Source organism: Apibacter sp. ESL0404, from assembly GCF_019469245.1.
In the GTDB taxonomy this organism is placed as follows: domain Bacteria; phylum Bacteroidota; class Bacteroidia; order Flavobacteriales; family Weeksellaceae; genus Apibacter.
The window spans coordinates 980,415-1,038,085 of the sequence record NZ_CP048267.1 but is presented as its reverse complement, the minus strand read 5'-3'; the positions used below and the strand labels follow the sequence as shown (position 1 = coordinate 1,038,085).

Below are 57,671 nucleotides of genomic sequence, written 5' to 3'. Positions count from 1 at the left end.
GATTACAATCAAATTACAGCTAAAGATATAATGTCTGTTACACCTAAAACCATTCAAAAAAATGAATTAGCCAGTGTTGCTTTTGAAGAGCTTAAAAATAATCAAATAGGTCAATTAGTTGTACTAGATGGAGAAAATTATGTAGGTATTATAGACCTGCATACTCTATTGGATAATGGATTTAAATAATTTTATTTAAATTAGTATCTTTTTTAACTAAAAAAATTCAATGGCTCAAAAAAAAGAGAATGATAATGCGAATATGCCGTTTCTTGCTCATATTGGCGTTTTAAGAAAGCATATTTTACGATCTTTAGTGGCTATATGTTTAGGGGCATGTTTCGTTGGATATAAAATTCATTTTGTAATGGACCATATTATATTCGGTCCGATACATAAGAATTTTTTGACCTTTAAACTTATGAATTTTTTCGGTAGGATTTTTGGTTCTAGTGATGTATTTGATATGCCCGACGAATTTCCCATCCAAGTGCGTAAAATTTTTGAGCAATTAAATACAGCCTTTTATGTGTCTATTGTAGGGGGCTTTATATTGGTATTTCCTTATGTTATTTATGAATTATGGAAATTTATTTCTCCCGGACTCAAACCGAATGAAAAGAAAAATTCTTTGACTTTTTTTATTTCAACTTATTTTCTCTTTATTCTCGGATGTTGTTTCGGCTATTTTTTTGTTACTCCTCTGACGATGCACTTTGGTTATTTTTTTAATATTTCCGAAACCATTAAAGTTAACATTGATCTGTCCAGTTATATACGAATTCTATTACAAACTGTATTAGGAATGGGCTTGATTTTTTTATTGCCTGTTATTGTATATGTTCTTACCAGTATCGGTATTTTAACTCCAAATTTCTTAAAAAAATACAGAAGACATGCCTTGGTTATTATTTTAATAATTGCCGGATTTATTACCCCCGGTGATATTCCTTCAATGCTCGTTGCCTCTTGTCCTTTATATTTACTATATGAAGCCAGTATATTGGTTTCTTCCTTGGTTTACAAAAGAAATAAAAGCGAAGCTTCTTAATTATGCAATATTGTAAGCATTTATAATTCTAACAAAATATAAAAATATCTAAAACTCACTTAATATACTTTTAACTTCATCTAAATAATAATTGCCGAATAAAATGGAATGAACCAGCAAAGGGTACAATTGGGTATAGGGTATACGTTCCTCCCATCCTTTTTCTAATGGGTACTTAGAATTGTAACCTTCATAAAAATCGACGGAAAATCCTCCAAACAGACGGGTCATTCCCAAATCCATTTCTCTATGTCCGTAATAAACGGCCGGATCTAAAACCACCGGATCACCGGTATTTGATATTAAGAAGTTGCCACTCCACAAATCTCCATGGACTAGTGAAGGAGTTTCTTTAGGAAAAATATCATCAATTTGTAGATAAAAATTTTCTGCCGCTCGTACTTCTTGATTAGATAAAGCATTCATATCAGTCAATTTTTTTATTAAGGGTTGTAAATGATATTGAGCATAGAATTCACCCCATGTAGACGCTTTAGTATTTTTTTGAGGTAAACGTCCCACATAATTATCGCTACTGAATCCAAAAAACGGTTGAGGAATTTTATGCATCGAAGCAAGGGATTTTCCAAAATTTTCCCATATTTCTTCATTGGCTTCCCCTTTGGAAATTAATTCGAGAATCAAATATTGCTCATTGCCACTATCATCTATTTTAATAATCTTAGGGGTTCTTAATGTATGGGTTTCCTCTATAGATTTTAGTCCTTTTGCTTCCTCTCTAAGCATTCCGGGAAATTCTTTTGTACTATTGGTTTTCATAAAAAAATTTCCCTCCACAGATTGTAAAACGTATGACTTATTTGTGTCTCCGCCCGAAATAGGCTTATAACTAGTTATCTTACTCGGTAAACGTTTCAGTATATTTTGTAGATTCATGTTTGATTTTTTATAATTTAAAATAATGTTTATTAATAATATCAAAAAATATACAAAATTGTATTACTATTTTATAATATTCTAACATACTAATATATCAATATAAAAAACAAATAAAACTTTAAAATAATTGGATACATGCAACAATTAATACTCAACTAACTTTATTTATTATATCATTTTTTATATAAATATTGATTTTTATCGATATATTAATTATAAATAGCTAATTTTAAATTTTATTCTAATAAAAAATTACTAATTTTGAAGAAACTAATTTTATACTCTTTTACATTTACTTTTCCTTAAAATCTGAACACTTTTAGTCAACCCTAAAATTTTAAGAATTTATGAAAAAAAAGATTATTCTATTAACACTATTTTTAATAAGCTCATTAAATATTTATACTTCTTGTAATAAAAAGGATTCATCGCATAAAATTGATCCTTTATCTGCAGCCGCTTCTATGACAAAAGAAGATATTCAAAAATCCAAAGAGGAAGAGATTGCTAATCTTCCTGAAAATACTTTTATAGTAGAGGGAGATGATGCAATGCAATTTAATATACACGAATTAAAAGCAAAAGCAGGAAAACCTATAACCCTTACACTTAAACATGTGGGCAAAGCTAGTGTTAAAGATATGGGACATAATATAGTAATTATAAAACCGGGTACCAATTTTAATGATTTTGCAAATCGAGCAGCTAAGGATGCGGCTGATGATTATATTCCTAAAAATAATCCGTCAATTGTTGCCCATACCAAATTGTTAGGAGGAGGTGGACAAGATACGATAACCTTTACAATTAATGAAAAAGGAACTTATGAATATTTATGTACATTTCCCGCGCATAGTGCGACAATGAGAGGTAAACTTATCGTAGAATAAATTTTTAACTTTTAAAATAAAAAAAAACAGGAATATACTTCCTGTTTTATTATTTTATATAAAAATTAAATCTATTTAATTTTTGGCGCTTGTAAATAAAAATTATGGGCCGTTTTTAATATATATTCCTCATTTATATCCGAATAGTCTATGCAGCTGACTTGAGAATTTACATCGTCATTATATAATTGGCGATACACATTGGATCGAACAAATGGATAATATTTTCCTTTTTTAACTAATAGCATTAACACCGTTAATAAATCTTTATCATTTTTATCTGTTGAATTATAAAAATCAACAAGAAATGGTATGGACTCAATAGCATTAATTTCCAATAAAGCTTTTTTAAAGTTGAGACCCATATATTGATTTTTTAAAGAGGTTTCACGTATAAATTCTTGAATATTTTTTCGATATTGTTTTAAAAACTTTTTTTGTCTTGCACTCCATTTGGGATCATTAACCGAAGTAGGCAGCTTTCCGAAAATTTTATTTTCCTCATAGATCGCTAGGGAATCTATATCTTCGCTTGAAGATTTAATTTCGGGATAAACCATAGTATAGGTAAATTTTTCTTTAATTGTCAATTTATCAAAATCTTTTTCCGATAAGTACCTATCACTATATTCATTTGATTCAGTATCATTGATTGATGATAATTTTGAAATCAACTTTTCAATTTTTGATAAATTATAAGATGGTATTGAATTTTTTAAACGTTCTTCTTGATTTATACTTTTTATATTAGTTGAATCAATCGAAATGTTATTTTCAGTTTCTTGAGCAATATAAATATTAAAAATCAATAGAATAATAAGTAAAAATTTTTCTCTCATAAGCGCATATAATATTAGTTTTTTTCATAATAGTAATCAGTGTTACATTAAAAAGCAATATAAAACGCTCGAAACATTTTATATAAAAACTCGCTTTTAATAGTAATGTTTTAGAGTAAATCTTATGGATACTGATTTATTCTCTCAAATACCTTGCAATATAAACAATAATTTATCATAAATAGCAATTTATTTTCATAAAATAGAATAATATTTGTCATATAATTAGCATTTTGAAATGAAAAATTAATAATATATAAATATTCAATTTATATTTTTTATATAAAAAAAATCATTTACAAAATTTTATAATATATAAAAATGATTTTTACTGCTACAATTCTTTTTTAAATTTTAAAAACTAAATATTTGATATAGAATATATAACTATATCAAATAAAATAAGTAAATAACATAAAAAGGAGAATGATATCAATAATATTTGATTTCATTCTCCTTTTTGGTATGTTAAGTGAATATATTTATGATTCAATTATTAATTCTTCAATAAAATACAATGTTCAATATATTATTTAAATTTTATTTATAATGGCTTGAACGGAGTATTTGAAAAAATGTAATAATAAGAATTATTATAAATTAGATTTAATGATATTTTGTGATCTTTCAGGACCTACAGAAACTAAATATATTTGAACACCAAGAAAATTTTCAATAAATTCTAAATATTTTTTAGCTAAAATAGGTAATTCTTCATAAGAGGTAACCTTTGAAATATCTTCTTTCCAACCGTCTAAATCTTGATAAATAACTTCATAATTTGCTAATTCTTCAATAGTTGACGGGAAAATCTCTGTTATAGTACCTTCAGGCGTTTTATAGGCGGTTCCCACTTTAATTTTATCAAAATCACTTAATACATCCAATTTGGTTATTACTAAATGCGTAATCCCATTAATCATACATGAATAGCGTAAGGCTACTAAGTCTAACCAACCGCAACGACGTGGGCGTCCGGTTGATGCCCCATATTCATTACCTATTTTACGTATAAGTTCTCCTGTTTCGTTTTCCAATTCTGTAGGAAAAGCCCCGTTACCAACTCTTGTACAATAAGCTTTAGATACTCCTATTAAATTTTTTAAACTGGTTGGTGGAACCCCTGCTCCTACGGTTGTACCTCCGGTAGTTGGAGACGACGAGGTTACATAAGGATAGGTTCCGAAATCTATATCTAACATAAGTGCCTGAGCACCTTCAAACAGAACATTTTTATCTTCTTTTATTGCATGATTTATTTCGTATTCTGAATCTATAATGCGATTTTTAAGTTTTTTTCCAAATTCAAGATATTTTGTGTAAATATCATCAAATTTTAATGGTTCTTTGTTAAACAGCTTTTCAAATAAAACATTTTTAACGTTAAGATTTTCCTTTATTTTAGTTTTTAAAACTTCAGGATTTAATAAATCAATGGCTCTGATTCCTGTTCTTGAAATTTTATCTTCATAACAAGGTCCTATCCCTCTTTTGGTTGTTCCAATTTGAGAACTTCCTGCAAATTCTTCTCTATAGGTATCAAGTAAAATATGATACGGCATAATGATATGAGCCCTGCTGCTGATAAAAACATGATCGGTATTTAAACCTCTTTTTTCAATTTGTTCTATTTCATTGAAAAAAGCTTCAGGATTTACTACCACCCCATTTCCTATGATACATTTTCCTTTACATTGAAGAACTCCGGAAGGCAAAAGATGTAATACAAATTTATCTTCTCCTACGTATACTGTATGTCCTGCATTATTTCCTCCTTGATAGCGTACTACATAATCTGATTTTTCCGCTAAAACGTCTGTAATTTTTCCTTTTCCTTCGTCGCCCCATTGTAAGCCGACAACAACATATGTTGACATATATAGTTTAATTTATAATAGTTTTATTATTTTATAGAAATTACTTAAAAATAGCAACTCTTTTTGCAAAATTAATTGATTATTATTAATAGCTGCTATTTTACTTAAAAAGTAATTGACATTTTATTACCATATATTAAAATATGAGCTTATTAAAATTAATTTATTTAAGCATCTTACGGATCATTATTTATTTAATGATGGTATATCTGCAAAAAATCACTTCTTCTTAACAAGCTCATAAAAGAAATTTTATTTTACCGGAATGTTTTTAAGAATTTCCAGTAAGAAATCCCAAAATTTTTGAACCGATGATATACTAACTCTTTCTTTAGGAGAGTGGGCACCTTTAATAGTTGGCCCGAATGAAATCATATCCATTGATGGATATTTTTCTCCAATAATTCCACATTCTAATCCTGCATGACAAGCCTGAACAGAAGGTTTCTCCCCGTATTTTTTTTCATAAATACTTTCCGCCAGTTTTAATATTTCTGAAGAGGGATTTGGCTTCCATCCGGGATATGAACCGGTTAATTCAACTTTCATTCCTCCTAACTGTAATGCAGCTTCAAGTGACGTTGCCACCCACATTTTAGAACTTTCAACTGATGATCGCGTTAAACATTGTATTTCAGCCTTTCCTTTTTCCAATTTTACTCTTGCAATATTGTTTGAGGCTTCAACTAATCCTTCGATATCCGGACTCATTCGAAATACTCCGTTAGGAGCAGCTTGTAGACTTGAGATAAATTTTCTACTGTCTTCAACGCTCAATCCTTTTTCTACATGATCTATTTGAGAAAGCTGAATATTCAGATTATTGTCTATGCTACTAAACTCTGATTTGATTTCTGAATATAGATGATTAAATTGTTCTTGTAATTTGCTTTCAAATTCAGAGGATATTGAAAATATTGCAGAAGCTTCTCTGGGTATAGCATTTCTCAAGCTTCCTCCATCAAAAGAAATCAATTGAATATTAAATTTTAAAAAATCATATAAAAAACGGTTTAATAACTTATTAGAATTACCTAAACCTTTATGAATTTCCATTCCGGAATGACCTCCATGTAAACCGGACAAATTAATTCGGTAAGTTTTAGAATTTTTAATGATTTCTTTTTCTTCATAATTTGCTTTCGCTGTAACATCAATTCCTCCCGCACAACCTATGTCAATTTCATCATCTTCTTCTGTATCCAAATTAAGCAAAATATCTCCTGATAATATATCTTTACTTAATTCGAATGCTCCGGTTAAACCGGTTTCTTCGTCAATGGTAAATAAAGCTTCTATAGCCGGATGTTCAATATCTTTTGAAGATAGAACACTCATTATGGCAGCGACTCCTATTCCGTTGTCTGCCCCTAAGGTTGTTCCTAATGCATGAACCCAATCACCTTCATGAGTCATTTGTATTCCTTGGGTTTCAAAATCAAAATCTACATCATTATTTTTTTGGCAGACCATGTCCAAATGGGATTGTAAAACCACCTTTTTTCTATTTTCATATCCCGGGGTTGCAGGTTTTTTTATTACCACATTTCCACAGATATCTTCAATAGTTTCTAAATGTAAAGATGCTCCAAAGTCTTTAATAAATTTGATAACTTTTTCTTCTTTTTTAGAAGGTCTTGGTACGGAGTTCAAATCTGCAAAATGATTCCATATAGACTCGGGTTTCAATTTCTTAATAGTGTTGTTATTCATATCTTATCTTATTAAGAGGAATTTTTATTGAACAAATTTCGTTTTTTTAATATAATATGTTTTAAGTTTTAATGTTTGTTACTAAGTATTTTAGAAAAATATATTTATATGTTATCTTATTTTTAATTAAATATTTTTTCATAGTTAGTCCACAATAAATCTTACAGAATTTTCAAATTTTCTTTAAAGTATTTTATTTAAGTTATATTCTGCAATAATTTTCTTTAAAAAAACTAATATTTTAATTTAAACATACAAAATTAATATTATTTAATATTGATATTATAAAAAATAACAACTTATCTTTTCTTAAAACTTTCATATTAGATCTTAATTTAATTTTAATTATCAAACATAAAATATTACCTATATATCCTTAAAAAGGAATTAAATTATGTATTTATTATTTATTTTACATTTATTAATAAATTATTTAATATATTAGCAAAATATTTATGTGTAATCATATAGATAACTCAAGCTTCAAGCTATATTGAAAGTTCTTTTATGTTGACATTGTGTTTTGTATGATTACATATAAACTATGTGATCATTATTTAAAAATAATCTTAATTAAAAAAATTTTATGTCATCATTTTTAGCTAAATTAGAATTGGACGGAGTAACTTATACAATATTAGAATGCGATTATTTTTTCCACAAAAAAACAGATAGTACCTCAAAACCAACAGGTGAAACATCGGGGGGAGAAATAAACTTAAGTATAGAAAGCAACGGAAAAACTGACTTTGTTGAATGGGTTTTATCGGAAGACAAAACTAAAGACGGTAAAATCATTTTTTATCGTCGAGATGGAATGAGTAAGCTTTATAATATTGAATTTGAAAAAGCTTACTGTCTAGATTTTAAAGAAATTTTTAATTCAACAAATTCTTCTCCTATGAAAATAGATTTAACAATATCAGCACGTACACTGAAATTTAATTCTAAAGCAACTTATGAAAAAAGCTGGAAGATCTAAAAACTGAAAGATCTCTTAATTATTTAAAGTCAAACTAACCCAAAAAAAATCATCCTATGAATATCTATCGTAGCTCTACTTTAGGTGAATCCTTTAAAACCTATGCAAAAGTTACTGTTAATGGAGTGGAAATATCACGAGAAAATCAAATCCAAGTAAAAATCAAGCAAAAGTTACTAACCCATAATTATTTTGAAATATTATGTCCAAGTGAAACCTTTAGCGAAAAAAACAGTTATCCTCTTATCAATAGCCAAAACCTGCACTACTCCTATTTTTCCGTGCATTTGATTAGATTTAAAGAAACTACGGCGATATTTCAAGGTGTTATTACGGGGGTTGAGCATCGTGTTCAGGATGGATATCCTTATATACTTTTGACCGGAGAAGCTGCTACACACCTTATGGATAAGAACATAAATTGTCAAACCTTTATTAACAAATCTCTGAAAGAAATTGTAACAGCGGTTACCGATAAATATAAAGATAATCGCTTACAGGTACTTATATCTCCCGAAACTACGGAAATCCTGCCTTATACAGTATGCTATAACGAAACCGATTTTCAATTTTTAAAACGATTAGCCAAGCGATACGGTGAATATATGTATCATAATGGAGAATATTTTGTTTTCGGAAAAGGTAATCAACTAAGGACTGAAATATCCGAAGGAGAAGATTTTCAAGAATATTCCTTAAACGTAATCAGTAAACCTCAACATTTTATCCGTCAACGATATGATTTACGTAACGATAAAGTTATAAAAGAAGAATCAAATCAACTGTACTATCCCGATCAAAAAAATCTTTTTCATGTCAAATCAGTTCGAGCTTCTGAAAAATACTCCATACAACCGCAAACGGGTTATTCTGCTCCCGATTTATTCTATGGGGATGCTCAACAATTAGAAAGAGCCGTACAGCGTAAAAAACTAAGTCATGAATCCACCATTATAGCCACAACTAAAACCGATAATCCTCATCTCCGTTTAGGCGATACCATGCAAATGAATGCATGGACTAAAGAAAATAATAAATTCCAACCCATCGAAAGTTACCGTATCACAGAAATCGAACACCGCTTTACCGATGAAGGATATACCAATCATTGTAAAGGTATTCCTTTTGAGCAAAAAATAGCTCCCTATTTAGATGAAAATGCATATCCGCATATCGATAATCAAATTGCGATTGTGGTTGACAATAACGACCCCGAATCTTTAAACCGACTAAAAATTCGCTTTTATTGGCAACAAGAACATGAAAGTACCATATGGGTTCCTCTAATGCAAGGACATTCGGGGGGTGGACAAGGAGCGCATGTTATCCCAGAAATCGGACATATAGTATTGGTGGATTTTCTCGGTCATAATGCCGAAGCTCCTATCGTTCTAGGTAGTCTATACAGTGGAAGTCATAAAAGCGGGTTTCATACTAAAAATAATGATTTGAAAGTATTTCAAACCCGAAGTGGAACTAAACGAATTGTCAATGATGCCGAAGGAAGTATTTTGGAAGAAGATAAAGAAGGCAGTTTTATAAAGTTTGAGGGCGACGGTAACGTTACTTTGAACGTAATAAAAAATCTTACCATCACGGTTGGTGAAAATGTTAATTTTAATATAATTAAAAATAATAATGTGAGTGTAGGCGGTAACCATAAAACAAAAGTTTTAGGTTCAACTCAATATACCATTGCCGGAACTGCCGATATTGATGTTCAAGGCGATTTATCCATGCATACGGATAAGGATATGATTTCTAACAGCTACAGTAAGATAGAAAATCAAAGCGTAGGCAATATTATAAATAATTCACAAAAAGAGGTTAGAAATAACAGTATTAATAAATCCAATTTACATTAAAAACTGAATCCCAAAAACAAAAGTTATGCTACATATAAAAGTTGGTGGAATTCTACGCCGTACTGCTAAAGGGGAAATTAAAAATTTCGCTAAAGGTGATATAATTGATTCGGCAAATGAAGTAATAACAAATGCAAGTGAAATAATATTTGGCAAGGCAATACCACATCCTGATAGAGAAATCCCTTTACCTTTGGCTTGCATAGAATTCTTGCCCGGAGAAGGACCTAATCCCTTAAGTCCTTCTACTACGGGAGAATTAAAAAAAATGAAATATCAAGGACAATTCGGCTTTGATTTTTTTCGCAAAAAAAATTCAGTTTTTAAAGATGAAAAGTCCTTTTTTGATAGTCTCCCTCTTGATAAGCAAACAGGATATTACAGTGAGAACGGAGCTTATAAACAATATAAAACCGCTAGAGATCAATATGAAGCCTTATGCAAGGAATATAAAAAGCATTTCATTGCTTATCGAACGCAAAAAACAATAACTCAGGGGTGGGAAAGCGAAGAATGGACATATTACATCCCTTATATGACTTTGTATTCAAAGGAATATGTGGATAGTATAACGTCCGAATATAAACCTGTTTATGAAGCTTATTTATCCATGATCGTTGAAATTGAAGAAGATATTGATCAATGGAAATTTGAATACAATAAAAGACTTTTTAAACATTCTCTTGAAATACCTTTAGAAATAAAAAAATGCCAACCCACTAAACACAGTTGTAACTTAAAAATAACCTGTCTAAAAGATTTTGACACAGAACAAGAAATACGGGTCTATGTCTATCCGAAAGGAAGCAAAGGAAAAAATATAATAGAACGAGAATTCACGAAAGAATTAGCAGGAGTTATTAAGGTATTGCCCAATTCAGCCAATCATCGAAAAAAAGTAAACATTTTAGCCGTACAATTAAAAACGCGTGTTGATGATACACAAGGAAAAGAGGTACAAGAAGGAAAATTTTATAAAGATCAAATACAACGATTCCACTATATGTTTAATCAAGCCTATATAGAACCGGAAATTAGATTATATAAAGCAACGGATGGAAGTGAATATTTAGACCTAACTACAAATATAAATTTTAAAAAAAACACACCATATATAGATCAAAATGGTGATATAAATGATAATCAAAGTGGTATGAAGGTTTATCAAATATTATTAGACAGTTTGAGTTGTAAAGAAATTAAAAATGACGATATCGTTATATATTTTTGGGGGTTAAAGAGCATTGGCAACACAGGGATTTCATTCATAAAATCAAAAAGATGCTTTATTTTTAGAAATGAAAATTTTGTAGATGGATTACCTAATCGCTCAAGATATGGTGATACAGTCGTGCATGAAGCTTTACACTCTATCGGATTAGATCATACTTTTTGGGAAAATGATCCTCCAAATAAATACCGAAAGTATTACTTTCAAATAATATCAACTTGTAATACTATGGACTATAGTACGGAAAGAAATTTTCTCTATAAATGGCAATGGGATTTAATCCGCCAGGAAATTCAATAAAAAATCATGAAAAAGTTACTTATAACCTTAATTTTAATCATATCTATGACAGCTCCCGTCTACTCTCAATCCATGAAGGATTTTGACCTCTATACCAAAACGTTTGACTTAAAAACATTCAAAGAAAAAATCAAAAACACTAATAGAGATAGTTATATCTATTATTTAAATAATAATATTCGCGTTTATCAATACATAGAGCCAGATCATTATATCAGAGAAGTAATTAGTCAAGAAAATAGTTCATATAGCGTTGAAAGAAGATATGATCCTAATGGAAAATTATTTACAACGGTTAGACAATTTTACGGCTTTAATATTGGGGATTTTGTATCTTTTGATGAAAATGGTAATCGTGAAGAAAATATTAATTGTGATTATCTGTATTCTTTTACGGTAGAGGATTTGATACAAAAAATGAAATCCTTATACGGGATTGATTTAAGCGTTAGAACAGAAGGGATTACTGTTAGAAAACATCTAACTTCTCCTAAAGAGGATATTAAACCTTTGTATACTGTGTATTATCCCATAATTGAAAAAGATTCCATTAAACGGGACGGCGCTATAGTTAAAAATCGAACTTTCTATATAGACGGCAGTAATGGAAAGATAACGATTGAAGATTATGTTGAATTAAACACCTATATCAAAATAGAAGGGGAAAATATTGGTACCCATAAAACCGCTCGTTATTATACATTTAATGAAAAATGGGGACTTAAAAAAATCATACAAAAAAAATTATACTGGTCGGATAGTAAAGATATGGCACCGGAAATTTTGGAAGAAAAAAAGATTTTCGAATCATACAGCCAATAAGGAAGGCAATCAAATTTATGCAGTTTTTAAAATTATATATGAAAAAGTTACTTATAACCTTAATTTTAATCATATCTATGACAGCCCCCGTATACTCTCAATCTATCAAAGATTTTGACCTTTATACCAAAACGTTTGACTTAAAAACATTTAAAGAAAAAGCGACTAATGGCGAAGATTATTTCTATTATTTAAATGATAACATTCACGTATATCAACACGTACAACCAGATCATTATATTAGAGAAGTAATTAGTCAAGAAAATAGTTCATATAGTATTGAAAGAAGATATTATCCTAATGGAAAATTATTTTCAACGATTAGACAATTTTACGGCTTAGATATTGGGGATTTTGTATCTTTTGATGAAAATGGTAATCGCAAAAATGTGATTAATTTTGACTATCTGTATTCTTTTACGGTAGAGGATTTGATACAAAAAATGAAATCCTTATACGGCATTGATTTAAGCGTTAGAACAGAAGGGATTTCAGTGAAAAAACATGGAACTTCTCCAAAGGATGATATTGAACCTTTGTATACCGTCCGTTATCCTTTAATTGAAAAAGATTCCATTAAACGGGACGGCGCTATAATTCAAGATCGAACCTTTTATATAGACGGCAGTAATGGAAAAGTAACGATAGAAGATTATGTTGAATTGAATAGTTATTTAGAAACAGAAGGCGAAAAAAAAGGTTTGTACGTAACCGCTCGGTATTATGAATTCAACGAAAAATGGAGACCTAAAATAATCATGGAAAAAAAATTATACTACAAATTTGGTAAAAAATATTCACCGGAAATTTTAGAAGAAAAAAAGATTTTCGAATCATACAGCCAATAAGGAAGGCAATCAAATTTATGCAGTTTTTAAAATTATATATGAAAAAGTTACTTATAACCTTAATTTTAATCATATCTATGACAGCTCCCGTCTTCTCTCAATCCATGAAAGATTTTGACCTCTATACAAAAACGTTTGATTTAAAAACATTCAAAGAAAAAATCAAAAACACCAATAGAGATAGTTATATCTATTATTTAGATAATAATATTTGCGTTTATCAATATGACGAAGGAGATAATTTTATTAGAGAAATTATTGATCAAGAAGGAAGTCCTTATAGCGTTGTAAGAAGATATTATTCTAATGGAAAATTATTTACAACGGTTAAACGATTTTACGGCTTTAATATTGGGGATTTTGTATCTTTTTATGAAAATGGTAATCGCAAAAATGTGATTAATTGTGATTATCTGTATTCTTTTACGGTAGAGGATTTGATACAAAAAATGAAATCCTTATACGGCATTGATTTAAGCGTTAGAACAGAAGGAATTTTTGTTGCCAAACATCTAACTTCTCCTAAGAAAGATATTAATCCTTTGTATACTGTGTATTATTCCATAATAGAAAAAGATTCCATTTATCGAGACGGCGCTATAGTTAAAGATCGAACCTTTTATATAGACGGCAGTAATGGAAAAGTAACGATAGAAGATTACGTTGAATTGAATAGTTATTTAGAAACAGAAGGAGAAAAAAAAGGTTTGTACGTAACCGCTCGGTATTATACATTTAATGAAAAATGGGGAACTATAAAAATCATAGAAAAAAAATTATACTGGTATGGCAGTAAAGTGATGGGACCGGAAATTTTGGAAGAAAAGAAGATTTTCGAATCATACAGCCAATAAGGAAGGCAATCAAATTTATGTAATAAAAGCTAAATAATAGAACAGTAATGTAAATGTAAAGAAGATTAAGAATTAATAATTTAAAATTATTTGCTTATGAAATCTAATGGATTCTTCTTAGACGAAAAGAACTTTTCCACAAATAAACCAACTAGTGAAATTCATGTAAAAGTTAATAAACCCGAAGGAAAAGTGCGTTTACATTCGGAAAATTCACTTCCTTTACACCCACTAAATGCAAGATTATATCGAGTAGACCTACGGTTTTCAAATGAAAAGCAATCGTTGGGATATGAAGTAAAGGTAAAAACTAAGCCCCTTTCTAACCGAAGTGTTGCTATAAAATATAAAAAAAACTACTTCTTTACAGACGGCAAAACGCCTAACCGATTGATTGATCAGTTAGCTATTGAATGCACCCATATTTTATATCCTATAGGAATAACTGTTAATTATGATACGAACATAAAGCGAATTAATAATTTAGCAGAGATAAAACAAAAGTTCGAACAACAATTACCGACCATTCAAAGAAATTATAAAGGCAATAATTTTGCAAATTATATTCAAGAAATACAAAGATGTCTTGCAGATCCTAACTTATTTAATCAACGGCTACTGCATAAAGACCTCTTTTTAGCCCTTTATACTCATCCCCTTTATCAGTCATACCCTCAATCAAGAAAGCTGGAAAGTAACATAATGGTACATGTTCCTGATGTAAGTTATCCTTTAATGTTTACAGGTAAGCTGAAAATCGATGAAAATTATAACTGCATGAGAGGGTTTTATATCCATTTTCAAGGAAGTGCTACTTCACTATCGGGGCAAGTATACGAGCTTTATGTAGAATACAATATGGATTATATCGATTACACTATTAAAGATATTTTAGCGGAAGTGAAAACCGTTATCGAAGATAACAAAATAGTACTTTATAAAATGACTTGTTACCAGTTAAGAGAAGAAGAGTCTTCTTCAAAAGAAAAGCAATTACAACACGTTCACAACATTCAAAAACAGAAAGAAAAAGAACAAAAAGAGGAAGAAAACTATCAAAAATATATGAAAAGCCAACGGAGTTGGATTAGCAAGTTATTTAATCTATAAATCCAAATGCAAAATAAAAACTAAAACACAAAAATTTCAACTATGGGAATAAAATATTTAGTTCAAGGTGCTATATGTGCCTGTAAATATGGCAATAGTACCGATGAACTGTTGGTTAAAACACAAAATATACTTTATCTGAATGATAGTAACAGCTCGAAAAAATTAGCAGCTACTACAACCGATGTAGGCGCAACATTTAAAAAGAATTGTTTCGGAGGATGTGCAAAAAAACCGCACCGTGCGCCGTGTTCCGTGCAAGTAACTCAATGGAGTAGCGAAGAATCCACGCAAAAAATAGAAGGAGCCGGAAAACTGTTAACAGAACAATCCAAAGCAGGTTGTCCTTTGGGTGGACAAGATTGTATCAGTGTAGTACACCACGGTCAACAAGCCGAATTATCACAACAAAACCTTGAAAATACCCCGAAGGAAGTTCACGAGCAAATCAATCCCCTGACCTCATTAAAACTAACCCATAGAATACTAACGCTAAAAGCCAAATAAAATGTCTAAAGGTATTAATCGAATCATTATCTCTGATGAACATATAAGCAACGGACAAATTATAAAGTTTCCACAACTTTTGAATGGTTGTGAAGTATATGGTTTGATAGCTAATGGAAACTGGGTTACCTTATCCGTTGAAATGGATGAAAAAGTATTTTTAGATGTTGAAGATAAAGTAAAAAATAAGCAAATACACAGCGGTATTAAATGGGTATACGGAAAGGTATATAATTTACAGAAAGGAGGAATTAGTTGGCACGGATGGTATACAGATACCAACAGAAATAATAAAAAAGATGAAAACGAAGAATGGGTAAATAACAAACCCGTTGAACAGATATCGAAAATCGATTTACACAATGTTCAAGGCAACTATACGATACAAAAAACCATTCAGATAAAATTTGACAACAAACCGTACGATACGCCTGCCCTGTCATGGGTAGAGCCTTTTTTAATTCATCCTGAATTACATTTCAGTAAAAAACCTAAAGGTATTTTTATTGTACCGATTGCAGAACCAAAAATTTATCGAACGGATCTTCTAATAAATAATTCTCCTTTCGATAGAAAACTTCAAATACCTTTACCCAAAACAGAAAAGGAATCACAAGAAAACGAAAATGTAGTTTACTACGGAGAAAACCTCATCATTTCTGCCCATGTTTGTACTTTACTGATTCCTGAATCTGCTGAATTTACAGTTATAATTGATCAAAAAGTACAACATGGATCTAATAGCGGATTTTTAGGGGTTAAAATTGATAGTTACCAAACAATCTATGAGAAAAAAGTAAACGGATTAAAGCCCGAAAATGATAATTTTTGGAGTGAAGATCTTGATTATGAGCTAGTCTCATACCTCTCCCAATATTTTAAAAGAGCAGAACTTTTGATACCGTTAGCCATAGATAAAAAACCTGAAGATCAAAAAGAGAAAACTAAACGTACCTTCTTTGTTACTCTTAAACACATTTATCAAGCATATAGCGCAACTAATACAGATTTTAAAAAATTATATCCGATACAACAGGGGTATTTAACCATTGGTTATACCGATATGGAAAATTTGCTGGAGATACAAAATAAAGAAGTCGATGAATATGTGGAAAAGGCAGGGGATGTACTTTTGCAACCTAACGGAGAGCCTTGCCATTATACATGGATAAAAGCACATAAAGAAGACGAAGAGATAACCTTATTTGAAGAAAAAAAGGAAGGAATAAAATTAGATCCGATTGAAATTGGTCTGATAACAGGAGATGTAAATCCTTATCTGTTAACTTTAAGTACTAATCTAAAAACCGAAGAATGCAAAACACAACAACACACCAAAGGGGCAGACAGCGTATTTTATTTTCCTGCTAAACTATCTTCAGAAAAACAAGGTATTAACATTCAAAAAATCGATTACAGTTCCATTGATTTGCTTATCCCCTATAAATACATACGTGATCATAAAGCCTTAGGTATGGTTAATATTTTTCCTTTTAACTATTTTTGGTTAAACGAAAAAGATGTCCAAAAACATGTGGTAATGGTAGATACCTGCCGATATAACATACCTGTAAAGATAAATGTATATCCTGATGTTAATTGGGAAATTAAATTCGAAGTTGGTTCTGTACTACCCCAAACATATTCACATACCAATTTTCCCACTGCCAATGGAAGTTTTGAACAACATCAACAAGATGCAATTAAAGCGGGACAAAATAGAAGATGGATAAATGGAGAAGTATATTTTGAACTTTCTTTACAGGCAGAAATCAACAATATAAAAAGACAATATTCTGTCCACTATGAGCAAAAAATTAAAAGCATATTAAAAAGTCTTATTTCAATAAAAGAAGGATTAGACAAATTATGTGGATTAGATAAGATAAAGCCGAAGGCTAGAACAATTACAAGTAAAGTACCTGGCATGAAAAAATTGCCATTTACCCTACAAATTGATTATCCTGTGATTTCTATTTTAGGTAATTGGAATTACGGTTATAATTCATCAAATAAAAAAGTTGTGAGGCAAGGTCAAATATCTTTAGGTTTTACTCCATTAATAAAAGCGACAGGTAAAATAGATTTAATTGCCTGTGCTGAATATTACCCTCCTGCAAGAAGATTTATTCAAGCAGCAAGGTGGGCGGCAGAAAAACTCAATGGGGATATATGGTTTAATTTATATGCAATAGGAGAAATTGATCTTCAAGGACATCTATATTTTAACCAAGAAAAAAACGTTGAACCGTTATCCAGTAAAACTACTGTAACTTTAGGAGTAGAATTGGGTGCAAAAATAGCTTCTGATATAGAAGAAGTAAGTTTCCAAGCCGAAAGCACATTTAAGGGAGAACTTTCAGCAAAAGGAGAAACATCACTCAGTTTAAATGCTAAAGCAGGATTCGATGATAAAGGAATTTATAATGAGTTTAGCTTAGATTTTGGTGGGGTAGTTGCTTATTTAACGGCTAAAGTAAAAATGTGGAGAATTGACGCTGGAATTGAGAATAAAGCTTTTACAATAGTAGACGAAAAACCCGATTTATTTAAACAAACATTATATTTTTAGTGAAGATAAACAATGAAAATAATTAAAAAATTTTTAATACTCTCCTGTTTATTAGGTGCAGTAAGCGGATGTAAACCTCAAAACCAAGAAAAACAAATGGAAGAAATCATTCAACAAGAATTAGCCTTAACGCAAAATTACACACATCGCCCAGCATTCGGCGCACAAGTTACCAAAAACGGTTGCAAACTTATTATTGAAGTCGAGGGAGCACAAGATTATCGATTTACTGATAATACTGGACAATCAACCATGTTGCCTTTAAACATATTATTACTTAATGCCGGTAAAAAAAATGTCATCATCAAAGTTTACCCAAGAGATGGAGAAGACTATCTAACTAAATACGCTAATGCATCTGTTACCATTTACCGAGCAACCGACAAGGATACTTCTTTAAAAGATTATCAAAAAATTGCTGAATTTAACTTACCACAAGGGTTGGAAGAGCAAAAGTTACCTTATTATGAAGCTAAATTGATGATTGATGTTGATGTACCCTTTACTTACGATCAGGAGCTTGCAACATCTATTAATTTAAAAAATGTCCCAAATATCGAACAAAAAATTGTCGAAAAATATAATCAAATAAGAACAATATGCATTAACAGAGATGAAATTGCATATCATAGGGAATTTCTTCATTCTTCAGGTATTGTATCAAACACAACCTACGAAAATAATTATGATGAAATAAAAAATTCATATAAAAGAAAACCTATGTTAACCGATTCGGATTCTAGAATAACAAATCGCGAATTTTTGCCGATCAAAAACTATACTATACAATATTATGCCAACGGTAAAATTGTGGCTCTTTGGCAAAAAAATCTACGTCCAATGCTTTATATGAAAGCCCATGTAAAAAATGATGAAGGAGAAGAAAGAAATATAGAAGGAGGTGATCCTATTTTCTTATATATGCCACAAGGTAGCAATGAGTTGAAAGTATGGTAATGATGAAAAAATCAATTAGCTTGTTTTTACTTAGTAGTTTTCTGTTTTCTTGCGGACAAGCACAAAAAACAGATAAACAAATAATTCAAGAAACTATGCAAGCAATTGAAGTGCCAAAGCAGTACAAACAAGAACCTGCCTATTATGTCGGGATTTACAGTTCACATGTTAAATGGGAACTATTTATTAATGATACACAAGCGTTTGATCATTATCAGGGTAAAATTACCAGTCCCATTGTCCCATTAAATTATAATATACTGGGCAGTGGTAAACAAAAAATAACCTTTCGCATTTATCCCCCGAATGGACAGGCTGTTTTAGGCAAGTATGCCTCTTTTAGAATGAGATTATATTATAGAAAAAATTTTAGGGATAAGGAAGATCCTGAAATCCCTATACTAAACTTCGAACTGCCTTATGAACAGACTAAAGATTTACCTTATTTTGAAAAATCGTTTGAATTTGAAGCGGAAGTGCCTTACCAAATGACAGGTTGGACAAAATCTAAAGATTTAACCAAAGTCCCCGATTTGGAACAAAAAGTAGTTAAAAAAATAGAAGAGTTGCGTACTATTTTAGAAAATAAGGATACAGAAGCTTACTTTCAAGCAGTTATGCCTAAATTGAAAGAAAAATTCATCTGTTTATATGCCACTCAAGAAGAAATTGAAAATTATTTTCAAGAATACTCTTTAACCAATGGGGAATATTCAAAGATATTTGATGATATACAAATTTTACCGATTGAAGACTATCAGATAATACTTGAACCCAATAATCGGCTTGTAAAATTAAGACAAAAAAACGGTGATAGTTTTACAGACGGAATCAAATTTAAAGCAATTGTTAAAGAAGATAAAAAGGAGACTACTGGAAGTTATTTATTTCGTTTCCATATACCCGAAGGATCTGACGAATTAGAGGTAATAAGATAGGGTAATGATGAAAAAATCAATTAGCTTGTTTTTACTTAGTAGTTTTCTATTTTCTTGCGGACAAGAAAACCAAGAAAAACAAATGGAAGAATTTATACAACAAAGATTAAAGTTAACACATACTTATAACCATCGTCCTGCATTTGGCGCACAAGTTACCAAAAACGGTTGCAAACTTATTATTGAAGTAGAAGGAAGTACCGATTATAGATTTGTAGATAATACAGGTCAATCAACCATGTTGCCTTTAAACTTATTATTACTTAATGCCGGCAAAAAAAATGTCATCATCAAAGTCTACCCGAGAGATGGAGAAGACTATATAACCAAATATGCTAATGCATCTGTTACCATTTACCGAGCAGCCGACAAGGATACTTCTTTAAAAGATTATCAACAAATTGCCGAATTTAACTTGCCACAAGGGTTGGAAGAGCAAAAGTTACCTTATTATGAAGCTAAATTGATGATTGATGTTGATGTACCCTTTACTTACGATCAGGAGCTTGCTACATCTATTGTTCCATTGATTTGCTTATCCCCTATAAATACATACGTGATCATAAAGCCTTAGGTATGGTTAATATTTTTCCTTTTAACTATTTTTGGTTAAACGAAAAAGATGTCCAAAAACATGTGGTAATGGTAGATACCTGCCGATACACCATACCCGTAAAAATTAATGTATACCCCGATATTGAATGGGAAATTGCATTTGTTTTAACAGCAGGATTACAGATCGAAGGCTCTATTACACGAGAAAGAAAAGTTTTGAACTGGTATCATCAAAAATTCGGTTTTAGATATATAAAAAGAGAGTTAAATATTGAGGTTACCGATTCAGCTAAACTTCAATATGATTTAGCAGTTTGTTACAGTATAAATGGAAAACCTCATAAATACGGGCTAAAAAGCATTGAAAAAATAATTGAAAATGCTAAATATGCCTACGATTCAGTTTCACTCAGTCTTAAAGATCTTAATCCTTCGACTGTTGAAAAAGGTTACAAGAACTACGGTTTAGAATCAGGAACATTAAGTAAAATAGATTTCAGCATAGACCCACCTAATATAGGTTTTGCCTTGCGTTGGCAATTTGATGAAAGCCAAAGCGGGCAAATGGCAACAGTTTATAAAGGAGGAATAGCTTTACAACCGTTAATCGGTATTGCGATAGGGATTGATTTAATCCCATTTATAGGCAAGATTCCTTATGTTGGAACGGTGTTCTTATGGATAAAATCAATAGTCGAAAAACTATCAGAATCAGAAATATATATTACTTTCGAAGCTTCAATGGAGGTAAATTGGGAAGGCAGTTGGTCATACAATACTATAGATGGTTTTGACAAAGCAGGTGAGCAAGAAGCTAAAATCGAAGTAGGTATAAAAATTAAGGTGGGTATAAAACCAAGAGGTACAGTAATTGCTACCTCAACTCAACCAGTAAAATTAAAATGGATGGTAGATGGAGAGGCTGGAACTTCCTTTGTTTTTACTCAAAAAATCGGCTATGATAGGCAAAAAAGCGCTCAATATAAAGAATCTTCTGTTATTTGGGGAGGGGCTAAAATAACGATTAAAATATACGAACTAGTATTAAGCAAATCATATAACTTATATAAAGAAAACACATTAACATTATTTGATGAAAGAGAAATTTATAATTCAGGAAAAGAATACATTGAAGCTACTTAAAAAACTTATTATTTGTATGTCAGTATTTTTAATGATCGGATGCAATCAAGCCCAACAGCCACAAAGTTCTAAAATCATCAGTGGAAAACCTTTTGATATTAGACACCTCGATTTTTCCGTCCCTATCGATACTCTTTTGTCTGAGTTTAAGGGTAAATACTACAAAGAACCTTTAGGAAAAATGACATCTCCTGATGATGATGAGATGATTGGTTATACTTATATTTTAGTTCGATTAGCTGATGAAGATTATTATTTCTACAAAAAAAATGTCAAATTAGATAGGATAATAATCATCACTGATTTGAACGGTACTATCTATTCTTATACAGGAGAAATAAAGGCACCTACGAAATGGGTTAAAAGTGCAATAGAAGATTTTCACGAAAAAAACAGCCAATATTTAGAAGATAATTTAATGAGTGAGAAAATGGAAAGAGAGTATCGAGAAAAATTTGATTTACACTATTACTGCTATCACTTACCCGATCGATACTTAAGTACGAGCATTCAAATTAACGATTTCGATGACCGAGATACTATGGTTGGCTGGATTAGGGGAGAAAATCCAATTGAACCAAAAAATGAATCACTTAAAGCTCAAACAGGAGCATATATGCGTAAAAATTAGTTTATAGTAAAACAGAGAAAAAAAATTAGAAAGGTGAATACATTGAAATTAATACCTAGAATCATCATTATACTACCGCTTATATTTATGGCAAATTGTAATCAAGCTCAAAATAATAATCACGAAATAAAAAACCAAAAGGTAATGAAAGAAAAAACACAGCAAAACATCCAAAATGTTTTAAACAATAATAAAATAAATATGCATTCTCCTTTTTATGAAATAGAAGTATCTATCCGTGGATGTGCTATTGATTTATTTGTTAACGATATTCTCGTCTTTACAAATTATGAAACTGGAAGCATGGCGGTAGATTGGCCGATTAATCAATGGATATTATCTAAAGAAGGAAAGCAGGCGGTAAAAGCTATAGTATATCCCTTTGATGGTCAAGAGTTTATTTCTACAAAAGCGGAAGTTGATCTAAAAGTATTTGTCAAAGATGTTTCTTTAGAAACCATGAAACGGCATGTTGTCTTAAGTTTCCCCCATATTACCTTTACTAATGATATTCAATTGCCAGTCTTTAAAACAGAAACTTTATATTTTCAAGCAGAAGTACCATACCATTTTGAGGGTTGGACAAATTCGGTTAGTTTAGAAAAAGAAGATAAAAACAAACTTCTTAAGGAATTAGATGAATGGTATAACGAATTTTATGACATATTTACCAAGCAAGATCGTTCAAAATATATTCAGCTAACAGAACAACGCTTAAAAGAAATCAATACTTCATTTTACTTATCTGATGAGGAAATAGAGGAATTAGACTATTTTAAAAATTTACCAAGAAATTTAAAAAAAGTACCTTTAGATGATTACGAACTCGTATTTTATGCAGATGGAAAATTGGTAGGTTTAAGAATACCTCATGAACTGTCGGGTTTTAAATTTCAATTAGATTTTAAAGAGCCGGAACAGAAGGGTAATTTTATTGAAATGGCTTTATTTCATCGAAAAAAAACAGATGCAAAATTATCAATCATAAGATGAAATCGAAGTTATTTATTCCGTTTCCATACACCCGAAGGATCTGACGAATTAGAGGTAATAAGATAGGTATTCATGAAAAAATTAATAAACGTGTTTTTACTTAGTAGTTTTCTGTTTTCTTGCGGACAAGCACAAAAAACAGATAAACAAATAATTCAAGAAACTATGCAAGCAATTGAAGTGCCAAAGCAGTACAAGCAAGAACCGTTCTATTATGTCGGAATTTATAGTGCTAATATTAAATGGGAACTATTTATTAATGATACACAAGCGTTTGATCATTATCAAGGTAAAATTACCAGTCCCATTGTACCACTAAATTATAATATACTGGGCAGTGGTAAACAAAAAATAACCTTTCGCATTTATCCCCCGAATGGACAGGATGTTTTAGGCAAATATGCCTCTTTTAGAATGAGATTATTTTACAATAAAAATTTTAGAGATAAGGAAGATCCTGAAATCCCTATACTAGATTTCGAACTGCCTTATGAACAGACTAAAGATTTACCTTATTTTGAAAAATCGTTTGAATTTGAAGCGGAAGTGCCTTATCAAATAACAGGTTGGACAAAATCTAAAGATTTAACCAAAGTCCCCGATTTGGAACAAAAAGTAGTTAAAAAAATAGAGGAGTTGCGTACTATTTTAGAGAAAAATAATACAGAAGCTTACTTTCAAGCAATCATGCCCAGAGAGAAAGAAAAATTTATCTGTTTATATGCCACTCAACAAGAAATTGAAAATTATTTTCAAGAAAGCTCTTTAACCAATGGGGAGTTTTCAAAGATATTTGATGATATACAAATATTACCGATTGAAGACTATCAGATAATACTTGAACCCAATAATAGGATTGTAAAATTAAGACAAAAAGACAAAGATGATTTTTCTGACGGAATTAAATTTAAAGCAATTTTTAAAGAAAATAATAAGGAGTCTAATGGAAGTTATTTATTTCGTTTCCATATACCCGAAGGATCTGACGAATTAGAGGTAATAAGATAGGTATTCATGAAAAAATTAATAAACGTGTTTTTACTTAGTAGTTTTCTGTTTTCTTGCGGACAAGCACAAAAAACAGATAAACAAATAATTCAAGAAACTATGCAAGCAATTGAAGTGCCAAAGCAGTACAAGCAAGAACCGTTCTATTATGTCGGAATTTACAGCGCTAATATTAAATGGGAACTATTTGTTAATGATGTACAAATGTTTGCCCATTATCAAGGTAAAATTACCAGTCCCATTGTCCCATTAAACTATCGAATATTGGGCAGTGGTAAACAAAAAATAACCTTTCGCATTTATCCCTCGAATGGACAGGCTGTTTTAGGCAAATATGCCTCTTTTAGAATGAGATTATTTTTCAATAAAAATTTTAGGGATAAGGAAGATCCTGAAATCCATATACTAAACTTCGAACTGCCTTATGAACAGACTAAAGATTTACCTTATTTTGAAAAATCGTTTGAATTTGAAGCGGAAGTGCCTTACCAAATGACAGGTTGGACAAAATCTAAAGATTTAACCAAAGTCCCCGATTTGGAACAAAAAGTAGTTAAAAAAATAGAAGAGTTGCGTACTATTTTAGAAAATAAGGATACAGAAGCTTACTTTCAAGCAGTCATGCCTAAATTGAAAGAAAAATTCATCTGTTTATATGCCACTCAAGAAGAAATTGAAAATTATTTTCAAGAATACTCTTTAACCAATGGGGAATATTCAAAGATATTTGATGATATACAAATTTTACCGATTACTGACTATCAGATAATACTTGAACCCAATAATCGGCTTGTAAAATTAAGACAAAAAAACGGTGATAGTTTTACAGACGGAATCAAATTTAAAGCAATTGTTAAAGAAGATAAAAAGGAGACTACTGGAAGTTATTTATTTCGTTTCCATATACCGGAAGGCTCTGACGAATTAGAGGTAATAAGATAGGGTAATTATGAAAATAAAAAGTAAAATTATAATATTGATATTTATACTATTTTGTAATGTTTCATGTTCACAAAATAATAATTATCAAAAAATTATGAAAGAAATAATCGATTTAGTTCCAAATTTACCAAATAATCAACCTGTATATTATGCTCCGGTTTATAGTAGTAATTGTAGATGGGATGTTTATGTTAATGATGTTTTATTATACCATTTTCCTGCTAAAAAAGGCGATATTATAAATGTTCAATTGCCATTAAATATGCGAATATTAGCTTCTGGGAAGCAAATAATAAAAGTAAGAATATACCCACTAGAAGGGAAAACTCATTTAGGCGAATATGCAACTTTTAAACTTCGGGGAGAATACTATTCGGATAAAAGGAATATGGAAAAATACGATTCTTTTTTTAATTTTGAATTGCCTTATGAACAGGTTAAAGATTTACCTTATTTTGAAAAATCGTTTGAATTTGAAGCAACAGTTCCTTATAACCTAACGGGGTGGACAAAATCAAAAGATTTAACTAAGGTTCCTAACCTAGAACAAAAATTACTAGAAAAGTTAAAGGATCTTAAAAAAATTATTGAAGCTAGTGATGACGCAAAATATCTTGATGCTATAAAAAATAGAGAAATCGAAAAATATACTTCTTTTTATAGTTCAAAGGAAATAATTGAATCAGATCTTCAAGAGAATAAAATATCAAATCATTTTGATGATTCTTATGATGTAGTTTTTTTGCCAATAGAAAATTACACTCTATTGTTACAGGGTAATAATAGGATCGTTGAATTAAGAATGGATGGCAATGACATGTATTTTTGGGGGATTCCTTTTAAAGGTAAATATAAAGGCAATAATACAAACTTTGAAGGATCATTCAATTTCCGTTTCCATATACCCGAAGGCTCTGACGAATTAGAGGTAATAAGATAGGGTAATGATGAAAAAATCAATTAGCTTGTTTTTACTTAGTTTTTTTTGTTTTCTTGCGGACAAGAAATACAAATGGAAGAATTTATATTTTACTTAGTAGTTTTCTATTTTCTTGTGGACACTCACCAAAAGCAGATAAACTAATAACTAATGAAATTTACAAGTTATTGAAACATCAAAGCAGTACAAACAAACACCTTTTTATTATGCCGAAATATATAGCTCCCATGTTAAATGGGAACTATTTATTAATGGTACACAAATGTTTGCCAATTATCGGGGTAATATTACAGTACCATTAAATTATAATATACTGGTAAGTGGTAAACAAAAATTAACTATTTGCATTTATTCCTCCAATGGACAGGATGTTTTAGGCGAGTATGCCGCTTTTAGATTGAGATTATTTTACAATGAAAATTTGAACTAATATTAAAGGCTTCGGCAACAGGTAAACTAAATTTATATTATACTCAAGTTGATTTAGATTTTGAGGCGAAAGCACAATCTAATGGATATTTTGCCTTAGGTCTTTCTGCTGGATTGGATGATTATAAAGGCTTATATTTTAAACCAAATGTTAGACATTCTGGTATTAAAATCACATTAAGCTTATATGTAAAAGTCAATGGTTTTAAAAAAACAAAGAAAGAAGAGTTCACTGTTATTAAAGAAGGAAAACTTGAAATTGATAAAAAATATTATATACATGATTAGTCGTAACATAATTATATTACTGCTCGCAAGTTTCATTTCATTGGCATGCGCAAAAAGTAATAATGAAATAAAAAAAATTAGCATGAAACATACTCAAAATTCAACGATAAATAATTTCGAAAATAGACCTTATTATCAAATAAATGTAAAAAGTTCTGCTGTTAATTTTGATATAAGAGTGAATGATTTACCTTTATTAAAATTTTTTGAAAAGTCTGGTGGAATGAATATGGAATTTCCAATAAATACAGGGATATTGGAATCTGGTGAACAAATTTTAACAATAAAGGTATACCCTCTCAAAGATAATAACTTGATATTACCAAATAGTTATTTTTCATTAGAATTAAATAAAAAAATAGATGCATGGTCATTTAATAACAAAAGAGAAATTATTTTAAAAATACCTGATATGATAGTTCCTAAAGAAGGACTGCCTTATTGGGAGTTTCAAACCAAATTTACCGTTTATGTCCCTTATCAATTAACAGGATGAAAAAATTCAGAATCTATTGAAAATACTGAGAATATTAAAAAAGAATTAAATTTAGCATATGAAAAAATAAAAAATGCTATTGAAAAGAAAGACAATTCCGCTTTTAAGTTATTAGTTAAAAATAAAATTTTCGAAGAATCAGTATCATTATATGAAAAACAAGATCACGAAATAACGCCTTTTCCAGTAGAAAAAGAAAAAATATTACCATTTACAAATTGTGAAATAAGGTTTTATGGTAATGGTAAATTGGTTAGATTAGAAGATAATAATGGTGAATCATGTTTAAAAAGTGAAATAATTGAAAATGGAAAATCAGTTATTTATACTTATCCATTATTTTATCATAAGCCAAAAAACTCCAGTGAATTAGAAATAATAAGGTAAATAAAAAAGTAGGAAATTTTATATCAATGATTAATAAATATTTATTTATAATATTAATAATTTTTAATTTTTCTTGTAATGCAGGAAAAAATAATATTGACTTTAAAGATAACAGAATGAAAGATAATGTTTTTTATTTTATAGAATATGACTACAATAATAAATGTGGTTTTGAAATATATATTAATGATATTTTAGTTAAAAGTTATTTTAAACCAGTGAATATTGATAACTCCATAACTCCAATTAATCCATATATTATAAATTCGGGAAAACAAGAAGTTAAGATAATTTTATATTCCTACGACAATAAAGAAATACCTAATGATACTAATTTTACTCTAAAAGTATTTAGTGTAGTAAATAATGATAATAATGTTATAACTTCATCAAATCAAGGGAAGATAATTTATGTATTACCAAAACTTACAATAAATAAAAATTTAAGTAGTTGGGATATTACAGATTCTTTTGATATAAATAATTTACCTTATACCGTTGAAGGCTGGAAACACTCCAAAGATTTAACTAAAATCAATGATATTGAACAAAAAGTAAAAGATAAATTTTTATTCCTAAAAAGTACTATTTATAATAAAGATTCAAATCTATTTATAAAAATGTTTAAAAAGAGTATATCTGAATCAAAAAGATTTTATTACTTAACTGATCAGCAAGAAAAAAATAGTATAACAGAAATTAAACAATTAATATCCAAAACCAATATTCATTGTGAATCCATTAGTAATACATTAATTAAGTTTTATGCTAATGGTCGATTAGTCACTTTGAAAACTCAAGATCAAAAACCTGCTCTAAGATTAATTGAAGATGGAGAAAATTACTCATCTGAGAGTAATTTCCCGATTCTACTGCACATACCCGAAGGATCTGACGAATTAGAGGTAATAAGATAGGTATTCATGAAAAAATTATTTAACTAATTAATGATACTATTAAAACTAAAACATAAAAATAAATTGCCATGAAAGATATATTTAGCCATATCTATTCTTCGGATGTAGAAATAAGTATTATAGAAAAAAGATTTAGAGGGATTTTCACTACAAATGCATATTACCATGAGTTTTATATAAATGGTGAAGAAACATATTTTTTGAATGAATTTAACTTAGAAAAAAAAAATACTTTTACAGCAAGAATAATTTTCTGGTAAATAACGTTGCGGATTATAAAAAAGGAGATTATGTGTTGCATAAAAATGAAATGTCTCCAATAGAAAATCTAACCCCTGAAGGTATTGAGAAGCTCGCCTATAATTATTTTAAACAATTTCAATTTATAGAAATTAGTTTTAGTTTGAATTAATTATGATTGATTTAAAATTTGTTAAAAAGGGAATTTTAAATTTAGCAAGTTAAACCTATTCATTAAAGGGTGCACCCGTTCCCATTTCGATTTCTTTAGTCGAAAACGTAAACGATTCGGTTAATGGATTAATATCCTAATCATCAAAATTTTCACAATCATTAACTATATAACCGTCTGCAAATTTTAAGGCTTTAGATGTGGCATCGGAATCCCTTTTTAAAAAAAATCACCTTATCACTTTTTCTTTCAAAACCGTTAGTCATCCATTCGAAAATATCTGTTTTGTTTCGTTTGTTGACTCAATAGTAATTGTAATTTTGCCTCCTCTAGATTCGGAAGATGGGAGACCTGTAACATCCGTTTATTGTGCTAATGAGTAATTCACATTTAAAATGTTGTACTTATTACCTGCAACTTCTAATCTTGCTTTAACTGAGATAATAAAAATTTTAATGATAAATTATACACATATACACACATTTTTTGCCTTTAAATATATGAAAAAAAGAAAAACCTAATTTAATTTTTAATAATTAACAATTAGGCTATTCAATGATTATTGATAATATTTTGAAAAATAGCCTTTCATTTTATTAATAATGCATTTGTATGCTCTTTTGAAATAATAAATTTATCTATATAACAATAAAGTAAATAATCTAAAAAAGCTCTTTTAACTTTTCTAAAATTATAAAGAGTTGAAGTATTATTGTTATTTTTGATAAATAAAAATTAGTTAAATGAATACCAGATATAATGCTTTAGACAAAGATTTATTTATTAAAAATAGAAAAAAATTTGTCCAAAGAATGGCCCCAAAATCAGTTGCAATATTCAACAGTAATGATATTTATCCTATCAGTGCAGACAGTACTCTCCCTTTTCAACAGCAACGAGATTTATTTTATCTTTCGGGAATAGATCAAGAAGAATCTATTTTAGTATTATGTCCCTATGCTTATTTAGAGGAACATAGAGAAATGCTTTTTTTACGTGAAACTAATGAACATATTGCCATTTGGGAAGGAGAAAAATATACTAAAGAGCAAGCGACAGAGGTTTCAGGAATTAAAAATGTGTATTGGTTACAAGATTTTGATAAAATTCTTGAAATGGTTATTATTCAAATGGATAATATATATATAAATATTAATGAACATTACAGAGCCGAAAAAGTTGTTGAAACCCGAGAAGATAGATTCATAAAAAAATTACAAAATAAATACAGAGGACATTGTTATTTACGAAGCAATCCCATCTTACAACATCTACGCTCAATTAAAGAACCTGAAGAAATAATCGCTATTCAACAAGCTTGTGATATAACGGAAAAAGGGTTTAGAAGGATTCTTCCATTTATTAAACCGGGAGTTTGGGAATATGAAATTGAAGCGGAGTTAATTTATGAGTTTATTAAAAACCGTTCTAAAGGTTGGGCTTATACACCTATTATAGCTTCCGGGAAAAACAGCAATGTTTTGCATTATATATTAAACAATAAAGAATGTAAAGACGGTGATGTTGTTTTGTTGGACGTGGGGGCCGAATATGCTAATTATTCTTCGGATATGACACGTACTCTTCCCGTGAACGGAAAATTTACACCCCGACAAAAAGAAGTATATCAATCGGTTTTAAATGTTAAAAATGAATCAACTAAGCTTTTAATTACGGGTAATAATTGGTACAGTTACCATGAAGAAGTGGGTAATATAATGACGGAAGAATTGTTAAAATTAAATCTTTTAACAACAGAAGAAGTTAGAAATCAAGACCCGAAATGGCCAGCTTATAAGAAATATTTTATGCACGGAAATTCTCATCATTTGGGCCTTGATACACACGATTATGGTATACTGACGGAATCATTTGTACCTAATATGGTGTTTACCGTTGAACCGGGTATTTATATTCCGGAGGAAGGATTCGGGATTAGAATTGAAGATAATGTAGTGATTCAATCGAATGGAAATCCGCACAATTTAATGAGAAATATACCTATCGAAATTGAAGAATTAGAAGATCTTATGAATTCATGATACTATAAAAAACTTTAAACCTTTAACCTATGTTTACTTATAAACCTATTGACCGAGTTGAAAAAATATCCAAAGAAGACTTTTATAATCAATATTATAAACCACAAAAACCGGTAGTAATTGAAAAACTGACTGAAGATTGGCCGGCTTATAAAAAATGGAATTTTGACTATATTAAAAAGTTGCAGGTGATAAAATTGTCCCTTTGTATAATAATGATCCGGTTAGTGCTGATAAAAAAGTAAATGAACCGGACGCCAGAATGAAAATGTCCGACTATATTGATTTACTTCAAAAAGGCCCGACTGATTTAAGAATATTTTTATTTAATATACTGAAACAAGTACCGGCCATGCAAGACGATTTTAAGTTTCCGGACTTAGGTCTAAATTTATTTAAAAATTTACCTATGTTGTTTTTCGGAGGTGCGGGTTCCAATGTTTTTATGCATTTTGATATAGATTTAGCCAATATTTTACATTTTCATTTTGCAGGTGAAAAACAATGCATATTGATGAAGCCTCAAGATACGAAGTATATGTATAAAATACCATATGCTACTATTTGCAGAGAAGACATAGATTTTGATAATCCGGATTTTGATAAATGGCCCGGATTAAAATACGTTACTCCATATAAGGCTCATTTATCTCATGGTGAAATGCTATACATGCCTGAGGGGTGGTGGCACTATATGCAATATTTAACTCCGAGCTTTTCAATGAGTTTACGATCTTTGGCTAAAAGACCTGCAAATTTTGCTAATGCTGTATTGAATATTTTCATTAAAAGGAATTACGATAATTTTATGAGAAAAAGACAGGGGCAAAAATGGATTGATTATAAAAATAATAAGGCCATACTTGATACTAACAGAGCAATTCATCTTTCAAAATAATTTTTTGATAAGTTGAGCTATAATAACCTGAATTATTTTTTGTTTTGAATAAAATTAATTATTACATTTGAGCAAAACAATATATAATAATTGTATTATGGTAACATTGCTTTATATAGGCGCTTGGCCATTTGTGAAATTTATAGGATTTATTTTATTTTTATTAATTGCCTTTATAGGTTTTTGGTGTCTTACTTTTTTAGTATGTATCCTTCCATATTGGTTAACTTTTGGTATTGCAGAAAATAAAGGTAAAATAAATGCTCATATAGCTCCTGATGAGGTGAGATCTAAAACTCTTCCTCAACAACAAAATGTGGAAGTTGTTTATACAAAATAGGTAAATTATACTCAATTAAAAACAAAAGCTGCAATAATTTGCAGCTTTTGTTTTTAATTATCTTATATCTTTACAATTTACATTTTATTTAAAATGTTCAAAGTTTCATTAGCTATTTCTAATTCTTCATTAGTAGGTATTATCATTATTTTAACTTTTGAATCAGAAGCCTGAACTTCTTCTACCTTTTCCGGCCCACTCAATTCAACATTCTTGTTTTCATCCAATTTAATACCTAAATAATCTAAGTCTTTACAAATTAATGAACGTAATTGCGCATCATTTTCACCAATTCCGGCTGTAAAAGCAATCGCATCCACACCATTTAGAGCGGCTATATATGCTCCAATATATTTTTTAACTCTATAAGAATACAAGTCTAAACACAAAATAGCGTTAGGATCACCGTTTAAATACATCTCGTCAACATCTCTTGCATCGCTTTTTCCGGTAAGACCTAACATTCCAGACTTTTTATTTAGCAGATCATCCAATTCCTCGAATTTTACTCCGCATTCTCTAACCATGTAAAAAAGAACGGATGGATCTATATCTCCACTTCTAGTACCCATAACTAAACCATTAAGCGGGGTAAAGCCCATTGAGGTATCAATACTCTCCCCTTTTTCATTAATAGCGGTAATGCTTGATCCATTTCCTAAATGAATAGTTATGATTTTAGCTTCTTGATTATTTAAGTAATTTACGGCCTGCCGTCTTACGTATTTATGACTTGTTCCATGCGCTCCGTAAGATCTTATCTTGTAATCTGTGTAAAAATGGTTCGGAATTGCATATCTGTATGCTTTAGGTGGCATAGTAAGATGGAATGCTGTATCAAATACAGCTACTTGAGGGGTATTTGGAAAAAATTTTTGCGCAACTTCAATACCTAACAAGTTAGCAGGATTATGTAAGGGTGCTAATGCACTCATTTCATCAATTTCGTTTTTTACTTCATCAGTAATTAAAACCGGAACGTTAAATTTCCCCCCGCCTTGTACAATTCGGTGTCCTACTCCTTTTATTTCTGATGGATCATTAATAACTCCAACATCTTTTGCTGTTAACAATTCAACAATAAGTTTCATTCCTTCAACATGTGTAGGAAATTCTTGATGAATTTGTTTTTTATCTGAAATACCGTTTTTCAGATATTTGTGTGTAATAATTCCGCCAGTCGTACCTATTCTTTCTACCAATCCTTTAGCAATAACGGAGTTTGAATCCATGTTAAGCAATTGATATTTAATAGAAGAACTTCCCGCATTAATAACTAATATTAACATCCTTATAATTTTTAATGCAAAAGTATAGCTTTTAAATTTTTATGCAAAAAATTAAATGAATCTTGTAGATTAATAATTTTATTATTTATCTTACTTTAATCTTTTTACTTCATAAAAGTTAGTATTTCTAATTAGTATGTTTAAAAGATAATTCATTTAAAAAGTTTAATTAAAAATGATAAATATCCAATTAAATAATACAATTTGTATTCTTATTAAAGAATTTAATATTTATTCAAATTTTAAGGATTGATAAGCACTTGTTCAAATTAAAATAATGCTTTACATAAACCCTAAACATAATTAGTAAAAGCAAAAAAAATCCGGAAAAATTCCGGATCATAATTAGTGTAGTAATGAATTTATTAATATCTATATTCATCCGATTTAAATGGTCCTTTAACAGGAACTCCAATATATTTTGCCTGTTTTTCTGAAAGAGTATCCAATTCAACCCCTATTTTAGCCAGGTGAAGCATGGCAACTTTTTCGTCTAAATGTTTAGGCAAGGTATAAACTTTATTTTCATAATTATTTGAATTGTGCCATAATTCTATTTGAGCCAGCGTTTGATTGCAGAAAGAATTACTCATCACAAAACTTGGATGGCCGGTTGCACAACCTAAATTTACTAATCGACCTTCGGCAAGAACAATAATATCTTTACCATTGATCGTATATTTATCTACTTGCGGCTTAATAGTAACCTTTGTAGATCCATAGTTGGCATTTAACCAGGCCATATCAATTTCATTATCGAAATGTCCTATATTACAAACTACGGTTTTATCTTTCATTTTCTCGAAATGCTTACTTTGAATAATATCGCAATTTCCAGTACAAGTAATTACAATATCAGCTTTGGTAATGGCATAATCCATCTTTTTAACTTCATATCCATCCATAGCGGCTTGTAAGGCACAAATCGGGTCGATTTCAGTAACTATAACTCTGGCTCCTGCTCCTCTAAATGAAGCAGCTGAACCTTTTCCTACATCACCATATCCTGCAACTACAACTACTTTTCCCGCAATCATTAAATCTGTTGCCCTGCGTACTGCATCAACAGCAGATTCTTTACATCCGTATTTATTATCAAATTTAGACTTGGTTACGGAATCATTTATATTGATGGCCGGTAATAACAACGTACCGTTTTTTACTCTTTCGTGCAAACGATGTACCCCTGTAGTAGTTTCTTCTGATAAACCTTTAATTCCCGGTACTAACTCGGGATATTTATCTAAAACCATATTTGTTAAATCTCCTCCATCATCTAAAATCATGTTTAACGGTTTTTTATCTTCACCAAAGAAAAGTGTTTGTTCAATACACCAGTTAAATTCGTCTTCATTCATTCCCTTCCAAGCATATACAGATGTTCCTTTAGCTGCTATAGCGGCTGCTGCGTGATCTTGAGTAGAAAAAATATTACATGAGCTCCAAGAAACTTCAGCTCCTAATGCTTGTAAAGTTTCAATTAAAACAGCGGTTTGTATAGTCATATGAAGACAACCGGCTATCCTTGCACCTTTCAAAGGCTGTTCGTCTTTATATTCTTTACGTAAGGCCATTAATCCGGGCATTTCTGCTTCCGCTAATTCAATTTCCATTCTTCCCCAATCGGCCAATGAGATATCCTTTACTTTATAAGGGATATAATCAATTTTTGTGCTCATACTAATAAAATTTATTCAAAGTTATTAATTTAATTCACAACTTACAACTTAAATTTATCTTTAAAAATTAATAAATTCGTAGATTTGTATTATAAAAGAATAAAATCTAATAATCCATGCAGTTAGATATTAAATTTTCGCGGTAATTGAGTATAGGATCAATAAATTTTTTAGGTTATGCTTAGACTATTTTTTATATTACTAATTTGATTCTTAAATATTAATGTTAAATATATTTTATAAATTGGGTTAAAGTATTTATTAGTATTAAAAAAGATACGTTTTTGTAAAATTTATAGTATGATTACTAATGATTTATTTGTCAATTTAATCGAATATTCTCCTCAGTGGGAAAATTGTTCTGAAAATCTTTCTTTTTTATCATTACTTTTAGAAGATTTAGCTTCATCGGATCTTATTATTTTACCTGAAATGTTTAATTCCGGTTTCAGTCTTAATCCTACTAAAATCGCTGAAAAAATGGACGGTAGAACAATAAAGTGGATGATTGAAATTTCTTTAAAAAAACATACCGCTATTTGCGGAAGTTTAGTAATTGAAGATAATGGCAATTTTTATAACCGATTTATCTTTGTTGCTGAAGGAAAAATAGTAATGTATTATGATAAGCGACATTTATTTTCATACGGAGGAGAAAATCAATCTTATACATCGGGAAATAAGCGCGTTGTTTTTTCCTATAGAGGATGGAAAATTTGTCCAATGATTTGCTTTGATCTGCGTTTTCCGGTTTGGTTCAGAAATACGGAGTATTATGATTTATTGATAAATGTTGCTAATTGGCCGGATTCACGTATAGATACTTGGGATACATTATTGAAAGCTCGTGCCATTGAAAATTTATGTTATGTTTGCGGAGTAAACAGAATCGGTTCTGAACCAACCGAGCTCAATTATATTGGTCATTCGTCTATTTACACACCCGTTGGTAAAAAGTTAAATTTAACAAATAAACGTAATGCAATTTATAGTCACATTATTTCACTAGATGAAATAAAGAAATGGAGATCTCAGTATAATTTTTTAGATGAACGAGATCATTTTAAAATTTTAAATGAATAGAAAAGAAATTGAAACAAATTTATCCTTTATGAATTTTTAAAATTATTTTTAATTATAAAAACTTAAATCTTCTATAATTAAGATAATTCGTATAAACATGTATTATTGGTTATTCTTGAGATAAACTAAAAAAAGAAAATCGAACATTACCGTATTTTCTGGATTCGGTAAAATTTGGAAATTCGGAAAAATCTTTTCTTGTATTATGTTCTAAAATAAATTCCCCTTGTTCGGATAAAAAATGATTCTCAAATATAGATTTTATTAAATTTTCGTATTGTTTATCTTCTAAATCGAAAGGGGGATCTGCAAATATGAGATCATATTTTTTATAGCTTTCTTTATCTAAAAAACTAAAAACATTTTGTTTTATCACATTTACTTCATTTATTCCTAAGACTTTAATGGTATCTTGAATAAATTTAACATGCTTTCCGTTCAATTCTACCGAGGTTATATCTTTACAACCACGCGAAGCAAATTCATAATCTATTGAACCAATCCCGGAAAATAAATCGAGCACTGAAATATCCGATATCATATATCTATTGGAAATAATGCTAAATAATGCTTCTTTTGCAAAATCTGTTGTGGGTCTAACATCAAAATGTTTGGGGGCTGAAATCTTCTTTCCCTTTAATTTTCCTGATATAATTCGTATCATATATCTAATAGTGTATAATTTTCTCTTTTAAAAGTGTTTTCATCACCGGGTACTACCTTTTGAAAAAGCTTTTCAAATTTTTTTATTGCATTCAGATGGTGCGGTATATGGTAATAATATAATATATGGGTTGAAAGATTTTGGGATAAAGTGTTTGCAATAAATTTCAAAAAATATTCTATATCCTCAACTTTTTTGTATGGATATATATTATATAAAATTAATTTTTGATTTTCTATAATGGATATCTCAAAATAATGATCGTAAATGTGTATAAAAAAACCATTACTGTAAAAGTTTTTGTTAATTTTTGATAAAAATTTAAATCCCGTATGAGAAATTCTTATTTTTTCGGAATAAGAGGTAAAAAGAGTTTCAATTATTTCGGGATAATAAAAAACTAAAACTAAATCAAAATTGGGGATTAAATTAAATCGTATTCCTAAATTTTCTAAATGCGGAACATTAAGATTTAAAAACTTTTCTGCAGTTCTTTCTTCAAAAAATTCATTGGGAATAAGGGTAAATTTGTCATTTAATAGAGTAATGTCTAAAAAATTACACTTGGTATTAAAAAAATTATTTTTTAAGAGTTTATGTGTTAGGTTTTCTTTATCTACTTGGTTCACTAAATTTTCATAATGTATAATTTTTTTTTCATTATTTATAATATAAGAAGCTTTTTTATCTTCAAATAAAAAATTTACTGTAGTAGATAATGATGGATTGGAGGTATGTAATCGTTTACTTTTTTTCAAAGCTTGATTATTATTATGAATAGCAAATATAAATCATATCAACATCATACACAATTTTTATATACATTATAAACTTTATGAAATTAGTCTATGGACCGGTATTTAATTAACTAATTGTATATTTTGATAGTAAATCTATATTTTCTTTTTTAAAATTAAGTGATTGATCAGATTTTTTTTATTTATCTAAATAAATTTTGTTTAAACCATTTATAAAACTGTATAATTTAATATTCATGTTTATCTTTATTAACCATTTATTTATACAATAGTAAACAATAACATATTAAACATTTTTTATTAATTACTTAAAAAAATACATAAAATCTAGGAAGTATAATTTTGATAAATGACAGATTTATTGAGAATTAAATATGATTTCAATTTTATCCTTAGTGTTAAAATATTTCCTTTTTTTAAATAGTTTTTGTAAATTTGCCCGCTTATAAATTAGAATATAAATGAACGTTACACAAAACAAAATAGATGATTTAAATACTATTGTTAAAATCACCATTAAGCCGGAAGATTATAAACCCAACGTTGAGAAATCACTTAATGATTATCGTAAAAAGCTGAATATGCCTGGCTTCAGAAAAGGAAAAGCTCCGATGAGTATTGTTAAAAAACAATATGAAGGTGCGGTAACTTTTGAAGAAATCAACAAAGTTTTAAATGATGCTTTAAGTAACTTCATTTCTGAAAATAAATTATCCATTTTAGGGCAACCTTTGCCCAAAGAAAATAATGAATTGGATACCAATGCTCAAGATATGACCTTTGAATTTGAATTAGGATTAGCTCCTGAATTCAAAGTTGATCTTTCAAAAGCTAAAATCCCTTATTATAAAATTGAGGCTACTGAAAAAGAGATTGATGATACTGTTGCAAGAATGCAAACTCAATTTGGAGAAATTGTAGATGCTGACACAATTGAAGAAGGTGGAAATTTTGTAGGAGAAGTAGAAGAAATTGATGCTGAAGGAAACCCTGTAGAAGGTGGTGTAAATACTACTATAACTTTTATGGTAGACGATTTAAAGAATAAAGATTCTTTTTTAGGTAAGAAAAAAGGTGATGTAATTACTATCAAGGCTCAAGATTTATTTAATGATGTACATCAACTTCAACATTTCTTTGGGCTTTCCCATGAAGATGCTCATCACTTTAATGCCAATTTAAAAATTACTGTTGAAAAAACTTCTATTAGAACAAAAGCGGAATTAAATCAAGATCTTTTTGATAAAGTTTACGGTAAAGATAAAATTAAGAGCGAAGAAGAATTAAGAGCTAAAATTAAAGAAGAAATCGAAAATTACTATAAAAAGGAATCTGATACTAAATTCATGAATGATTCTGTTGAATGGTTATTAGATACTATACAATTCGATTTACCGACTGAATTTTTGAAAAAATTCATTAAAAGCAAGTCCAAAGAACCAATGACCGACGAAGAAGCGGATGTAGAATATGAAAAATCCGCAAAAGCTTTACGTTATCAATTAATTGAAGGTCAAATTCTTTCAGATAATCAGGTAAGCGTACAATATAATGATTTGGTTGAATTCACTAAAAATCAAATGAAACAACAATTTGCAATGTATGGATATGTAGATATTCCTGATTCAGAGTTAGACAAATATGTTGCGAATGCAATGAAAAATGAAGAACATGTTCGTCAATCGTCCGGTAACTTAATTCAACAAGAATTATTCAAAATTTTTGATTCAAAAATTCAGAAAAAAGAAAAAACTGTTACTTTAGAAAAGTTTGATGAAATACTGAAAAAAGAATCAGAAGAAAAGGGAGCTAAAAAATAAGTTAAAACATTGTAGTATATATTATGATATAATGTATTAATCTCATTCTTAATAATATATTTAAACAGGCTATTTTAATAGTCTGTTTTTTTTATAAATTTTATAAAAAAATAAATATCATTTAATTTATTATATGTATATTGCAAAGCAAAAAGTCACCTTTTTGTGTTAAAAAGATGACTTTTCTAATAAATACTCAATCAATTATGATCTTTCAATTTCAAAATTGAGTTTTAGTGTTAATTAATTAATAATTCTTCTAAGCTTTTAGTGTTAAAGTGTGTGTGTTAAGTCTTAGTGTTAATTAATAATTTTAGTGTTAAAAGCGTTAATTAATTAATTCTAATAAAGTTATTAGTGTTAAAGTGTGTTAAGCTTTAGTGTTAAATTAATAATTTTTAGTTTTTAGTGTTTATATCTTAATATAATATTATATTTAGTTTTTAATTTAATTACGTTAATCTTTATTTTCCTTAGCCTCATTTATTTGATTACAAAGTTATAGATTTTTTTCTAATATCCAAAACCGCTTAAATTCATTTAATCAATTATTGACAAAAAACTATATATTTTCAATTCTGAAAAAAAAATATTTATTTGATTATTAAGCAATTATACAACAAAAAGAGACAAAAAATGAGCAATGTTAAAATTATTATAAAATTATGTGTATAAAATTTTAGAAAATTTTAACTATATATTTTATCCTTGAATCTTTATTTAATAGATTTTTTTCCATATAGAAATTTATAATAGCATTATAAAAATTACTAATAGATAAATTAACTTTCTATTCTTCTTTATGCATATTGTAGGAATCCAATATTAATTTTTGTCTAAGATCCAATAACCTTTTCATATTATGGAATACTCTTCCGGTCAGGCTTCTCACCCACCCTTTCTTTTTTAGTGAAGGTAATATTTGTTCCAATGTATCAAAATTCTTATTCATTTTTTGAATTTCCAATCTGCTAATCTCTTCGTCATCAACAATAGATGTTATTTCTTCTTCAAGCTTTTTTCTAAGGAGTTTAAGTTTTTGTTTAATTCTTATAATTTCTTCCGTATTGAAATAATCATCATATTCATCAAATTTTTCACAAATTTTGTCTATTTGTTCTTGTTCTTCAGCCAAAAGACCTAATGGTGAAGCTAATGAAATTTCATTCCAAATAACTTCCAACCACTTTTCTATTTTTACATATACGTTAGCAATTGAATCTATAATGAAATCTTCATGCATTGAAAATCTGCCGGGAACTGCTTCTCCTGAAATAGTGTATTTTTCGTTATCTTTTTTTTCAATGAAATAATTTTCATCTTTAAATAAAATATAATATTTGGGTTCTATTAAATATATAATTTTTATAGTATTTTGATTTATATCAACTTTAAAGTCAACATATTCAAATTTATCATTCTGTTTAAAAATTTCGATAATATTCTCTAAAAAATCTTTTTGTATCATATATTGAAGCAGTTACACAACTATTTAAATTGTAAATATAAATATTTAATCTTGAAAATTATCAATATAAAACTTTTTTTTTAATTTTGTACTATTAATAAACATACCTTATTTTTTATATATTCATTATTTTATTCATTAAATTATGGAAAATAAACATAAAACTACTATTGACAGATTACTAGATTTTATGGTTTATAAAAACCTAAATGATAACAAACTAACTAAGTTAGCAAATTTATCTGTTGGACTTATCGGAAGGGCTAGAAGGAACAAGTCCGGTTTACATACAGATACGATTGAAAAAATTTTACATACGTTTCCAGAATTAAATCCTACTTGGCTGCTTACAGGTAATGGATCTATGTTATTAGATTCGAATGATATTTCTAAAGATAAACCGGTAATGAATGAGTCAGATACCCTTATTGATGAAATATTCATTACTCAAAAAGATATTATCTATATGTTGAAAAAGAAATATTTCAAAGTATAAAATATAAAATCTTATTTTTACTTTATATTTTCAATAATAGCATATACAGGAAAGTGGTCACTATACCCCCCTAAATATCTACTTCCTGTATAGGTCCGCCAAGGGGTTCCTAATTTTTCCCTATCCGGACTTTGAAGAAATGGAGGATTAAATACATTGGAATTTGAATATCTGAGCTTGCTGTTTACATCGAAAAAAGATTTGGAAAAAATAATTTGATCAAAAAGCATCCCTTTTCCTTCATGAAAGGTACTGTATAAATCTCTTTTATATAAATTCTCAAAGGGATTATATAATTCGCGTTCTTTTAATTCTTGTATCGTTTTTTTATTCCAAAGCTGTTGATATAAATAGGTGGTGGTAGGATCTTCATTAAAATCACCCATTATAATAATATTTGCTAAGATATCTTTATCAAAAATTTCATTTATTTTTTTTCTTAATTCGTGAAGTATATGAATACGTTTAGATACATTAATATTATTTTCTCGTTTAGAGGGTAAATGCAATACAAAAAAATGAATGGTAATATTTTCTAGCTTTCCCTTTGCATACGTAATATCTCTTGTATAATCTCTACTACCATCACTATTAAATATAGGAATTCTTATAAATTCTGAATCTTCAATAGTAAAGAATTCTTTATTGTAAAAAAAAGCAGTATCTATACCTCTTTCATCCAATGAGTCTTTATGAACATACCCATAATTAGCTTTAAAAGGAAATTCTTCAAGAAGTTCATCTATCACCTTTTTATTTTCAATTTCACATAAACCAAAAAACGTTGGTAACTTTTGAGTTTCTTCTTCTCCTATACGACTAATGGTTTTGGCTATTTTAGTTAATTTATTTTTATATCTTGAAATGTTCCAGGAACGACTACCCTGAAAAGGTAAATCTCCAATATTTTTATTATTTCCAGAAACATATAAATTTTCAACATTGTAAAATGCAATGGTATGATGCATAAATATTCTTTATATATCAAATGTATTATTTAATTTGCAATATAAATAATCGGTGAGATAATGTAAAACTTATTTAATGTATATAATTTATTCATTGTTTAGAAAAGTCAACAAATTGGTTTATAAATCGCTATCATCAAAAAAACGACATCCAAAATTTCTGTTCTAGATAAGCCTTAACATTAAATTCATCTAAAATTTCTGACATTTCAAAAGGTATATATATCTGAAAGTCATTCCTTTCATCTTGCAATTGATTTAAAATAGTAACATAACTTATATTAGAAATTATTTTTTCACCTAGGAAGGCGGATATTAATAAACCTAATTTATTCACTATATTTTTGGAATTTACTATAGATATTTGAGAGGAAGAGGCAATCAACGAATAATATTCTTCTAATCGATCTTTAAGTAAAAAAATTAAAAACTTAGAACTTGCACAATGCTTCTTTAAATTCGTTGGATCCAAAAATAAATTTGAAACACTAAATAATATGTTCATTGTACCTATACCTTTAAATATAGATTCAAGTTTTTTTTGCTCTCCTTTTTCTAAAATTAATTCAAGTATACTTGCTGTTGTAGTATGAAGGGCTTGAATAATGTTTGATTCCTTTTCATTTAAAATTTTAGAAATATTGGACACAATTTCTGGACTAATAAATTCAGAAATTGAATTAAATAAACATTCCATATTTTTTAGTGTTAAAATTTTTAATAAAAATGCAAAAATTATACCACTGCCCTTTTTAACAATAAAATAAATATTATTTATTATATTTAAATAATATAAATTAATAAAATAAAAACCCCTTTATATAAGGAGTTTTTATTATTTTAATACAGCTCATTTATTTAACTAATGTACCATTCTCAATGGCATCATCAGGCGTTATAAATGAAAATTTTCCATCTATATTCTTTGATAAAAGTAACATCCCTTGACTTTCAATGCCGCGTATTTTTCTGGGAGCTAAATTAAGAAGTACGGTAACCTGCTTACCAACTAATTCTTCAGGGGTAAAGCTTTCTGCAATTCCCGATACAATAGTTCGAACATCTATTCCTGTATCTACTTTAAATTGCAGTAATTTATCAGCTTTTTCAACCTTTTTGGCTTCCAATATGGTACCTATTCTTAAATCAATCTTTTCAAATTCATCAAATGTGATATTATCTTTTTGAAGTTCGGCCCGGTTATTATTTAGAGAAGCATTTTGTTTTTTTGAATTTTCTAATTTTTCAATTTGATAATCAATTTGTTTATCTTCAATTTTATCAAAAAGAAGGGGTATAAGATTTATTTTACTTCCGGAAGGTAACAAGATTTTACCTGATTCAAGATCTTTCCATGAATGATAAGTTAAATTTAATCCATTCATTATTTTTTGAGAAGAAAAAGGTATAAATGGCTCAGATAATTCCCCTAGATAAGCAGCAATTTGAGCTGATACGTATAAAGTTTCTTTTACTTTTTCCGGTTCATCTTTAATTTTTTTCCACGGCTCTTTCTCTTGTAAAAATTTATTTCCTAAACGAGCTAAATTCATTAAAGAACTTAAACCGTTCCTAAATTCGTAGTTAGATAAATAAGTTGATATTTCTTTGGATATTTTCGAAAGATATTCTAATTCTTCGGAATGAAAGTTATTTCCAACTTCGGGTATTTCTCCATCATAATATTTATTAATTAGGACGGATACCCTATTTATAAAATTACCAAAAATTCCTACTAGTTCAGAATTATTTTTAGTTTGAAAATCTTTCCAAGTAAAATTATTATCTTTTGTTTCAGGTGCATTGGCTAGTAAAGTATATCGTAAAGAATCTTGTTTTCCCGGAAAATCTGCAAGATATTCATGCGCCCAAACCGCCCAATTTCTTGAGGTTGATATTTTATCGTTTTCTAAATTTAAAAACTCATTAGCCGGTACATTGTCCGGTAATATATATTCCCCATGAGCTTTCAACATAGCCGGAAAAATTATGCAATGAAAAACAATATTATCTTTTGCAATAAAATGAACCAGCTTGGTTTCTTTATCTTGCCAATAAGGTTTCCAATCTTTTCCTGTTCTTTCCGCCCACTCTTTGGTGGAGGAAATATATCCTATCGGGGCATCAAACCAAACATATAGAACTTTACCTTTTTCTCCTTCTAAAGGCACGGGCACTCCCCAGTCTAAATCTCGAGTCATGGCACGAGGTTTAAGTCCCTCTTCCAACCATGATTTCACTTGACCGTAAACATTGGGTTTCCAATCTTTTTTATGACCTTTTAATATCCAATCGGAAATAAATTCTTGATATTCGTTAAGGGGTAAATACCAATGCTTCGTCTTTTTCAAAATAGGTTTCTCACCACTTAACATGGAATGAGGATTGATTAGTTCATCCGGACTCAATGTGGAACCACATTTTTCGCATTGATCACCATATGCGTTTGTATTACCACATTTAGGACAGGTTCCTACAATATATCGATCTGCTAAAAATTCATTTGCTTTTTCATCAAAATATTGTTCTGTTTCTTCTTCAATAAATTTTCCATCCTCGTATAGTTTTAAAAAAAATTCTTGAGCTGTTTTAATGTGTATAGGAGCCGTAGTACGCGAATAGTTATCATACGAAATTCCTAATTCCGTAAATGTTTGCTTCATTAATTCATGATACCTATCTACCACATCTTGAGGAGTAACACCTTCTTTTTTCGCTCTTATCGTAATTGGAATTCCGTGTTCATCTGACCCCCCTATTAATATAACATCATGATCATTTCTTCTTAAAAATCGGGCATACACGTCCGCAGGTATATATACTCCTGCTAAATGACCTATATGTAAAGGGCCATTTGCATAGGGAAGTGCTGTAGTTATAGTATATCTACTCATTTAATATTATGTTTTTTGTTTAAAAAATGCAGAATGCAATCTTTAACAAAGGTACAAAGTAACAAAATACTAAAAAAGGATTATCTTATTTTTATGTTTTTATCCTATTATATTAAATAGTATTTATTTAGGAGGAGCTAAATATATAAATGGTTGATAAGGGATATTTCTTAAAACAGTAAAAATAATTAGAAACACTAAAATCAGTATTCCAATTTCATTTGAAAATATAAATTTGATAACATACTTTTTACTTTTAAAAATATACATCTGAATTGATGCAAATAATACATATAAAAGAAAAGGTAGAAAATATATTAAAATATTATAACGTGATGCTTGTAAAAATTCTCCATGTAATAAAAAATGAAAAGCTCTTTGCCCGCCACAACCCGTACAATTTAGTCCGGTTAATGATTTAAACATACAAGGTATTGCCAAATTTGATTTATTGGGATTTATAGCATAATAATAAATACATAAAAAAGTAATAAAAGTCAGTAAGATAAAAAAAACTAAAATTTTTTTATGAAAAATTCTAAATAACATTAGGCAATATTAAAAATTTATCAAATTTAATTATATCAAATTTAATTATATCAAATTAATTTTTATCCAATATAGAATAAAATTCAAATGATAAAATTTAAGAATTCTTATACCATCCTTCATAATAAGAAATATTACCAAAAAATATTATGAAAAGTATATATAAAATAAAAATTAAAATTCCTGAAAAAAATATTACTAAAGAAATTATTGACAATACTCGTGTATTTTTGGATTTAAGTATAGATCCAAGATAATCTCCCGAATTATAAATTGTTTTTACCTGATCAGCAAAAACTATTGCTATAACGCCAAATATTAGCCCCATAAAATTACAAGTTACGGCATTTAGTATAGTTGAAGTAATCGCAAATACCATATGATTATTTGGTAATCCTTCTTTTCTATTATCATTTGAAACTGAAGAATTGAAAGTATTATTACATTGCAATTTTGAATTTTGTTCTTCCATATATATAATTTTTAATTTTTTTTATATTAACATTTATTGATTCTAATATTTTTAAACAATTAATGATTACGTTGAATATTAGGTTGAAATTTAAATTTTAAATTGTTCTCATTTGAAAATTTATATTTATTTAAAAAATCAAATAAAAAATTTATTTCTACTTTTAGCAATAAATACAAATATTATACCCTTAATAATAAATTATTAACAATTTTTACCTATTATTTTAGATTAAACAAGCCAATAAAAATAAAATACTGAATTATGTTACAGCTATAAAGAATTTTATTTAAAGATCGAGAATAAAGCAAGTAGTAACTTTTATAATAACTTTTTTAAAGAGTGAATAGTAAATAACTTTCTATTCACCATAAATATTCTGATATTTGCAAAAAATATAGTAATGATATCTTTAGAAACAACCATTTCCAATAAAAATTTCAGTAACTGTTTGATGAATGCATCGGGTGTAAAATGTATGACGTTAGAAGAGTTATCGAACATGAAAAACTCAGGTTCAGGAACTTGGATAACTAAAAGCTGTACCCTATCTCCTAGAGAAGGTAACCCGTCTCCTAGATATGTTGATTTAAAATTAGGAAGCATTAATTCAATGGGATTACCAAATTTAGGTTTTGAATTTTATCTTGATTATGTTCTTAATGAACACAAAGAAGGAAATGATAACTTATTTTTTTCAGTTGCCGGTTTAACTTTAGAAGATAATATAGAAATGTTGAACCAAATTGAAAAGTCTGATTTTCAAGGTTTGGTTGAATTAAATTTATCTTGCCCAAATATACCGGGAAAACCACAAACAGGTTATGATTTTGAAAGAACTGAAGAAGTTTTGAATAAGGTATTTTCATTTTATACAAAACCTTTAGGTGTTAAGCTGCCTCCATACTTTGATATGGTACATTTTGAAATGGTTGCCGAAATTTTAAATAAATACCCGATTCAATTCGTAACCTGCATCAATAGTATCGGAAATGCCTTGTACATTGAAGATGAATCCGTTGTTATAAAACCTAAAGGAGGTTTTGGAGGAATTGGAGGGGCTTATGTAAAACCTACTGCTTTAGCTAATGTTAGAATGTTTTATAAATTATTAAGAAAAGATATTTCTATTATCGGATGTGGGGGAGTTGAAACCGGTAGAGATGTTTTTGAACACATCTTATGCGGGGCTTCCATGGTTCAGGTTGGTACACAGTTAATGAAAGACGATACTAAAATTTTTTCTAAATTATCTTCTGAATTAAAAGAAATTATGAAAACCAAAAATTACGCTACATTATCCGATTTTAAAGGTATGCTTAAAGAACTTTAATATTTACTTTAGCTAAATTTTGGTACACTATTTTCTGCTTAAAAAAATAAACTCAAAAATATAATAAAATAAATGTTAACCATTGGTATTGCCGGAGGAACCGGTTCCGGAAAAACAACCGTTGTAAACAACATCCTTAATCAATTGGATTCCAACAGTGTAAATGTACTCACTCAAGATAATTATTATCATTACAATCCTGAGTTGTCATTTGATGAGCGTGAACTGTTAAATTACGATCATCCGAGAGCTATTGATTTTGATTTATTAATCGACCATGTAAAAAAGTTAAAAGCGGGGCAAGCTATTGAAGAGCCTCTTTATTCTTTTATAACCCATTCCAGAACGGAAGATGTTACGATTATTCAACCTAAAGAAATCCTTATTGTTGAAGGAATATTAGTATTGACAAATCCTGAATTAAGAAAAGAATTTGATGTTAAAGTATATGTCAATGTTGATTCTGACGAAAGATTAATTAGAAGAATCAGAAGAGATATTCAGGAAAGAGGCAGAGATTTAGAAGAAGTATTGAGTAGGTATCAATCTACTTTAAAACCGATGCATGAAGAATTTATACAACCCTCTATGGCTTATGCTGACATTATAATTCCGACAATGAAAAAAAATACTGTTGCAATTGATGTATTAAGTACGGTGATCCAAAATACTTTAAAAAATCGTTCTAATTAAAGAATGGAAAAAAAAAGCAATAAATCGTCAGATAAAAAATCTATCTTCGGTAAACACTGGTATTCCAGTATTTACTTAATACTTTCCATTATATTTATTATTTGGATGCTTTTTTTTGATACAAATTCTTATTTAACTCATAAAGAATTAAATAATGAAATTTCCAAATTAAAACATGAAAAAGAATATTATAAAAGTAAACTAGATTCTGAAAATATTCAGTATAAAAATTTAAAAAATAATAAAGAAGCTCGAGAAAAATATGCTCGAGAAAATTATTTTTTTAAAAAAAATAATGAAGATATTTTCATCATGGTAACGAAAGATGATTCTATAACGCCAAAATCTAACCCTTAAATCTTAGATTAATTAAAAAGTAACATATTTTTTTTAGATTTTTAAAATAAATACATTTAAAATGCATATTTTAACATTTATTTCGTTATTACTTTATTAAATTAATTAGTAAGTCTTAAAACAACGTATATTTTTATAATTTTAAAAAAAATTAGTATAATATAAAAAGATATGATTCTATTACTTTCAACAATTTTATAGTAACTGCATCATATAAGATATACTATATATTAAATAAAAATACCAGTTTATGGGATAAATAGTAAGAATAAGATTAATAAGGTAAAAGATATTTATAATGTATGAATTACAAAGATATTAGTAAAGGTATAATTAGCGCTGTATCCGTTATTGCACTCACAGTTCTTTTATTTTTTTTATTATGGAAAATTCGATTTGTTTTAGGCTATATTTTTGTTGCATTTGCCTTTTCTTTAATGGGAAGACCTTTAATGAATTTTCTAAGTGAAAAGGTTCGAATATCTAATACTATTTCTGCTTGTATCACTCTATTAATTATGGTGGGTACTCTTCTCACTTTTTTAAGCTTTGTAATTCCTTTAGCCATCGAACAAGCCGGAAATTTATCTTTGTTGGATACAGATAAATTACAAAATTCAATAACAGAACAAGTAAAATTAATTGATGAAGCCTTACGAAGCAAGCATATCTATTTATTTGAAGATAATTATGCACAATTATTTACTTCAAAGTTTAATTTTAAAATACATATGGATACGCTGCAGAGTGGATTTTCGATTTTAGCTGAATTAGGTATTTCCATATTTTCTGTAACATTTATTACTTTTTTCTTTTTAAGAGAAAAAGACTTATTTAACAGAATGATCATTGGTGCTGCTCCAACCAATGACATAAAAAAAGTCATTCAGGTGCTCTCTAATATTAAAGATTTATTAACTAGGTATTTTCTTGGATTGTGTTTACAAATATGTTCTATGTTTTTACTTTACTTAGCTATTTTAGGCGGATTTAACATTAAAGATATGGTAATAATAGCTATGTTTTGTGCATTTTGTAACCTTATACCCTATTTAGGACCTTTGCTTGGTTTTTTTATTATCAATTTGCTCAGCATGAGCAGTATGTTTTCCTTAGGTATGGACTTTAATACTCAAATTATACCTACCATATTTTGGATCAGTATTTTATATTTAATTGCACAATTAATTGATAATGCGATTTTTCAACCTTTAATTTATGCTAAAAGTGTCAAATCTCATCCATTGGAGATTTTTTTAGTTATGTTAATCTTCGGTATTTTATTTGGTGCTATAGGTGTTACTTTCGCAATTCCCGGTTATACTGTATTAAGAGTCGTTATGAAAAGCTTCTTCAACCGTTTTAAAATTGTACAAGCCATTACGAAAAATTTGTAGTTAAAAAACTTTCAATCTTGCAAAGATTCTATTAATATCTTTTGGTAAATAATCTATTTTAAAATTAAATAAAGTACTTTATATTAATCAATATTTAAATTATTTACAATCATGTAATTTTGTAACTAATATATAGCATTCAAGAATTGTGATAAATACTCATTTACTACATAAAGAAGTTCAAGAATATATAACCAACCACCTAAATTCTAATATATCGGAATTAAGGTTTAAAAAATCTCCTTTTACGGGGATCTCTTCTCTTGAATTAATTCAACAAATTCAAGGTAAGAAAATATCTCAAAAAAAATTTCCATTTCTTTATGAGAATAATGAGATCATATACCCTCCGCATATTAACCTTGAACAAGCTTCATCTCAAAGTACGGCTTTATTCAAACAATCAATTATAAACGGTAAAAAGGGTATTGATTTAACAGGTGGTACGGGTATTGATAGTTTTTTTCTCTCGGAGCATACCAATGAATTTTATTATGTCGAGCCGAATCTCGATCTCCTGGAAATAGTAAAACATAATTTTACAGTACTTGGTAAAAAAAATGTGAGTTTTATAAACAAAACCGCCGAGGAATTTATTTCTACTAATTCTACACATTTCGATTTTATTTATATAGATCCTTCCAGACGTGATGAAAATAAAAATAAAAAAATCGATTTAAAAGATCTTTTCCCCAATATATTAAACCTAAAAGATACATTATTTAAATTTTCTAAATCCATTTTTATTAAGCTTTCTCCTCTTCTAGATATTCAAAGAGCAATTGATCAATTACCGATTTCAAAAATTTATATTGTATCAGTTAAAAATGAAACCAAAGAATTAATAGTGCAATTGAATCTTGAGGATAAGTTAAACCTCTCCAATCCTTATGTACATTGTATCAATCTGGAATCAGGACAGCCTGATTTTTGTTATTTTTGGCAAGAGGAAAAAATATCTCCAGTTCCCTCCTATTCCATTCCGAAATCGTATCTATATATACCCAATTCATCCCTATTAAAATCAGGAGCATTTAAACAATTAGGTATTAAATTTACTATTGATAAGTTACATTCCAATTCCCATATGTACACTTCAGAAAACAAAATTGAAAATTTTCCGGGACGTACTTTCATACTTATTGACAAAAATTTTAATCCTAAAAAAACTATTCATAAACAATTTAATATAATCAGTCGAAATTATCCGTTAAAACCTGAAGAAATTAAGAAAAAATATAAGCTTGTTGATGGCGGAACTATGTATTTAATTTTTACACGTTCTTTACAAGGAAATATTTGCATGCTGGCAGAAAGTATCTAGATTGCCAATTTAATATAACTTAATTTTATAACATTTTATATTTTATTTAAGAAATAATTAAGATTATTAAATTTAACTTGCAAAATCATTTTAGAAGAACTAATTATTCAAACATTCATTAAAAAATGTATAAAAAAATTATATATATTATATCATTAATAAGCCTTTTTAATACAACCTTTACCAATTGCAAAAAATCAAATTACGAAGTAAATAAAAGTGTTCAGAATAAAAAACCTTCAATTCCCGGATATTACAATATAAATTTTGATTCTATATTTACTAAAAAGGATAATTATTCTCCGGAAGACGATACCATTGTATATCAGTTGAATAAATATTTCACTCATGTCTGGAAATCAAAAAATTTAAGCGGTGGTATTTTAGTCGCTAGAGGCAACACCATACTGTTAGAAAAATATAATGGATATTCCAATTGGGAAGATAAAACATTAATTTCACCCCAAACCTCTCTGCACGTGGCTTCGGTAAGCAAAATTTTAACTTCCTTAGCTGTATTGAAATTAGTTGAAGCTCACAAGATAAATTTAGATCAGAAAGTAAATACCATACTTACCGATTTCCCCTATTCGGATATAACCATACATGATTTATTGACACATCGAAGCGGTCTTCCGGAATATACTCATTTGGTTGATTTGATTAACACTTGGGATAAAAGAAAGAAAATGTCCAATGAAGATGTTTTAGATTTATTTTCAACTCATACTCCATTACTACAATATAAACCGAATACTCATTTTTCATATTCAAATTCTAATTTTGCTCTGTTAGCCTTAATCGTAGAGAAAACGACCAACATGTCTTTTCCGGAAGTTATAAATACAATGATATTTACCCCTTTGGGAATGAAACATTCGTATATACTTCAAGAAAAGGATTTAAAAAAAGCTAATCTATCCTACTATCCTGACGGCAGACCCTATAAATTCAATCACCTGGATTTAGTTTACGGAGATAAAAACGTTTATACCACTCCAGAAGATCTGTTCCGATTAAGTCAGGCCATGTATGCTCCAAACTTTTTACGTAAAGACTTATTAGATCAAATGTACACTCCGTACAGTAATGAAATACCGAACATTAAAAACTACGGATTGGGAATGAGATTAATGGTATTTAAAAACGGCAAAAAATTAATCTACCATACCGGATGGTGGCATGGAAGCAATGCCATATTTATACATCTTGTGGATGAGAAAGTTACTATTATAGCCATTGGAAATAAATATTCAAATATGATCTATTCGGCTATTCGATTAGCACCTCTATTCGGCGACTACCCTTTACCAAATATGAATAAATATAAGTACGATTAAATTTACTTATCAATAAACAGTATAGAAGTCAACCTTATGTATATTTGGTTGGAGTAATACCATATAATACGTTGAAATTTATTTATATTTGCTTACCGATTAAAATATATTAAATGAACGATTACAGTATTAAAGAATTGTTAGCTAAAGGAAAAAAAGCTTTACAGGAAGAAGTAGTAATTAGAGGATGGGTGCGATCTTTTCGTTCCAATCAATTTATTGCTCTTAATGATGGTTCGGGGCAAAATAATATTCAAATAATAATCAATTACAACGATTTTGATACTGAAACTTTAAAACAAATTACAACAGCATCTTCTCTTTATGTTGAAGGAAAAGTTACTGAAAGCAAAGGAGCGGGACAAGAGATTGAAGTTGTAGCCAATACAATAAAAATTTACGGATATGCTAATCCTGAAGATGTTCAGGAAACTATCTTACAGCCTAAAAGACATTCATTGGAAAAATTGAGAGAGCAAGCACATCTTCGTTTTCGCACCAATACCTTTGCTGCGGTAATGAGGGTTAGAAATGCTTTAAGTTTTGCCATTCACCAATATTTTAATAAAAATGGATTTTGCTATATCAATACTCCTATAATTACCGGATCAGATGCTGAAGGCGCGGGAGAAATGTTTACCGTTACCAATTTCAATTTAGATAATCTTCCTAAAAATGACGAGGGAAACACAGATTTTTCTCAAGATTTCTTTGGAAAAAAGACAAATCTGACCGTTTCAGGACAATTGGAAGCAGAAACTGCTGCTATGGGTCTAGGAAAAGTTTATACATTCGGTCCTACTTTTCGGGCTGAAAATTCAAATACTACTCGACATTTAGCAGAATTTTGGATGGTTGAACCGGAAGTAGCTTTTTATGATTTGGATCAAGATATGGATCTTGCAGAAGATTTTCTAAAATATTGCATCCAATATGCTGTTGATAATTGTAAAGAAGATTTGGAATTTCTAAACAAACGATTTGAAGAAGAGCAAAAACAAAAACCGAAAGAAGAAAAATCGGATCAAAATTTACTTGAAAAATTAGATTTCGTATTAAATAATAAATTTATCAGGCTTAGCTACACGGAAGCTATTCATATTCTTAAACATTCGAAACCGAATCAAAAGAAAAAATTCAAATATCTTATTGATGAATGGGGAGCAGATTTACAATCTGAACATGAAAGATATTTAGTTGAAAAACATTTTAAAAGTCCGGTAGTGTTATATGATTATCCGGCAAAAATAAAAGCTTTCTACATGCGTTTAAATGACGATCATAAAACCGTACGTGCTATGGACGTTCTCTTTCCGGGTATTGGTGAAATTATTGGAGGATCACAAAGAGAAGAAAGAATTGATATTTTAAAACAAAAAATGAAAGATATGAATGTTGACGAAAAGGAATTATGGTGGTATTTAGATACACGTAAATTCGGTACAGTGCCTCATTCAGGATTTGGACTTGGGTTAGAACGCCTCGTTTTATTTGTTACAGGTATGAGTAATATTAGAGACGTTATACCTTTTCCTAGAACCCCTAAAAACGCTGAATTTTAAAAATTGATTAATAATAATAAAAAAGATGCTTATATATATGTAAGCATCTTTTTTATTATTATTTATTACCGTCTCAAAATTTTATATTTTATCAACTCTTCTACTATTTTCTTATAGAATTGATGAATAAAATATATTCATTACTAGTCTTAAATCCATTAAATGAAAAGCAATTTCTAAAAAATTTAATTAAATCACCTCTTAGATAATGATATTTTTATTATATGTTTACTATATAATAACTAGTAAAAATTGCTTTAAAAAAAATAAAATCACCAAAAAAAATATTCTGAAGTTTTAATTTAATATAAATTGAAAAATTTAAGACTTTAGCAAAAAAAAATTCATTACAAAAATTATGCCTTTATTTGTATCTTACATATTAATAATGTAAATTTGAATTTATAAACCTTACTTAATCTACTTTTATAAAGAAACTATTTTATGTTAAAACAGGATTTAAGACTAAAACAACTTTTAAAACTATCTCCTCAGCAAATTCAGCTAATGAAACTAGTTCAGCTTCCCACCCTTGCATTTGAGGAAGTAGTAAAACAAGAAATCGAAGAAAATCCTGCCTTGGAAGATAATTCTAATGAAGATTATTATGATTCTGCTGATTCCTTTGATTCCGAAAAAGAATATGATGATTCCGCAGACAATGAGATTATTGAAGCTCCGGATATAAATATCGATGATTATCTAAGTGATGATGAAGTACCCAGCTATCGGGTACAATCCAATAATTACAGCGATGACGATGATGATAAAGAGTTACCCTATGCTCAATATGAATCATTTCAAGAACATATATGTTCTCAATTACACACATTTAGATTAACGGAAAATGAAGAAGAAATAGCCGATTTTATTGTCGGAAATCTAGATGATGATGGCTATTTACGAAGAGATTTATCATCCATCGTGGATGATTTGGCTTTTACCCAAGGAATTTATACTGATGTTCCGACTATTGAAAAACTGTTAACTAATTATATTCAAAGATTAGATCCTACCGGTATTGGAGCCAGAGACCTCAGAGAATGTCTGTTATTGCAACTAAGAGCAAAAAATCCTTCAGAATCCACGGAACTGGCTTACAAGATTATTAATGAAATGTTTGATGCTTTTACAAAAAAGCATTACAGTAAAATACAGCAAAAATTTTCCATTTCTGAAGAAAAGCTTAAATGCGCGGTGAATGAAATTGAACGCTTGAACCCTAAACCGGGAAAGGCTTTTACTAATAATTCAAAAAATACGGAACAAATTATTCCTGATTTTACAATCAGAATTGTAAACGGAGATTTGGAATTAACGCTCAATGGTAGGAATGCTCCTGAATTAAAAATTTCCAGAGAATATTCTGAAATGTTGGATACATATAAAAATACTGAACATAAATCGAGAGAGCAAAAAGATGCGGTAATGTTTGTTAAACAAAAGTTAGATTCTGCTAAATGGTTTATCGATGCAGTTAAACAACGTCAACAAACCTTGTATGTTACCATGAAATCAATTATGGATTATCAGAAGGAATATTTTTTGACGGGAGATGAAGAACAAATTAAACCAATGATTTTGAAAGATATTGCCGAATTCACCGGTTTAGATATATCCACTATCTCAAGGGTTGCCAACAGTAAATATGTGAATACTCCGTATGGAACTTTGCTTATAAAAGATTTATTTTCTGAAAGTCTTACCAATTCAGAAGGCGATGAAGTTTCCACACGGGAAATTAAGACCATCTTACAAGAAGTCATTGAAAATGAGGATACTAAAAAACCTCTAACCGATGATAACTTGATGAAAATACTTAATGATAAAGGATATAATATAGCAAGAAGAACTATTGCAAAATATAGAGATCAACTCAATATTCCTGTAGCAAGATTAAGAAAAAAAATATAATTTAAATTCATTGTTCATGCAGGTCTATATAGAACTTTTACAACATATATTAGATAAAGGAACTCGTAAACAAGATCGAACCGGAACGGGTACAATAAGTACTTTCGGATATCAAATGCGATTCGATTTACAAAAAGGATTTCCTCTTGTTACGACTAAAAAGCTCCATTTACGATCCATCATTTACGAATTACTTTGGTTTTTAAAAGGAGATACCAATATTAAGTATTTAAACGATCATAAAGTTCGTATATGGAATGAGTGGGCAGATGAAAATGGAGATTTAGGTCCTGTTTACGGGCATCAATGGAGAAGCTGGGGGGCTCCGAATGGAAAACATATCGACCAGATCTCGGAAATCATCGATCAAATTAAAAATAATCCGGATTCTCGTAGAATTATTGTCTCCGCTTGGAATGTAGCAGATATCCCTCAAATGGCCCTTGCACCTTGTCATGCACTTTTTCAATTTTATGTGGCTGACGGAAAGTTATCTTTACAGTTGTATCAAAGAAGTGCAGATGTTTTTCTTGGCGTGCCTTTTAATATTGCCTCTTATTGTTTGCTGTTACATATGGTGGCTCAAGTATGTAATTTAAAAGTGGGAGAATTTATACATACCTTCGGGGACGTTCACATTTATAATAACCATATTGATCAGGTAAATCTTCAATTAACGCGTGAGCCTCGACCGCTTCCATCATTGAATCTCAATCCTGATAGGAAAGATATTTTCAGTTTTCAATACGAAGATTTTTCCATTGATGGCTATGATCCTCATCCTCATATTAAAGCAGAAGTAGCTGTTTAATAATCAGATACTTTTTATTTTTATAAAGCCAATTATAAGATATAATTAATAGTATAATTATACCTTATAATTAAATAGCAGCAAACGGCTAGTTGTTATATTTAACTTCAATCATATTTAATG

Annotated in this window: 53 protein-coding genes and 1 pseudogene (2 of these 54 cut by a window edge); 39 read left to right on the top strand and 15 right to left on the bottom strand. The window is 29.0% G+C overall.

Going from position 1 to position 57,671, the window contains the following annotated elements:
• On the top strand, positions 1 to 189 hold the end of the coding sequence (locus GYM72_RS04385; RefSeq protein ID WP_370626053.1) for an SIS domain-containing protein. 774 nt of this gene lie to the left of the window's left edge; only the last 189 of its 963 coding nucleotides appear in the window; the start codon falls outside the window, past its left edge; the stop codon is at positions 187 to 189.
• Positions 190 to 229: 40 nt separating this feature from the next.
• Entirely contained in the window at positions 230 to 1,051 is an 822-nt protein-coding gene (tatC, locus tag GYM72_RS04380; protein WP_160542164.1) for a twin-arginine translocase subunit TatC, read from the top strand.
• Positions 1,052 to 1,099: 48 nt separating this feature from the next.
• Here tatC and GYM72_RS04375 read toward each other — a convergent pair whose 3' ends face one another.
• A complete protein-coding gene (locus GYM72_RS04375) occupies positions 1,100 to 1,948 on the bottom strand; it encodes a fructosamine kinase family protein (RefSeq protein ID WP_220264844.1) in 849 nt (282 codons plus the stop codon).
• A gap of 350 nt (positions 1,949 to 2,298) precedes the next feature.
• On the opposite strand from GYM72_RS04375, the gene GYM72_RS04370 reads away from it, so the two are divergent.
• On the top strand, positions 2,299 to 2,841 hold the full coding sequence (locus GYM72_RS04370) for a plastocyanin/azurin family copper-binding protein (RefSeq protein ID WP_220264843.1): 543 nt from the start codon (positions 2,299 to 2,301) through the stop codon (positions 2,839 to 2,841).
• Positions 2,842 to 2,912: 71 nt separating this feature from the next.
• Here GYM72_RS04370 and GYM72_RS04365 read toward each other — a convergent pair whose 3' ends face one another.
• The 3 genes from GYM72_RS04365 to GYM72_RS04355 form a co-directional block, all read right to left on the bottom strand.
• Complete coding sequence (locus GYM72_RS04365; protein ID WP_220264842.1) at positions 2,913 to 3,680, bottom strand: hypothetical protein; 768 nt, start codon at positions 3,678 to 3,680, stop codon at positions 2,913 to 2,915.
• 593 nt (positions 3,681 to 4,273) lie between these two features.
• Positions 4,274 to 5,557: an adenylosuccinate synthase gene (locus GYM72_RS04360; protein WP_220264841.1), complete on the bottom strand. Its 1,284-nt coding sequence runs from the start codon at positions 5,555 to 5,557 to the stop codon at positions 4,274 to 4,276.
• 252 nt (positions 5,558 to 5,809) lie between these two features.
• Positions 5,810 to 7,270 carry an aminoacyl-histidine dipeptidase gene (locus tag GYM72_RS04355; RefSeq protein ID WP_220264840.1) on the bottom strand — a complete coding sequence of 487 codons (1,461 nt, stop codon included), beginning with the start codon at positions 7,268 to 7,270 and terminating at the stop codon, positions 5,810 to 5,812.
• A gap of 586 nt (positions 7,271 to 7,856) precedes the next feature.
• On the opposite strand from GYM72_RS04355, the gene tssD reads away from it, so the two are divergent.
• The 24 genes and pseudogenes from tssD (at position 7,857) to GYM72_RS04235 (ending at position 32,677) form a co-directional block, all read left to right on the top strand.
• Complete coding sequence (gene tssD, locus GYM72_RS04350) at positions 7,857 to 8,252, top strand: type VI secretion system tube protein TssD (protein WP_220264839.1); 396 nt, start codon at positions 7,857 to 7,859, stop codon at positions 8,250 to 8,252.
• A 56-nt stretch (positions 8,253 to 8,308) separates the two neighbouring features.
• Positions 8,309 to 10,117, top strand: coding sequence for a type VI secretion system Vgr family protein (locus tag GYM72_RS04345; RefSeq protein ID WP_220264838.1), 1,809 nt, complete (start codon positions 8,309 to 8,311; stop codon positions 10,115 to 10,117).
• A 25-nt stretch (positions 10,118 to 10,142) separates the two neighbouring features.
• Positions 10,143 to 11,648 carry a hypothetical protein gene (locus GYM72_RS04340; RefSeq protein ID WP_220264837.1) on the top strand — a complete coding sequence of 502 codons (1,506 nt, stop codon included), beginning with the start codon at positions 10,143 to 10,145 and terminating at the stop codon, positions 11,646 to 11,648.
• A 6-nt stretch (positions 11,649 to 11,654) separates the two neighbouring features.
• On the top strand, positions 11,655 to 12,470 hold the full coding sequence (locus GYM72_RS04335; protein ID WP_220264836.1) for a hypothetical protein: 816 nt from the start codon (positions 11,655 to 11,657) through the stop codon (positions 12,468 to 12,470).
• Between the two features lie 38 nt (positions 12,471 to 12,508).
• On the top strand, positions 12,509 to 13,318 hold the full coding sequence (locus GYM72_RS04330; RefSeq protein WP_220264835.1) for a hypothetical protein: 810 nt from the start codon (positions 12,509 to 12,511) through the stop codon (positions 13,316 to 13,318).
• A 38-nt stretch (positions 13,319 to 13,356) separates the two neighbouring features.
• Positions 13,357 to 14,172: a hypothetical protein gene (locus GYM72_RS04325; RefSeq protein WP_220264834.1), complete on the top strand. Its 816-nt coding sequence runs from the start codon at positions 13,357 to 13,359 to the stop codon at positions 14,170 to 14,172.
• Between the two features lie 96 nt (positions 14,173 to 14,268).
• Positions 14,269 to 15,282 (top strand): hypothetical protein, encoded by a 1,014-nt coding sequence (locus GYM72_RS04320; RefSeq protein WP_220264833.1) that lies wholly within the window; start codon positions 14,269 to 14,271, stop codon positions 15,280 to 15,282.
• Between the two features lie 42 nt (positions 15,283 to 15,324).
• Positions 15,325 to 15,789 (top strand): PAAR-like protein, encoded by a 465-nt coding sequence (locus GYM72_RS04315; RefSeq protein WP_220216287.1) that lies wholly within the window; start codon positions 15,325 to 15,327, stop codon positions 15,787 to 15,789.
• A 1-nt stretch (position 15,790) separates the two neighbouring features.
• Positions 15,791 to 18,361 carry a hypothetical protein gene (locus tag GYM72_RS04310; protein WP_220264832.1) on the top strand — a complete coding sequence of 857 codons (2,571 nt, stop codon included), beginning with the start codon at positions 15,791 to 15,793 and terminating at the stop codon, positions 18,359 to 18,361.
• 12 nt (positions 18,362 to 18,373) lie between these two features.
• Positions 18,374 to 19,318: a hypothetical protein gene (locus GYM72_RS04305; RefSeq protein ID WP_220264831.1), complete on the top strand. Its 945-nt coding sequence runs from the start codon at positions 18,374 to 18,376 to the stop codon at positions 19,316 to 19,318.
• Positions 19,318 to 20,256 carry a hypothetical protein gene (locus GYM72_RS04300; protein ID WP_220264830.1) on the top strand — a complete coding sequence of 313 codons (939 nt, stop codon included), beginning with the start codon at positions 19,318 to 19,320 and terminating at the stop codon, positions 20,254 to 20,256. The genes GYM72_RS04305 and GYM72_RS04300 overlap by 1 nt, the downstream gene beginning before the upstream one ends.
• A 4-nt stretch (positions 20,257 to 20,260) precedes the next feature.
• Positions 20,261 to 20,830 (top strand): hypothetical protein, encoded by a 570-nt coding sequence (locus GYM72_RS04295; protein WP_220264829.1) that lies wholly within the window; start codon positions 20,261 to 20,263, stop codon positions 20,828 to 20,830.
• Between the two features lie 2 nt (positions 20,831 to 20,832).
• Positions 20,833 to 21,954, top strand: coding sequence for a hypothetical protein (locus tag GYM72_RS04290; RefSeq protein ID WP_220264828.1), 1,122 nt, complete (start codon positions 20,833 to 20,835; stop codon positions 21,952 to 21,954).
• A gap of 16 nt (positions 21,955 to 21,970) precedes the next feature.
• Positions 21,971 to 22,585 (top strand): hypothetical protein, encoded by a 615-nt coding sequence (locus GYM72_RS04285; RefSeq protein WP_166003604.1) that lies wholly within the window; start codon positions 21,971 to 21,973, stop codon positions 22,583 to 22,585.
• 33 nt (positions 22,586 to 22,618) lie between these two features.
• The gene (locus GYM72_RS04280; RefSeq protein WP_220264827.1) at positions 22,619 to 23,578 is read left to right on the top strand and encodes a hypothetical protein; all 960 of its coding nucleotides are present in this window, start codon (positions 22,619 to 22,621) and stop codon (positions 23,576 to 23,578) included.
• A gap of 72 nt (positions 23,579 to 23,650) precedes the next feature.
• Positions 23,651 to 24,586 (top strand): hypothetical protein, encoded by a 936-nt coding sequence (locus GYM72_RS04275; RefSeq protein WP_220264826.1) that lies wholly within the window; start codon positions 23,651 to 23,653, stop codon positions 24,584 to 24,586.
• 6 nt (positions 24,587 to 24,592) lie between these two features.
• Complete coding sequence (locus GYM72_RS04270) at positions 24,593 to 25,528, top strand: hypothetical protein (RefSeq protein WP_220216291.1); 936 nt, start codon at positions 24,593 to 24,595, stop codon at positions 25,526 to 25,528.
• A 94-nt stretch (positions 25,529 to 25,622) separates the two neighbouring features.
• Complete coding sequence (locus GYM72_RS04265) at positions 25,623 to 26,468, top strand: hypothetical protein (RefSeq protein ID WP_220264825.1); 846 nt, start codon at positions 25,623 to 25,625, stop codon at positions 26,466 to 26,468.
• Between the two features lie 799 nt (positions 26,469 to 27,267).
• Positions 27,268 to 27,681: a hypothetical protein gene (locus GYM72_RS04260; protein WP_220264824.1), complete on the top strand. Its 414-nt coding sequence runs from the start codon at positions 27,268 to 27,270 to the stop codon at positions 27,679 to 27,681.
• Positions 27,682 to 28,184: 503 nt separating this feature from the next.
• A complete protein-coding gene (locus GYM72_RS04255) occupies positions 28,185 to 28,985 on the top strand; it encodes a hypothetical protein (RefSeq protein ID WP_220264823.1) in 801 nt (266 codons plus the stop codon).
• A gap of 68 nt (positions 28,986 to 29,053) precedes the next feature.
• Positions 29,054 to 29,245 carry a hypothetical protein gene (locus GYM72_RS04250; RefSeq protein ID WP_220264822.1) on the top strand — a complete coding sequence of 64 codons (192 nt, stop codon included), beginning with the start codon at positions 29,054 to 29,056 and terminating at the stop codon, positions 29,243 to 29,245.
• An 895-nt stretch (positions 29,246 to 30,140) separates the two neighbouring features.
• Positions 30,141 to 31,439 (top strand): aminopeptidase P family protein, encoded by a 1,299-nt coding sequence (locus tag GYM72_RS04245; RefSeq protein WP_220264821.1) that lies wholly within the window; start codon positions 30,141 to 30,143, stop codon positions 31,437 to 31,439.
• A gap of 29 nt (positions 31,440 to 31,468) precedes the next feature.
• Positions 31,469 to 32,337 (top strand): annotated as a pseudogene (locus GYM72_RS04240) (cupin-like domain-containing protein).
• A 97-nt stretch (positions 32,338 to 32,434) separates the two neighbouring features.
• Positions 32,435 to 32,677, top strand: coding sequence for a hypothetical protein (locus GYM72_RS04235; RefSeq protein WP_160567279.1), 243 nt, complete (start codon positions 32,435 to 32,437; stop codon positions 32,675 to 32,677).
• A gap of 77 nt (positions 32,678 to 32,754) precedes the next feature.
• Here GYM72_RS04235 and GYM72_RS04230 read toward each other — a convergent pair whose 3' ends face one another.
• Positions 32,755 to 33,966 (bottom strand): acetate/propionate family kinase, encoded by a 1,212-nt coding sequence (locus GYM72_RS04230; RefSeq protein WP_105297509.1) that lies wholly within the window; start codon positions 33,964 to 33,966, stop codon positions 32,755 to 32,757.
• 365 nt (positions 33,967 to 34,331) lie between these two features.
• Positions 34,332 to 35,645, bottom strand: a complete 1,314-nt coding sequence (gene ahcY, locus GYM72_RS04225; protein ID WP_105297508.1) for an adenosylhomocysteinase — start codon at positions 35,643 to 35,645, stop codon at positions 34,332 to 34,334.
• Positions 35,646 to 35,945: 300 nt separating this feature from the next.
• On the opposite strand from ahcY, the gene GYM72_RS04220 reads away from it, so the two are divergent.
• The gene (locus GYM72_RS04220) at positions 35,946 to 36,728 is read left to right on the top strand and encodes a nitrilase-related carbon-nitrogen hydrolase (RefSeq protein WP_220264820.1); all 783 of its coding nucleotides are present in this window, start codon (positions 35,946 to 35,948) and stop codon (positions 36,726 to 36,728) included.
• 109 nt (positions 36,729 to 36,837) lie between these two features.
• Here the strand turns inward: GYM72_RS04220 and GYM72_RS04215 are convergent, their stop codons facing one another.
• Positions 36,838 to 37,392 (bottom strand): RsmD family RNA methyltransferase, encoded by a 555-nt coding sequence (locus GYM72_RS04215; RefSeq protein WP_220264819.1) that lies wholly within the window; start codon positions 37,390 to 37,392, stop codon positions 36,838 to 36,840.
• A complete protein-coding gene (locus GYM72_RS04210) occupies positions 37,389 to 38,150 on the bottom strand; it encodes a DUF3822 family protein (RefSeq protein ID WP_220264818.1) in 762 nt (253 codons plus the stop codon). Before GYM72_RS04210 ends, GYM72_RS04215 begins: the two co-directional genes overlap by 4 nt.
• A gap of 461 nt (positions 38,151 to 38,611) precedes the next feature.
• On the opposite strand from GYM72_RS04210, the gene tig reads away from it, so the two are divergent.
• Positions 38,612 to 39,970 (top strand): trigger factor, encoded by a 1,359-nt coding sequence (gene tig / locus GYM72_RS04205; protein ID WP_220264817.1) that lies wholly within the window; start codon positions 38,612 to 38,614, stop codon positions 39,968 to 39,970.
• A 790-nt stretch (positions 39,971 to 40,760) separates the two neighbouring features.
• Here the strand turns inward: tig and GYM72_RS04200 are convergent.
• A complete protein-coding gene (locus tag GYM72_RS04200) occupies positions 40,761 to 41,438 on the bottom strand; it encodes a hypothetical protein (protein WP_160565291.1) in 678 nt (225 codons plus the stop codon).
• Positions 41,439 to 41,583: 145 nt separating this feature from the next.
• On the opposite strand from GYM72_RS04200, the gene GYM72_RS04195 reads away from it, so the two are divergent.
• Positions 41,584 to 41,934 carry a hypothetical protein gene (locus GYM72_RS04195; protein ID WP_160565293.1) on the top strand — a complete coding sequence of 117 codons (351 nt, stop codon included), beginning with the start codon at positions 41,584 to 41,586 and terminating at the stop codon, positions 41,932 to 41,934.
• 17 nt (positions 41,935 to 41,951) lie between these two features.
• On the opposite strand, the gene GYM72_RS04190 is transcribed toward GYM72_RS04195, so the two are convergent.
• From GYM72_RS04190 to GYM72_RS04170, 5 genes are all read right to left on the bottom strand, one after another.
• Positions 41,952 to 42,902, bottom strand: coding sequence for an endonuclease (locus tag GYM72_RS04190; protein ID WP_220264816.1), 951 nt, complete (start codon positions 42,900 to 42,902; stop codon positions 41,952 to 41,954).
• Positions 42,903 to 43,038: 136 nt separating this feature from the next.
• Positions 43,039 to 43,599 (bottom strand): hypothetical protein, encoded by a 561-nt coding sequence (locus GYM72_RS04185; protein ID WP_220264815.1) that lies wholly within the window; start codon positions 43,597 to 43,599, stop codon positions 43,039 to 43,041.
• Positions 43,600 to 43,756: 157 nt separating this feature from the next.
• Positions 43,757 to 45,796, bottom strand: coding sequence for a methionine--tRNA ligase (metG, locus tag GYM72_RS04180; protein ID WP_220264814.1), 2,040 nt, complete (start codon positions 45,794 to 45,796; stop codon positions 43,757 to 43,759).
• Positions 45,797 to 45,919: 123 nt separating this feature from the next.
• Positions 45,920 to 46,222, bottom strand: a complete 303-nt coding sequence (locus GYM72_RS09980) for a DUF2752 domain-containing protein (RefSeq protein WP_220264813.1) — start codon at positions 46,220 to 46,222, stop codon at positions 45,920 to 45,922.
• 220 nt (positions 46,223 to 46,442) lie between these two features.
• Entirely contained in the window at positions 46,443 to 46,817 is a 375-nt protein-coding gene (locus GYM72_RS04170; RefSeq protein WP_220264812.1) for a CD225/dispanin family protein, read from the bottom strand.
• Between the two features lie 403 nt (positions 46,818 to 47,220).
• On the opposite strand from GYM72_RS04170, the gene GYM72_RS04165 reads away from it, so the two are divergent.
• The 9 genes from GYM72_RS04165 (at position 47,221) to GYM72_RS04125 (ending at position 57,548) form a co-directional block, all read left to right on the top strand.
• Entirely contained in the window at positions 47,221 to 48,150 is a 930-nt protein-coding gene (locus GYM72_RS04165) for a dihydroorotate oxidase (protein ID WP_220264811.1), read from the top strand.
• A 72-nt stretch (positions 48,151 to 48,222) separates the two neighbouring features.
• The gene (gene udk / locus GYM72_RS04160; protein WP_160542185.1) at positions 48,223 to 48,843 is read left to right on the top strand and encodes a uridine kinase; all 621 of its coding nucleotides are present in this window, start codon (positions 48,223 to 48,225) and stop codon (positions 48,841 to 48,843) included.
• 3 nt (positions 48,844 to 48,846) lie between these two features.
• Positions 48,847 to 49,200 carry a septum formation initiator family protein gene (locus tag GYM72_RS04155; RefSeq protein ID WP_160542186.1) on the top strand — a complete coding sequence of 118 codons (354 nt, stop codon included), beginning with the start codon at positions 48,847 to 48,849 and terminating at the stop codon, positions 49,198 to 49,200.
• Positions 49,201 to 49,502: 302 nt separating this feature from the next.
• Positions 49,503 to 50,597: an AI-2E family transporter gene (locus GYM72_RS04150; protein WP_105297494.1), complete on the top strand. Its 1,095-nt coding sequence runs from the start codon at positions 49,503 to 49,505 to the stop codon at positions 50,595 to 50,597.
• Positions 50,598 to 50,745: 148 nt separating this feature from the next.
• Complete coding sequence (locus GYM72_RS04145; RefSeq protein ID WP_220264810.1) at positions 50,746 to 51,921, top strand: class I SAM-dependent methyltransferase; 1,176 nt, start codon at positions 50,746 to 50,748, stop codon at positions 51,919 to 51,921.
• Positions 51,922 to 52,046: 125 nt separating this feature from the next.
• Positions 52,047 to 53,261 carry a serine hydrolase gene (locus tag GYM72_RS04140; RefSeq protein WP_220264809.1) on the top strand — a complete coding sequence of 405 codons (1,215 nt, stop codon included), beginning with the start codon at positions 52,047 to 52,049 and terminating at the stop codon, positions 53,259 to 53,261.
• A 113-nt stretch (positions 53,262 to 53,374) separates the two neighbouring features.
• Entirely contained in the window at positions 53,375 to 54,823 is a 1,449-nt protein-coding gene (gene asnS, locus GYM72_RS04135; protein WP_220264808.1) for an asparagine--tRNA ligase, read from the top strand.
• Positions 54,824 to 55,267: 444 nt separating this feature from the next.
• Entirely contained in the window at positions 55,268 to 56,737 is a 1,470-nt protein-coding gene (rpoN, locus tag GYM72_RS04130) for an RNA polymerase factor sigma-54 (protein WP_220264807.1), read from the top strand.
• A 16-nt stretch (positions 56,738 to 56,753) separates the two neighbouring features.
• A complete protein-coding gene (locus GYM72_RS04125; protein ID WP_220264806.1) occupies positions 56,754 to 57,548 on the top strand; it encodes a thymidylate synthase in 795 nt (264 codons plus the stop codon).
• Between the two features lie 88 nt (positions 57,549 to 57,636).
• Here the strand turns inward: GYM72_RS04125 and GYM72_RS04120 are convergent, their stop codons facing one another.
• A protein-coding gene (locus GYM72_RS04120) for a YARHG domain-containing protein (protein WP_220264804.1) crosses the window boundary here: on the bottom strand, positions 57,637 to 57,671 show its 3' end. It continues 1,477 nt past the right edge of the window; the window shows 35 of its 1,512 coding nt (coding positions 1,478-1,512); its start codon lies beyond the right edge, outside the window — the gene reads right to left on this strand; its stop codon occupies positions 57,637 to 57,639.

Coding starts and splice junctions, on each gene's coding strand:
- udk (WP_160542185.1), top strand. CDS start 48,223: ATGTTAACCATTGGTATTGCCGGAGGAACCGGTTCCGGAAAAACAACC.
- GYM72_RS04330 (WP_220264835.1), top strand. CDS start 12,509: ATGAAAAAGTTACTTATAACCTTAATTTTAATCATATCTATGACAGCC.
- GYM72_RS04220 (WP_220264820.1), top strand. CDS start 35,946: ATGATTACTAATGATTTATTTGTCAATTTAATCGAATATTCTCCTCAG.
- GYM72_RS04325 (WP_220264834.1), top strand. CDS start 13,357: ATGAAAAAGTTACTTATAACCTTAATTTTAATCATATCTATGACAGCT.
- GYM72_RS04230 (WP_105297509.1), bottom strand. CDS start 33,966: ATGTTAATATTAGTTATTAATGCGGGAAGTTCTTCTATTAAATATCAA.
- GYM72_RS04375 (WP_220264844.1), bottom strand. CDS start 1,948: ATGAATCTACAAAATATACTGAAACGTTTACCGAGTAAGATAACTAGT.
- GYM72_RS04370 (WP_220264843.1), top strand. CDS start 2,299: ATGAAAAAAAAGATTATTCTATTAACACTATTTTTAATAAGCTCATTA.
- GYM72_RS04290 (WP_220264828.1), top strand. CDS start 20,833: ATGGTTAATATTTTTCCTTTTAACTATTTTTGGTTAAACGAAAAAGAT.
- tatC (WP_160542164.1), top strand. CDS start 230: ATGGCTCAAAAAAAAGAGAATGATAATGCGAATATGCCGTTTCTTGCT.
- GYM72_RS04305 (WP_220264831.1), top strand. CDS start 18,374: ATGAAAATAATTAAAAAATTTTTAATACTCTCCTGTTTATTAGGTGCA.
- GYM72_RS04190 (WP_220264816.1), bottom strand. CDS start 42,902: ATGCATCATACCATTGCATTTTACAATGTTGAAAATTTATATGTTTCT.
- GYM72_RS04170 (WP_220264812.1), bottom strand. CDS start 46,817: ATGGAAGAACAAAATTCAAAATTGCAATGTAATAATACTTTCAATTCT.
- GYM72_RS04345 (WP_220264838.1), top strand. CDS start 8,309: ATGAATATCTATCGTAGCTCTACTTTAGGTGAATCCTTTAAAACCTAT.
- GYM72_RS04300 (WP_220264830.1), top strand. CDS start 19,318: ATGATGAAAAAATCAATTAGCTTGTTTTTACTTAGTAGTTTTCTGTTT.
- tssD (WP_220264839.1), top strand. CDS start 7,857: ATGTCATCATTTTTAGCTAAATTAGAATTGGACGGAGTAACTTATACA.
- GYM72_RS04265 (WP_220264825.1), top strand. CDS start 25,623: ATGAAAGAAATAATCGATTTAGTTCCAAATTTACCAAATAATCAACCT.
- GYM72_RS04155 (WP_160542186.1), top strand. CDS start 48,847: ATGGAAAAAAAAAGCAATAAATCGTCAGATAAAAAATCTATCTTCGGT.
- GYM72_RS04335 (WP_220264836.1), top strand. CDS start 11,655: ATGAAAAAGTTACTTATAACCTTAATTTTAATCATATCTATGACAGCT.
- GYM72_RS04315 (WP_220216287.1), top strand. CDS start 15,325: ATGGGAATAAAATATTTAGTTCAAGGTGCTATATGTGCCTGTAAATAT.
- asnS (WP_220264808.1), top strand. CDS start 53,375: ATGAACGATTACAGTATTAAAGAATTGTTAGCTAAAGGAAAAAAAGCT.
- GYM72_RS04195 (WP_160565293.1), top strand. CDS start 41,584: ATGGAAAATAAACATAAAACTACTATTGACAGATTACTAGATTTTATG.
- GYM72_RS04340 (WP_220264837.1), top strand. CDS start 10,143: ATGCTACATATAAAAGTTGGTGGAATTCTACGCCGTACTGCTAAAGGG.
- GYM72_RS04285 (WP_166003604.1), top strand. CDS start 21,971: ATGTCAGTATTTTTAATGATCGGATGCAATCAAGCCCAACAGCCACAA.
- GYM72_RS04250 (WP_220264822.1), top strand. CDS start 29,054: ATGAAAGATATATTTAGCCATATCTATTCTTCGGATGTAGAAATAAGT.
- GYM72_RS04245 (WP_220264821.1), top strand. CDS start 30,141: ATGAATACCAGATATAATGCTTTAGACAAAGATTTATTTATTAAAAAT.
- GYM72_RS04140 (WP_220264809.1), top strand. CDS start 52,047: ATGTATAAAAAAATTATATATATTATATCATTAATAAGCCTTTTTAAT.
- tig (WP_220264817.1), top strand. CDS start 38,612: ATGAACGTTACACAAAACAAAATAGATGATTTAAATACTATTGTTAAA.
- GYM72_RS04185 (WP_220264815.1), bottom strand. CDS start 43,599: ATGGAATGTTTATTTAATTCAATTTCTGAATTTATTAGTCCAGAAATT.
- GYM72_RS04295 (WP_220264829.1), top strand. CDS start 20,261: ATGATGAAAAAATCAATTAGCTTGTTTTTACTTAGTAGTTTTCTATTT.
- GYM72_RS04320 (WP_220264833.1), top strand. CDS start 14,269: ATGAAATCTAATGGATTCTTCTTAGACGAAAAGAACTTTTCCACAAAT.
- GYM72_RS04150 (WP_105297494.1), top strand. CDS start 49,503: ATGAATTACAAAGATATTAGTAAAGGTATAATTAGCGCTGTATCCGTT.
- ahcY (WP_105297508.1), bottom strand. CDS start 35,645: ATGAGCACAAAAATTGATTATATCCCTTATAAAGTAAAGGATATCTCA.
- GYM72_RS04275 (WP_220264826.1), top strand. CDS start 23,651: ATGAAAAAATTAATAAACGTGTTTTTACTTAGTAGTTTTCTGTTTTCT.
- GYM72_RS04260 (WP_220264824.1), top strand. CDS start 27,268: ATGAAACATACTCAAAATTCAACGATAAATAATTTCGAAAATAGACCT.
- GYM72_RS04360 (WP_220264841.1), bottom strand. CDS start 5,557: ATGTCAACATATGTTGTTGTCGGCTTACAATGGGGCGACGAAGGAAAA.
- GYM72_RS04365 (WP_220264842.1), bottom strand. CDS start 3,680: ATGAGAGAAAAATTTTTACTTATTATTCTATTGATTTTTAATATTTAT.
- GYM72_RS04310 (WP_220264832.1), top strand. CDS start 15,791: ATGTCTAAAGGTATTAATCGAATCATTATCTCTGATGAACATATAAGC.
- GYM72_RS04215 (WP_220264819.1), bottom strand. CDS start 37,392: ATGATACGAATTATATCAGGAAAATTAAAGGGAAAGAAGATTTCAGCC.
- GYM72_RS04270 (WP_220216291.1), top strand. CDS start 24,593: ATGAAAAAATTAATAAACGTGTTTTTACTTAGTAGTTTTCTGTTTTCT.
- rpoN (WP_220264807.1), top strand. CDS start 55,268: ATGTTAAAACAGGATTTAAGACTAAAACAACTTTTAAAACTATCTCCT.
- GYM72_RS04165 (WP_220264811.1), top strand. CDS start 47,221: ATGATATCTTTAGAAACAACCATTTCCAATAAAAATTTCAGTAACTGT.
- GYM72_RS04355 (WP_220264840.1), bottom strand. CDS start 7,270: ATGAATAACAACACTATTAAGAAATTGAAACCCGAGTCTATATGGAAT.
- metG (WP_220264814.1), bottom strand. CDS start 45,796: ATGAGTAGATATACTATAACTACAGCACTTCCCTATGCAAATGGCCCT.
- GYM72_RS04235 (WP_160567279.1), top strand. CDS start 32,435: ATGGTAACATTGCTTTATATAGGCGCTTGGCCATTTGTGAAATTTATA.
- GYM72_RS09980 (WP_220264813.1), bottom strand. CDS start 46,222: ATGTTTAAATCATTAACCGGACTAAATTGTACGGGTTGTGGCGGGCAA.
- GYM72_RS04255 (WP_220264823.1), top strand. CDS start 28,185: ATGAAAGATAATGTTTTTTATTTTATAGAATATGACTACAATAATAAA.
- GYM72_RS04125 (WP_220264806.1), top strand. CDS start 56,754: ATGCAGGTCTATATAGAACTTTTACAACATATATTAGATAAAGGAACT.
- GYM72_RS04200 (WP_160565291.1), bottom strand. CDS start 41,438: ATGATACAAAAAGATTTTTTAGAGAATATTATCGAAATTTTTAAACAG.